The 57,671-nt window shown below is 46.3% G+C and carries 30 protein-coding genes and 19 pseudogenes (1 of these 49 running past the window's edge); 23 read left to right on the top strand and 26 right to left on the bottom strand.

The features are described from left to right. Window positions 1-109 precede the first annotated feature (109 nt). From JCM16496_RS13765 to JCM16496_RS13810, 11 genes and pseudogenes are all read left to right on the top strand, one after another. Window positions 110-856 (top strand): glycosyltransferase family 2 protein, encoded by a 747-nt coding sequence (locus JCM16496_RS13765; RefSeq protein ID WP_244440382.1) that lies wholly within the window; start codon window positions 110-112, stop codon window positions 854-856. After that, a complete protein-coding gene (locus JCM16496_RS23930; protein ID WP_244440383.1) occupies window positions 838-1,062 on the top strand; it encodes a hypothetical protein in 225 nt (74 codons plus the stop codon). The genes JCM16496_RS13765 and JCM16496_RS23930 overlap by 19 nt, the downstream gene beginning before the upstream one ends. A gap of 260 nt (window positions 1,063-1,322) precedes the next feature. Beyond that, complete coding sequence (locus JCM16496_RS13770) at window positions 1,323-2,429, top strand: glycosyltransferase family 4 protein (RefSeq protein ID WP_244440384.1); 1,107 nt, start codon at window positions 1,323-1,325, stop codon at window positions 2,427-2,429. Between the two features lie 213 nt (window positions 2,430-2,642). Next, window positions 2,643-3,686, top strand: coding sequence for a mannose-1-phosphate guanylyltransferase (locus JCM16496_RS13775; protein ID WP_025835003.1), 1,044 nt, complete (start codon window positions 2,643-2,645; stop codon window positions 3,684-3,686). Between the two features lie 45 nt (window positions 3,687-3,731). Beyond that, a pseudogene (locus JCM16496_RS13780) lies at window positions 3,732-4,831 on the top strand (GDP-L-fucose synthase family protein). 157 nt (window positions 4,832-4,988) lie between these two features. After that, window positions 4,989-5,708: a WecB/TagA/CpsF family glycosyltransferase gene (locus JCM16496_RS13785; RefSeq protein ID WP_025835005.1), complete on the top strand. Its 720-nt coding sequence runs from the start codon at window positions 4,989-4,991 to the stop codon at window positions 5,706-5,708. 21 nt (window positions 5,709-5,729) lie between these two features. Then, window positions 5,730-6,838, top strand: a pseudogene (gene gmd / locus JCM16496_RS13790) (GDP-mannose 4,6-dehydratase). A gap of 49 nt (window positions 6,839-6,887) precedes the next feature. Continuing rightward, window positions 6,888-7,541, top strand: a complete 654-nt coding sequence (locus tag JCM16496_RS13795) for a YjbH domain-containing protein (RefSeq protein ID WP_244440387.1) — start codon at window positions 6,888-6,890, stop codon at window positions 7,539-7,541. Between the two features lie 48 nt (window positions 7,542-7,589). Beyond that, on the top strand, window positions 7,590-8,870 hold the full coding sequence (locus JCM16496_RS13800) for a YjbH domain-containing protein (RefSeq protein ID WP_025835008.1): 1,281 nt from the start codon (window positions 7,590-7,592) through the stop codon (window positions 8,868-8,870). A gap of 15 nt (window positions 8,871-8,885) precedes the next feature. After that, a complete protein-coding gene (locus tag JCM16496_RS13805; RefSeq protein ID WP_025835010.1) occupies window positions 8,886-10,199 on the top strand; it encodes a carboxypeptidase-like regulatory domain-containing protein in 1,314 nt (437 codons plus the stop codon). Between the two features lie 33 nt (window positions 10,200-10,232). Continuing rightward, window positions 10,233-10,658: a BT0820 family HAD-type phosphatase gene (locus JCM16496_RS13810; protein WP_025835012.1), complete on the top strand. Its 426-nt coding sequence runs from the start codon at window positions 10,233-10,235 to the stop codon at window positions 10,656-10,658. A 197-nt stretch (window positions 10,659-10,855) separates the two neighbouring features. Here the strand turns inward: JCM16496_RS13810 and JCM16496_RS13815 are convergent, their stop codons facing one another. The 6 genes and pseudogenes from JCM16496_RS13815 to JCM16496_RS13840 form a co-directional block, all read right to left on the bottom strand. Beyond that, window positions 10,856-11,617, bottom strand: coding sequence for a creatininase family protein (locus JCM16496_RS13815; protein WP_025835015.1), 762 nt, complete (start codon window positions 11,615-11,617; stop codon window positions 10,856-10,858). A gap of 62 nt (window positions 11,618-11,679) precedes the next feature. Next, window positions 11,680-12,558, bottom strand: a complete 879-nt coding sequence (locus tag JCM16496_RS13820; RefSeq protein WP_025835017.1) for a helix-turn-helix domain-containing protein — start codon at window positions 12,556-12,558, stop codon at window positions 11,680-11,682. 74 nt (window positions 12,559-12,632) lie between these two features. Continuing rightward, entirely contained in the window at window positions 12,633-14,957 is a 2,325-nt protein-coding gene (locus tag JCM16496_RS13825) for a TonB-dependent receptor (RefSeq protein ID WP_025835019.1), read from the bottom strand. A 141-nt stretch (window positions 14,958-15,098) separates the two neighbouring features. Further along, the gene (locus tag JCM16496_RS13830; protein WP_025835021.1) at window positions 15,099-15,443 is read right to left on the bottom strand and encodes a DUF8478 family putative metalloprotein; all 345 of its coding nucleotides are present in this window, start codon (window positions 15,441-15,443) and stop codon (window positions 15,099-15,101) included. A gap of 46 nt (window positions 15,444-15,489) precedes the next feature. Then, a complete protein-coding gene (locus JCM16496_RS13835) occupies window positions 15,490-17,235 on the bottom strand; it encodes a bifunctional metallophosphatase/5'-nucleotidase (RefSeq protein ID WP_025835023.1) in 1,746 nt (581 codons plus the stop codon). A 26-nt stretch (window positions 17,236-17,261) separates the two neighbouring features. Continuing rightward, window positions 17,262-19,137, bottom strand: a pseudogene (locus JCM16496_RS13840) (sensor histidine kinase). A 152-nt stretch (window positions 19,138-19,289) separates the two neighbouring features. Here JCM16496_RS13840 and JCM16496_RS13845 point away from each other — a divergent pair. Continuing rightward, a complete protein-coding gene (locus JCM16496_RS13845; protein WP_025835025.1) occupies window positions 19,290-21,425 on the top strand; it encodes a Tex family protein in 2,136 nt (711 codons plus the stop codon). Window positions 21,426-21,492: 67 nt separating this feature from the next. Here JCM16496_RS13845 and JCM16496_RS13850 read toward each other — a convergent pair. Beyond that, window positions 21,493-22,388, bottom strand: a pseudogene (locus JCM16496_RS13850) (CPBP family intramembrane glutamic endopeptidase). A 112-nt stretch (window positions 22,389-22,500) separates the two neighbouring features. Here JCM16496_RS13850 and JCM16496_RS13855 point away from each other — a divergent pair. After that, a pseudogene (locus JCM16496_RS13855) lies at window positions 22,501-23,550 on the top strand (leucine-rich repeat domain-containing protein). A 204-nt stretch (window positions 23,551-23,754) separates the two neighbouring features. On the opposite strand, the pseudogene JCM16496_RS13860 reads toward JCM16496_RS13855, so the two are convergent. Further along, window positions 23,755-25,370, bottom strand: a pseudogene (locus JCM16496_RS13860) (ABC-F family ATP-binding cassette domain-containing protein). A 297-nt stretch (window positions 25,371-25,667) separates the two neighbouring features. Here JCM16496_RS13860 and JCM16496_RS13870 point away from each other — a divergent pair. Both JCM16496_RS13870 and dnaJ read left to right on the top strand, forming a co-directional pair. After that, window positions 25,668-26,300, top strand: a complete 633-nt coding sequence (locus tag JCM16496_RS13870; protein WP_025835027.1) for a nucleotide exchange factor GrpE — start codon at window positions 25,668-25,670, stop codon at window positions 26,298-26,300. A gap of 11 nt (window positions 26,301-26,311) precedes the next feature. After that, window positions 26,312-27,484 (top strand): molecular chaperone DnaJ, encoded by a 1,173-nt coding sequence (gene dnaJ / locus JCM16496_RS13875; protein WP_025835029.1) that lies wholly within the window; start codon window positions 26,312-26,314, stop codon window positions 27,482-27,484. A gap of 104 nt (window positions 27,485-27,588) precedes the next feature. On the opposite strand, the gene JCM16496_RS13880 is transcribed toward dnaJ, so the two are convergent. The 14 genes and pseudogenes from JCM16496_RS13880 to JCM16496_RS13945 form a co-directional block, all read right to left on the bottom strand. Then, complete coding sequence (locus JCM16496_RS13880; RefSeq protein WP_128809613.1) at window positions 27,589-28,332, bottom strand: YjbH domain-containing protein; 744 nt, start codon at window positions 28,330-28,332, stop codon at window positions 27,589-27,591. Window positions 28,333-28,438: 106 nt separating this feature from the next. After that, window positions 28,439-29,595 (bottom strand): annotated as a pseudogene (locus JCM16496_RS24795) (OmpA family protein). A gap of 47 nt (window positions 29,596-29,642) precedes the next feature. Further along, window positions 29,643-30,545: a peptidase associated/transthyretin-like domain-containing protein gene (locus JCM16496_RS13890; protein WP_025835032.1), complete on the bottom strand. Its 903-nt coding sequence runs from the start codon at window positions 30,543-30,545 to the stop codon at window positions 29,643-29,645. A 12-nt stretch (window positions 30,546-30,557) separates the two neighbouring features. Continuing rightward, on the bottom strand, window positions 30,558-31,802 hold the full coding sequence (locus tag JCM16496_RS13895) for a hypothetical protein (protein WP_025835035.1): 1,245 nt from the start codon (window positions 31,800-31,802) through the stop codon (window positions 30,558-30,560). A 275-nt stretch (window positions 31,803-32,077) separates the two neighbouring features. Beyond that, window positions 32,078-33,042: pseudogene (locus tag JCM16496_RS13900) on the bottom strand (PCMD domain-containing protein). Between the two features lie 25 nt (window positions 33,043-33,067). Next, window positions 33,068-34,174: a cholesterol-responsive sulfotransferase gene (locus JCM16496_RS13905; protein ID WP_025835045.1), complete on the bottom strand. Its 1,107-nt coding sequence runs from the start codon at window positions 34,172-34,174 to the stop codon at window positions 33,068-33,070. A gap of 55 nt (window positions 34,175-34,229) precedes the next feature. After that, entirely contained in the window at window positions 34,230-35,714 is a 1,485-nt protein-coding gene (cysN, locus tag JCM16496_RS13910) for a sulfate adenylyltransferase subunit CysN (RefSeq protein WP_128809614.1), read from the bottom strand. A 5-nt stretch (window positions 35,715-35,719) separates the two neighbouring features. After that, window positions 35,720-36,079 carry a four helix bundle protein gene (locus JCM16496_RS13915; protein WP_025835048.1) on the bottom strand — a complete coding sequence of 120 codons (360 nt, stop codon included), beginning with the start codon at window positions 36,077-36,079 and terminating at the stop codon, window positions 35,720-35,722. Window positions 36,080-36,110: 31 nt separating this feature from the next. Next, entirely contained in the window at window positions 36,111-37,022 is a 912-nt protein-coding gene (gene cysD / locus JCM16496_RS13920) for a sulfate adenylyltransferase subunit CysD (RefSeq protein WP_025835050.1), read from the bottom strand. A 6-nt stretch (window positions 37,023-37,028) separates the two neighbouring features. Beyond that, window positions 37,029-37,633: pseudogene (cysC, locus tag JCM16496_RS13925) on the bottom strand (adenylyl-sulfate kinase). A 21-nt stretch (window positions 37,634-37,654) separates the two neighbouring features. Beyond that, window positions 37,655-39,207: pseudogene (locus JCM16496_RS13930) on the bottom strand (SLC13 family permease). Window positions 39,208-39,214: 7 nt separating this feature from the next. Further along, on the bottom strand, window positions 39,215-40,039 hold the full coding sequence (cysQ, locus tag JCM16496_RS13935; protein ID WP_025835052.1) for a 3'(2'),5'-bisphosphate nucleotidase CysQ: 825 nt from the start codon (window positions 40,037-40,039) through the stop codon (window positions 39,215-39,217). A gap of 312 nt (window positions 40,040-40,351) precedes the next feature. Beyond that, window positions 40,352-40,851 (bottom strand): annotated as a pseudogene (locus tag JCM16496_RS13940) (SPOR domain-containing protein). Window positions 40,852-40,899: 48 nt separating this feature from the next. After that, a pseudogene (locus tag JCM16496_RS13945) lies at window positions 40,900-41,303 on the bottom strand (lipocalin-like domain-containing protein). A 174-nt stretch (window positions 41,304-41,477) separates the two neighbouring features. On the opposite strand from JCM16496_RS13945, the pseudogene JCM16496_RS13950 reads away from it, so the two are divergent. From JCM16496_RS13950 to JCM16496_RS13965, 4 genes and pseudogenes are all read left to right on the top strand, one after another. Further along, a pseudogene (locus tag JCM16496_RS13950) lies at window positions 41,478-42,754 on the top strand (DEAD/DEAH box helicase). Window positions 42,755-43,225: 471 nt separating this feature from the next. Continuing rightward, complete coding sequence (locus JCM16496_RS13955) at window positions 43,226-43,435, top strand: YtxH domain-containing protein (protein WP_005826568.1); 210 nt, start codon at window positions 43,226-43,228, stop codon at window positions 43,433-43,435. 19 nt (window positions 43,436-43,454) lie between these two features. After that, window positions 43,455-43,808 carry a phage holin family protein gene (locus JCM16496_RS13960; RefSeq protein ID WP_025835055.1) on the top strand — a complete coding sequence of 118 codons (354 nt, stop codon included), beginning with the start codon at window positions 43,455-43,457 and terminating at the stop codon, window positions 43,806-43,808. A 12-nt stretch (window positions 43,809-43,820) separates the two neighbouring features. Beyond that, window positions 43,821-44,081 (top strand): hypothetical protein, encoded by a 261-nt coding sequence (locus JCM16496_RS13965; protein WP_005826570.1) that lies wholly within the window; start codon window positions 43,821-43,823, stop codon window positions 44,079-44,081. Window positions 44,082-44,154: 73 nt separating this feature from the next. On the opposite strand, the pseudogene JCM16496_RS13970 reads toward JCM16496_RS13965, so the two are convergent. Further along, window positions 44,155-45,125: pseudogene (locus JCM16496_RS13970) on the bottom strand (type I phosphomannose isomerase catalytic subunit). 198 nt (window positions 45,126-45,323) lie between these two features. Between JCM16496_RS13970 and JCM16496_RS13975 the strand changes: the two are divergent. The 3 genes and pseudogenes from JCM16496_RS13975 to galK all read left to right on the top strand — a co-directional run bounded on the left by JCM16496_RS13975 (window position 45,324) and on the right by galK (window position 48,975). Further along, window positions 45,324-46,420: pseudogene (locus tag JCM16496_RS13975) on the top strand (aldose epimerase family protein). 42 nt (window positions 46,421-46,462) lie between these two features. Further along, a pseudogene (locus tag JCM16496_RS13980) lies at window positions 46,463-47,771 on the top strand (sugar MFS transporter). Between the two features lie 49 nt (window positions 47,772-47,820). Beyond that, window positions 47,821-48,975 (top strand): galactokinase, encoded by a 1,155-nt coding sequence (gene galK / locus JCM16496_RS13985; protein WP_025835058.1) that lies wholly within the window; start codon window positions 47,821-47,823, stop codon window positions 48,973-48,975. Between the two features lie 85 nt (window positions 48,976-49,060). On the opposite strand, the pseudogene JCM16496_RS13990 reads toward galK, so the two are convergent. The 3 pseudogenes from JCM16496_RS13990 to JCM16496_RS14000 all read right to left on the bottom strand — a co-directional run bounded on the left by JCM16496_RS13990 (window position 49,061) and on the right by JCM16496_RS14000 (window position 53,596). Further along, window positions 49,061-50,003: pseudogene (locus tag JCM16496_RS13990) on the bottom strand (glycoside hydrolase family 43 protein). A gap of 42 nt (window positions 50,004-50,045) precedes the next feature. Further along, a pseudogene (locus JCM16496_RS13995) lies at window positions 50,046-52,030 on the bottom strand (alpha-L-arabinofuranosidase family protein). 79 nt (window positions 52,031-52,109) lie between these two features. Next, window positions 52,110-53,596: pseudogene (locus JCM16496_RS14000) on the bottom strand (arabinan endo-1,5-alpha-L-arabinosidase). 177 nt (window positions 53,597-53,773) lie between these two features. Here JCM16496_RS14000 and JCM16496_RS14005 point away from each other — a divergent pair. After that, on the top strand, window positions 53,774-57,671 hold the 5' portion of the coding sequence (locus JCM16496_RS14005) for a hybrid sensor histidine kinase/response regulator transcription factor (RefSeq protein WP_025835060.1). It continues 386 nt past the right edge of the window; the window shows 3,898 of its 4,284 coding nt (coding positions 1-3,898); the start codon lies at window positions 53,774-53,776; its stop codon lies off the right edge, out of view.

Here is a 57,671-nt window from a genome sequence, read left to right on the forward strand (position 1 = left end):
TACAAATTTCACATCTTTCCAACTAAAAATGTGTAGAACATCACAATTTCCCGACTAAAGATGTGTATTCCAAGCATTATAACTTTGAAAATCAACCTATTTTTCATTTATGGACTTATCAATTATAATACCTGTTTACAACGCTGAGGCATTATTGGAACGTTGCTTGGATTCTATCTTTAATCAGACTACTCAATATTCTTACGAAGTGATATTGGTAGACGATGGAAGCACGGATGATTCCGTGGAAGTAATCAAGACCCGAAAAGAATCTAACATCACATTGTTGCAACAAAAAAATGAAGGGCCTTCTGCTGCCCGCAATAATGGAGTTAAAACAGCACAAGGCCGCTATTGTGCTTATTTGGATGCAGACGATTATTGGGAGCAAGGGTTTATCGAGAAAACGGTATCATTCTTAGACAACCATCCGGATTGCGTGGCAGTCAATGTAGCGCAACGTCACCTCACTGTATCCGGTTCCTTTGAAATTCCCAGTTGCTACCAGGAAAACAAAGAAGCTTTCGTATTAGAAGATTTTTTCACTTTTTGGGCAAAGCACATGCATGTATGCACAGGAAGTGTCTTAATACGTAAAGATGTGATTGATGCAATTGGAGGGCAACGCAATGACCTTAGAATCACCGAAGACCTGGAATTTTGGGCATTGGTATCCACTTATGGTCGCTGGGGATTTGTTCCGGAAATTCTTTTTGTAAGCGATGGTGGAAACGTGACCCGTAGCCAAGGCTGGCTAAACAAAATGATGATACGCTGGAATAATGCGCCCAGTATCACTGACTGGGAAAAGCGCATTATTACCCGCCTACCAATGAATTGCCTTCTGGCTATTTAAAAGCCCGTGGCCGTATTTCACGCAACCTCACTTATTGCCAGCTGCTTTCCGGTCGTTTGGCATTAAGCCGCCAAGAGGCTTTGAAATATGGCAAGTATTTCACAAAAGACCCGATTGGGAAACTCATGAATATGGCGAAACATACTCCAGCCACTTGGTGGATGCTGGCGAAGTTGCTGCAATATAGGGAGTATCATCGGAAGTAGTGAAAAAAGTGCGAAATAAAAATAAATAATAGAATGATATTCGATATTTATCATAAAAAAATATTATCCGAATATGGTATTTCATGAACACAACAAAAAATCAGTCGGTGTTATCCTGCAAGAGTTTAATAGGGCACATCGGAAAGCATTTATAACCTTTTCCACACTCCAGACCATTTGAACGCCTCCGGAGCGGACAAATTCAGCAGTGAAATAGCACATTGGCTGAAGTCTGTACTTTGAACTTAATTGACCAAAACATGAAACCAAGTGTTCTTTTTATCATGCACATGCCCCCACCCGTACATGGTGCATCCATGATGGGGAAGTATATCCATGACAGCAAAGTGATAAACGAAGCTTTCGACTGCCACTATCTTAACCTAACCCTTGCCAAAGACATCAATGACATAGGGAAAGGGGGGATAAGGAAACTTGTCGTTTACTTAAAGAAGCAACTACAAATAGCAAAAGCCGTAAGAAGGATAAAGCCCCAGTTATGCTATCTGACTCCCAATACCAAAGGCGGAGCTTTCTACAAAGATTTTTGCACCCTATTCCTGCTAAAATGCCTGGGGCAAAACATCATAATACATTTTCATAACAAAGGCGTGAAATCAAGAGAAGGACAATGGCCAGACAAATGGCTGTACAAAGCCTTTTTCAAAAATATACAGATAATACTGCTGGCTCCCCCACTCTACAATGACATCCGGAAATTTGCAAAGCCGGAACAGGTGGTATACTGCCCCAATGGCATTCCACAAAACGTAGCCAATGATTTTTCCAAGAAGAAAAACAATCCTTTCAAATTATTGTTCCTCAGCAATATGTTAATGGAAAAGGGGGTGTGGGATTTGATAGATGCACTGAACATCGTAAAAAATAATGGTTATTCATTCCATTGCGACTACATTGGAAAATGGAGTGACATTACGGAAAATGAATTCAACCAAAAGGTAAAAATTAAAAATCTAGACAAGTATATACAGGCACACGGAGCCAAATATGGAGAAGAAAAAGATTCTTTTCTTAAGCAAGCAGACTTATTCATATTTCCCACTTATTACCATAATGAATGCTTCCCATTAGTGCTCCTTGAAGCGATGGAACAGGGACTTCCTTGTATCAGCACGAATGAAGGAGGAATAACCGGCATCATAGAAGAAGGCAAAACCGGATTTATCGTGGAAAAACACAGCCCGCAACAGCTGGCAGAAAAGATAGAATACCTGATAGACCATCCCGATGTGTGCAGGGAAATGGGAAAGGCCGGAAAAGAAAAGTTCTTAAAAGAATTCACTTTGGAGAAATTTGAGGAACGGATGAAGGAGATATTGGAAATTACTTCTGTACAATCTTTATAGTATTAAGAGCCTGTTTAAATGCCAGTCAACAAAAAACATAGGCAAACTATCCATTCTCACCACTACACACAGAGTCAATGAAAAACGGATACTGCTCGAAAGTCTGAGAAGAGACGAAAGAAAATCAGCACCTCACGATGAAGAATTCTTCCTGATAGGTTTTGCTATTCATTAACATAAAAATCATATTACAAAATATTTTTTAAGAGATATATGGAAACCCACATTGTAATTATGGCAGGCGGCATCGGAAGCCGCTTTTGGCCGATGAGTACACCGGAATACCCCAAACAGTTTATTGATGTAATAGGATGCGGCAAGTCGCTGATACAACTTACTGTAGAGCGTTTCAAACCACTATGCCCAATGAAGAATTTTTGGGTAGTAACCAGTGAGAAATATACGAATATCGTAAAAGAACAATTGCCCGATTTGCCCGAATGCAACATTCTGGCAGAACCAACGGCACGCAACACAGCACCCTGCATCGCATACGCTTGCTGGAAAATAAAGAAACAGCATCCGCAGGCAAATATCGTGGTGACACCATCGGATGCACTGGTGATAAACACTACTGAGTTCCAACGGGTAATGCGCAACGCACTCGGCTTTACTGCCGACAGCAATACCATCGTTACAATAGGTATCAAGCCTAACCGCCCGGAAACCGGTTACGGATATATCCAGGCGGCAGAACGCATCAACAACTCCGAAATATATAAGGTAGCCGCCTTCAAGGAAAAACCAGACGTGAAGACTGCCCAAGAATATGTGGTACAAAGCAACTACCTATGGAATGCCGGCATCTTTGTATGGAATGCGAACACCATTACAGAGGCAATGCGCAAGTTTGCCCCCTCTATAGCCGCCATTATGGACAAAATGGCACAGCACTTCTATACTCCACAAGAAACAGATATTGTTAAAAAACTCTTCCCCATTTGTGAAAAGATTTCCATAGACTATGCCATAATGGAAAAGTCAGACAACATCCATACGTTACCTGCCGAGTTTGGCTGGAGCGACTTGGGAAGTTGGGGATCGCTGAGAACACTGTTGCCGCAAGATGAACAAGGCAATGCGGGCATCGGAAATAACATCAAACTGTATAACTGCACAAACTGCATCGTGCATGCTACTGAGGAAAAAAAAGTGGTGGCAGAAGGACTAGACGGATACATCATTGCCGAGAAGAATGGTGCCTTACTGGTATGTAGCTTGAAAGAAGAACAGAGAATCAAGGATTTTGCCCAATAAGACACAAAAAGGTAAACTACTTATTTCCACAAAAACGATATATCTATGTTAGAAAAAAATGCAAAGATTTTTGTAGCGGGGCACCGTGGACTGGTAGGCTCCGCCATTTGGAACAACCTGCAACAAAGAGGTTATACAAACTTAGTAGGACGCTCGCACAAGGAACTGGACTTGCTGGACGGAGCAGCCGTGAAAAAGTTCTTCGACGAAGAGAAGCCGGAGGCCGTGGTGCTTGCCGCCGCACATGTGGGTGGCATCATGGCAAACCTGCAATACCGGGCGGACTTTATCTATCAGAATCTGCAAATACAGCAGAACGTAATCGGTGAAAGTTTCCGCCACGGAGTAAAGAAGCTGCTCTTCTTGGGAAGCACCTGCATCTACCCGCGTGAAGCTCCGCAGCCCATGAAGGAAGAAGTGCTGCTGACCTCTCCGCTGGAATACACCAACGAACCGTATGCCATAGCCAAAATAGCCGGACTGAAAATGTGTGAAAGCTTCAACCTGCAATACGGCACCAACTACATAGCCGTGATGCCTACCAACCTATACGGCCCGAACGACAACTTCCACCTGGAAAACAGCCATGTGCTGCCTGCCATGATACGCAAAGTCTACCTTGCCAAATGCCTCAATGAGGGGGATTGGGAAGCCGTGCGCAAAGACATCGACCTGCGCCCGGTGAGAGGGGTAAACGGCAGACATAGCAACGAGGAGATTCTGGCAGAGCTTGCCAACTTCGGAATAACCCCGGAAGCAGTCACCTTGTGGGGAACCGGCAAACCGCTGCGTGAATTCCTATGGAGCGAAGAAATGGCGGACGCCAGCGTACATGTACTGCTGAATGTGGACTTTAAAGACACATACGCTGCGGGCAGCAAGGAAATACGCAACTGCCACATCAATGTGGGTACCGGAAAGGAACTCAGCATAAAGGAAGTGGCCGAAAAAATCATAGCCGAAATAGGATTCAAGGGTGAGTTACGATGGGATGTCTCGAAACCGGACGGCACACTGCGCAAACTGACGGATGTGACCAAACTGCATAACCTGGATGGCATCATAAAATAGAAATAGACGAAGGAATACACCGCTTGTACGAATGGTATCTGAAAGGTATCTGCATCAATCATCAGACCAACTAAAAATTACATTTTTCACATTCCTCTTGTTTATTACACACTTTATCTTTACATTTGCCGCGTTTTTCGCACAAGCTCATCGCCCTGTTCAGAACTTTTATCCCTGTAACAGGCGAGAGCGTAGCGTACTCTGCGGAAAATAACTACCCCCCTTTTACACATGTTGAAGTTAAAGACGATTTCGCTTCTGGGACACAGAAGTGAGCTTGACGCATTGCCCGAAGGCAAACTGCTGATTAACACCATCAATGCACACTCGTACAACACTACACTGAAAGACACTGACTTTGCAGAAGCTTTAGTGAAAGGAGATGCGTTGATTCCGGACGGAGCCAGCATCGTACTGGCATTCAAATTCCTGAGACACGAGAAGATAGAGCGTACTGCGGGATGGGACTTGTTTCTGTACGAAATGAATAAGCTGAACCGGAAAGGAGGCACCTGCTTCTTCCTGGGAAGCAGTGAAGACACCCTGAGGAAAATAAAGGTAAAAGCTGTCCGGCTATATCCCAATATCCGGGTAGAGACCTATTCCCCACCCTACAAGCCGGAATTCACCCAAGAAGACAACCAGGCCATGATAGCTGCCGTGAACCGGGCACAGCCGGATTTGCTATGGGTGGGCATGACCGCTCCCAAACAAGAAAAATGGGCGTATGCACATCTGAAAGAGTTGGAGGTAAACGGTCCCATCGGTACCATTGGCGCCGTGTTCGACTTCTTTGCCGAAAACGTGCAACGTGCTCCCGTATGGTGGCAAGAACACGGGTTGGAATGGCTGTACCGGCTGGTAAAGGAACCCAAAAGAATGTGGAGAAGGTATATCATCGGGAACTGCTTGTTCTTATGGAATATCACAAAAGAGAAATTTACATCATAACATAATTTTAAAACCCGAATCATGGATAAGAAAACAGCATTGATTTCAGGCATCACCGGTCAGGATGGATCGTTCCTAGCCGAGTTCTTAATAGAAAAAGGATATGAAGTGCACGGCACCTGCGCCGTTCGTCATCGTTCAACACCGGACGCATAGAGCATCTTTATCTGGATGAATGGGTGCGGGATATGAAGAAGAACCGTCTCGTGAACCTGCACTACGGGGACATGACGGACAGCAGCTCGCTTATCCGCATCATACAGCAGGTGCAGCCGGACGAAATCTACAACCTGGCCGCACAAAGCCATGTGAAAGTGTCATTCGACGTGCCGGAGTATACTGCGGAAGCGGATGCCGTAGGAACACTGCGCATGCTGGAAGCAGTACGTATCCTGGGGCTGGAGAAGAAGACGAAAATCTATCAGGCTTCGACTTCCGAACTGTTCGGCCTGGTGCAGGAGGTACCGCAGAAGGAGACAACCCCGTTCTACCCGCGCAGCCCGTATGGTGTGGCCAAGCAATATGGCTTCTGGATTACGAAGAATTACCGGGAAAGCTACGGCATGTTCGCCGTAAACGGCATTCTTTTCAACCACGAAAGCGAACGGCGCGGAGAAACCTTCGTGACGCGCAAAATCACACTGGCTGCCGCACGTATAGCCCAAGGCTATCAGGACAAGCTGTATCTGGGTAACTTGAATTCGCTGCGCGACTGGGGATATGCCAAAGATTACGTGGAGTGCATGTGGCTGATTCTGCAGCACGATACTCCGGAGGACTTTGTCATAGCTACCGGAGAATATCACACCGTGCGCGATTTCACTACGCTTGCCTTCAAGGAGACCGGCGTGGAACTGCGTTGGGAAGGAGAAGGCGTGGATGAGAAGGGCATTGATGCCAAGACCGGCAAAGTACTGGTGGAAGTGGCTCCCAAGTACTTCCGTCCTGCCGAAGTGGAACAACTGCTGGGTGACCCGACCAAAGCCAAGACACTGCTGGGCTGGAATCCGCGCAAGACTTCTTTTGAAGAACTGGTGAAAATCATGGTGACACACGACATGGCATTTGTGAAGAAACTCTACATGAGGACACAAATGGATGGTGAAAACACTCTTTCCCAGACATGTTGAAACCGGGAATGAAAAATGGTGCCTGCTCCTACTGCTGCTTGGTTGCAGCATGGGGGCGCAGGCCCAATATTCCATGGGGAACACCGGACTGCTGAACATTCCGACAGCGGATATGCAGAAGACCGGTACCTTTATGGGAGGCGGCAATTATCTACCGGAGGGCATGACTCCGTTCAGCTTCAACACCGGAAATTATTTCGCCAACATCACATTCTTGTCTTTTCTGGAGTTGAGCTATCGGTGTACACTACAGAAAGCTAAACGATATGATGGGAAAAAAGGGTATTTTCATCAAGATCGTTCTATGACTGCACGTTTACGTCCATTAAAAGAAGGGAAATTCCATCCAAGCTTGTTAATTGGCGTAGATGATCCTTTCAGAAATACGGGAATAAACTATTTTGCTACTATATATGGCGTGCTGACCAAAGGTTTTTCCATCGCAAAAGGAGACCGCCTTGCACTGACTGCCGGATACTACCTGCCACTGAACAAGCACAGCATAAAAGACGGTCCCTTCGGAGGCATCAGCTACTCCCCCGCCTTCTGCCGGGAAATGTCTTTCATGGCGGAATATGACTCGGAAGGTTTCAATGTGGGAGCTGCCGCCAGACTATGGAAGCATCTCTCCATCCATGTGTTTACCCGAGAATTCAACAGCATATCGGGAGGAATACGGTATGAATGCAGGCTGCTGCACTAAGAGAGGGATTAGGGATTAAGGATGAAGGATTAGGGATTGGAGAATAGGATGAAAAACAAGAGACAAAGCGGTTTGAAGTGGATACTGGCAGTATGGTTCTGTGGTATTTCTGCAATGGCAGATGCCCAGGTGACAGAGAGCCTGAAAGCCATCGGAATGGAAAACATACGATGCGTACAGACCCCAGGGGTAACCACTGTAAGTTTTGAGAACAATGTATATAGAAGTACCTACACCGGAGTGGGTAAAGCCATAGAGGCCTGCCTGGGAAGCAAGACGAAGGGCGGGCTGCAATTGGTGGTACTGGAAAACCGGATTCCCAGGCTTTGTATCAATCTACCGGATACACTGACAGAAGCATACAGGAACGGAGAAATCAGCCTGACGCAAGTATACCGGCAGATGGGAATTACGGTGGATACGGACACGGCCATGAAGGCATTGGAAAACGCCGGTCAGGAAGAAGCACCGTCTGCATGGAAAGTGGATTTGGTGATATACCCCGATTTGTTTTTAGAGAACAATACGTTTGACGAACTCTATACGTATGCCATCAACCTGAATCCTGCTGTGGAAATGGCTCTGTGGAAAGGCGGAAAGATGACAGCACAGGTAGTACTGCCCGTAGCAACCAATCTGAAGAGCGGAGAAATGAAAAGGGTAAGACCGGGAGTCATAGCCCTCTCGCAGGATGTACGCTTCAGGCACAACATCTTCGGGAAAGTGACGGTGGGCAACTTCACCAACAACAGATACGGTGCACAACTGGAAATAAAATACCGCACCGACAACGGTCGTTGGGAACTGGGTGGAACGGCAGGCTCCACCGGATTCTCTGCCATCACCCGGGAAGACGGCTGGTACATGGGCAGGAAACAGCGTATCAATGCCTCACTGAACGCTTCGTACTACGAACCACACCTCAACCTGCAGTTCGACCTGAAAGCGGGAAGGTATATTTACGGTGATTATGGCGTGAGAGGAGACTGTACGCGCCACTTCGGAGAGTATGCCATCGGCCTGTACGCCCTTTGTACAGACGGGGAAATAAACGGAGGATTCCATTTTGCCATTCCCCTGCCGGGAAAGAAATGGAGCAGGAAAGGGTTCTTCAGAGCAAAACCGGCCAACTACTTTGCATGGGCATACGGCATGGTGGCAGATGGGGAATACATCGAAAAACGACTGGGAAAAAGCTACAGCACACGCCCTGACGAGAACCGGAGCAGCAACTTCTACCAGCCGGACTATATACGCCACTTCCTCATAAAGAGCACGGAAAAAGAGAATAGAAAGAAAATAAATACAAATAACAATAAGTTTAACTAAAACAAAAATGAAAAAATGAGAAAAGAAAAATTGATTTTCAATGGACTGCTGTTCATAGCAACCATGTTTGGCATAACCGCTTGTGGCGATGATGACAAAGAAAATGAGATTGTGCCCGACCCGATGGAGACACAAAAGGCATACTACATCGTAGGTACGGTGAACGACGCCAATGGAGCCATATCCGGTGCCAATGTGGAAGTAAGCAACGACATCAAGACCACAACCGGTTCAAACGGTGAATACTCACTGACCGTAGCAGAGGCCAAGACTTATACCGTAAAATTCAGTGCCAATGGTCTGGATAGCTATGAAGCCGAAGCCGTGATTGCATCGAATGCGGCAAACCGCAGTCAGGTGGCTTTGAGTGTGATGCTGGCAAAAGCCATCGACTTCTCTGAAGCAAACACCGGAAACGCCTCTCAGGAAGAAGATGTGACAATCAAAGAACCTGTTGCCGAAGGTGAGGAAGAGATAGCTGCCACAGTAATCATTCCTGCCTCGGCTGCTCCCGAAAACACCAGCATCAGCGTGGTGAAGTATGAAGAGCCTGTCGTTGCCGACAACAGCGCCCAGGCACAGAACAAGGAAATCGAGGCTTCCATAAAGAACATAGCCATCACGACTACTCCTGCTGATGCCGTGGCCGAAAAAGACTTCATCATCAGTGTGCCTAACTTCACTGCCAGCGAAAGCGAAGGTTATTTCGACCCTGCCGCCATGGTAGCAACCAAGGAAGCCGTCAGCACCCGTGCCGCACAAGAAATCGGTGACGTGAAGATTGAAGGCAACCACTACGTGATTACTATCCCCAAGGGTTCATCGCTCGCCGGCAAATATGCCGCAAAAATCAAAGCCAACGTAAAGGCTAGCGACGCTGTTGCCGGAGAATACAACAAAGTGAATGGCAAGGCCGAAGTGCTGCGTATGGAAAACCGCGACTATGCCGCCATGGAAAACGTGAAACTGACCGTAGAGGTAACCAACGGATGGGAATTTACGACCACACCCGAAGCTGCCTTGGAAGCTGCCAATGTATCGACCGAACTGGCCAAGGAAATCAGAAAAGTCATCACGGCCAATGAAGGTAATGAAAAAGTATTCACTTCCACGCTGGAGCTGACCACCAGCATCAGCGGCAACCATGTAGTGTTCTACGGCAACAAGGCCAAAATCCAGAACAAGACTTACACCTTCAAGATTGTGAACAAGGGTGGAAAGAATGCTGAAGCCACTGTGACGCTGAAAAAGTATGTAGGCTACACCGAAGAATACACCAACGCCCCCATCAGCCAACACTCGGGCGGAACTACTACCGCAGGCAACTGATAACTCCCTTTCCTTTACGGATAAAAAAGCATCATGACCATAGCTGTTGATTTTGACGGAACCATCGTAGAACACCGTTACCCACGGATAGGAGAAGAGATTCCCTTCGCCATTGCCACACTGAAGATGCTGATAAAGGACCGGCACCGACTGATTCTGTGGTCGGTAAGGGAAGGAGAGCTCTTGGAGGAAGCTGTAGAATGGTGCAGAGAACGAGGGGTGGAATTCTATGCCGTCAACCGGGATTATCCGGAAGAAGCCCCCTCGCACAACGGTTTCTCACGCAAAGTAAAAGTCGACCTCTTCATTGACGACCGTAACCTGGGTGGACTGCCCGACTGGGGAAGCATCTACCGCATGATACGCGACGGACTGACCTATGAAGAGCTGTTGCGTGAGAACCGGGAAACGGTGCGACAGAAAAAGAAAAGCTTTTGGGCACGGTTTGGAAAGAAATAGTTTTCAGAGTGCATAAAGAGGGGGGGCAAAACCCTCTTAACACTTTCTTTTAGGCGCGGATGACGCGGATTTCACGGATTTATGCAACTGAATCCGCGCTATTCCGTGTCATCCGCGCCTTCTATTATAGCATGATGGAAGCGTTCATATACTTTCGGCACATCCTCTTTTTTTCAGGAATGCCCGAGAGAGACGTATCAGTACAGGCTCCCCTGCCCCACTTCCACCAGGAGCTTCGCCAGTTTCTCCACAACGAGCTTCACATAACGCTCTCCTTTCTCGGCAGAAGCTTTTCGGGGGTTCCCTACCCCGCTGTCGACTGTAGCCTTATCCCAATGGCGGGGAGCCCAGCCCACCTTTTCGTTCAGGGAAGGAATGGCAAACGGTTTGGATTCCCCGTCACCGGCCTCAGTCAGATTCACCAGCTCGGGATGGTAATGCATCATGACGGAAGTCTCAGACTCGCCGGCATGGTCGTCGACAACAGCCTCAAAATAGTCTTTAGGAGGGACGATGCTGAACCAGTCGGCGGCGATAATCAGAAAATCGGAATACACGAACGCCAGGTCACGAATCATTCCCTTGAAGTTGTTGCCGCCATGACCGCTGAGAATAATCAGCTTGCGCATGCCTTGTGCATAGAGGGAGGCAACTATGTCTTCCAGAATGGCCTGCTGGGTGGAATAGCGGGTATGGATGCAGAACGGAAGTTCGCGCTGCCCCGGATTGTGTGCACCGAAAGGTACGGGAGGCATCACCATGCAGCGTACACCGGAATTCTGCAAAGCCAGTGCAGCCGCGTCTACGGCAATGTCATGCGGCAGAATACAATCAGTGAGATAAGGCAGATGCAGATTATGGGGCTCCGTAGCTCCCCAAGGCAGGATGACAACGTCATACTTCACTCCTTTCACCTTCCCATAGCAGGAAACAGTAAGGTCAATTTCTCTTTTTTCCATGATAGTTTATTTTGGGGGTAAATCTTTACCGCAAAAATAAACATTATTCCGTCACGTTGAACCTATTGCCGGCGATATTCTTTAGGTGACATGCCGGTGTGATGTTTGAAGTACTTGCCAAAGAACGACTGGTTGGCAAAGTGCAGCTCGTCTGCAATTTCCTGGATGCTCAGCTCGGAAGACTTCAACAAGGCTTTGGCTTCCAAAACGACGAGACTGTCAATCCATTCGCCTGCCGTCTTTCCGCTGATTTCCTTCACTACGGTGGAAAGGTGCTTGGCAGTGAGGAACATCTTATCAGCATAGTAGGACACGCTGCGCTCTTCCTTGTAGGACTCGGAAATAGCACGGATAAAGCGCTCGAACAAGTCTTCCTTCCTGCTTTTGGGAATGCGTTCCAGGATGACATGTCCTTGATAGATGTTATATATCTCATAAAAAAGGGCCAACAGCAACCCCTGGGTGATTTCCTTACGGAAAGGATTGTCTTTCAGCTTCACCTTGCTCCAAAGAAAAGAGTGATACTCCTGGAATGATTGGGATTCCTCCGGAGTGATGTGAACGAAAGGCCGTTCCTTAATCATGAAAAACATAGGGAAAAGCTGCTGCATGGTAGGTATCACCATATCCATAAAGCCCTTTGAAACGGCAATGAAAAGTCCGGAAAAATCTTCGGAACGCTCGCGTTGCAGAACAATCTGGTCGGGAAGAATAATACCCAACATACCTTCCCGCATTTCACATTGCTGCAGGTTGAGTTCCAGTTTGCACCACCCTTTCAGGCAGACTGTCAGACAAGCAGCATTCAAACGAGTGGGATAAGAGCTCAAAGGCATGTCCTTGATGTCATCAAAAATAGCAAAATCATTGCCGATGAAATCAATCATCGGCAAATGATGTATCTGGGAAATGTCTACATTCCGTATTCTCTTAGTATCCATGTTTTTTGTGCTTTGGCGACAAATGTAGGACTATTTTGCGGAATTTAGCTCTAAAAATCCTTAAATGGAAACTTTTAGTTCATTATCTTGAAACCGATAAAGAAGGTTCTCGGCTGCGTCGGTCCGTAGAAATAACCCGCATCGCGGAATTCCCCTTTATCCAGGTCTTTCTGGAAACTGTTGAAGATATTCTGCACACCCGTATTCAGCTGGAGCTTGATATGGTCGTGAAGCACAAACGTATAGTTCAACTTCACATTCAGGTCCAGGAATTGGGGAGTATGCTCCATGCGGTCTGAGGTGATATTACAGAAGGCGCCCTCGGGAACGTCTTCCGGTGCGTAGTGCGGAACAATCATCTTTCCCGTATAGGTACCGGAAAGAGAGAAATCAAAGTTCTTGACCGGTGCGGAAGAGAAAGTGAAGTACCCGTAATAATCCGGTGTACGGGGCATGCGCTTGGTGGTAAGGTCTTCTCCGTCCACCTGTGTCCAGGCTTCCTCATAGGTATAGCGGCTGCGCTGTGCCGTAAATCCGAGCTGGAACTGCGCCTCCTTGCCATGGGCAATCTTTGCATCCAGGTTGGCACCGTATACGCGTGCGCCGTTTCCGTTGCGGCGTTCCTTGATGACATCCCCTACTTCGTTCTTGCCGATATCTTCGAGCACAAAGACGTGGCGCAGGTCTGTATAGAAACCTTCCACCAGGATGTTTGCCTGCCAGTGCCCCAGATGGGCAGTCCAGTCTACCGAACCGCTATAACTGTTGGAACGTTCTTCGCGCAGATTGTCGGACAGTTTGATTTGGACACCCTCGCCGCCTACCGCCGTTACGTGCAAGTCCTCATCGTATGCCTGCGGAGCACGGAAACCGGTAGAATAAGTCAAGCGTGCCTGAAAATCATCTGTCGGCTTGTAGAGCAGGTTGACACGAGGACTGAAAATAAGCTTGTCAATCAGGTTGTGCTTGTCCAGGCGGGCGCCGACCAACATGGTCAGCAGATTCATTTTCCACTCATTCTGCACGAAAGCGCTGGCAATGCGGACATCCTGCTCCATGTCACGATGATAGCCGGTCATGACGTCGTGCAGGGAGTTGTTCTGATATTCCAGTCCGCCGGTGAAGGTGGCGGGAGCAAAGAAGCAGTTGTCCATATTGCCCACATACATGCCACCGGCAACCCAAGTCAGGTCTTTCGTCTTGCCGTAGGCATTCATGTCCTTTTGGGCACCATAGTAACTGTTGCGGTCGGTGTGCTGGATGGAGGTGTAAGCTGAAATCTTATGTTTGTACTCTTTCCAGAACAAATCGTAGCTCACGCCTCCGCTATTGATGATATGCTTGGTCTGCTCGGTGATGTCCGTCTCATGCGGCTGCAAATCAAATTTATTACCTCCGCGACGAAGTTCGTTAGTGGTATGGTATTCCAGATTGATGCGGCTGAAATGCGTAGGACGGTAATAGGCGCGGAAGCCGAAGGTATTCATGTTCAGCTTGCCCAGCTCGGAAAAGCCATCGTCGTCGCGGTCGTAGGGGTTGCGGTTGCGGTAACTCTCATAAAGGGCAATGCCGTAAGAATTGTCTTTGGCAACCAGCGACACATTGCCACCCATATATTGCTCCCAGGACTTGCCGTCCATATTGGAGAACATGCTCGATACCTGGAAGGAATTGTTGATGGGGTCTTTGGTTATAATATTGATAGTTCCTCCCACGGCATTGGCGCCAAACAGGGCAGAGCCTCCGCCACGCACCACTTCTACCCGTTCAATCATGTTCACGGGGATTTGCTCCAATCCGTACACACCGCTCAATGCACTGATGATGGGACGGCTGTTTATCAATATCTGCGAATACGGACCTTCCAAGCCATTGATGCGCACCTGGGGGAAACCACAGTTCTGGCAGTTGTTCTCCACACGCAAGCCCGACTGGTAGTTCAGTGTCTTGGCAAGGTCGGTGGAGTTGACCATCTCGAACAATTTGGAACTCATCACATTCACGACTACCGGAGCTGCCTTGCGGCTTACCTCGTTGCGGTTGGCAGATACCACCACTTCATCGGTCATGAAACTCTCCTCTTCCATCGGGAAATGTATGACGGCAGTGAAGTCCTTGCTCACCGTCACTTCCTTCTCTTGGGTCTTGTAGCCCACGGCCGACACACGGAGCTTGTATTTTCCCGCCGGAAGCTTGCGGAACTCAAATTGTCCTTCTTCATTGGAAACCGTTCCCTGTCCGCTACCGATAATCAAAACCGTGGCATACGGTATATTTTCCTCCGTACCTTTCACTATCACATGGCCGGAAATCATATTGCCTTCCTTTATAGGATTTACGGCAAAAGCTACGCTGGCACTTACCACAGCAAGTACCAACGCCAAAATGTATTGTTTCATCAAATTAGCGCTCTAAATTAAAAAAATAATTCAAGTCTGAAAAAAGATAATAATCCGAGATGCCGCACTTCGTTCACTGAAATGCCGGACATTCGAGACTAAAATGCCTGGTATCTACATACAAAAAATCCAGGCGTAAACCTAATGACTATGAAAAAGAGCGGGAGGAGCGCGAAGGGAAAGAGTACGTATCACTTCCCCCTTTACAGTAGGTGTTGCCGGTTTGACGCTGAGCACGGCCAGCAAAGGACGCATCGGATGCTGGACCTCATACACATCCACCCCGGAAGAGTAGAATGCCGACAGATGCCCGATAACCAGCAGGGAAGTCTGGGAGTGAGAGTGTGTGCCATGAAAAGGGTGCGAGTGCGTTATCATCACCCCATTCACATAATGGACGTGAGTGAACGCGATGATGCTTGCCTGGTACATGATAAACAGTACCAGCAAGCTCAATGCGCCTATAATTTTTTTCTTCTGCTTCACGTCCAAAAACTTACATTATAGATTTTTGAGCCGCAAAGATAGTGAATTATTCTTTAACTTTGCCAAACAAGAACTCATAATCACGCTTGGAAGCCGGAGCCGCCCATTCTTCGGGAATGAACTTCCACTGATTCAGCGCACGCGGTTCAATCACCTTCTTCCGCTCGATGTACTGCATCAAGTAGTAGCGCAGGTCCTTGTCCGTAGAGTGGATGATACGTTCCTTCAATTCATCCTGCGAGATGCCGGAACCCTTTGTCAGCAATTCGCCGCCACCGTTTCCGCGATAAGAATTCACCGCTACCTTATACATTTTATCCATATCGAATGGGGTACCGTCCCCCATACTGAGAATGGTTACCTTCTCGCCATCCGGCTTGGTCACATCCACCGTGTAGATAATACCCGCCGCAGAATCGAAGTTGAAGCTGAAATTCTTGAATGAGGCCCTATCCGTAGCACCTTCGCGGCGCTTCTCACGGAAGAGCAGGATATGGTCGTCCGGAGACTTCATCCGATTGGTCCACAAATCATACGACATCTCCAAGGCATCGCGTATCTCCTTTCCCGTCAGACGCATGGTGTAAAGCATATTTTCGTACTTATACAGATTGAACATATCGTTCACAAAGATGTCTCCTTTACGAATTTCCGTATCATAGGACAAAGGAGCCGCAAAAGAAATATCCGCTCCGCTGATTGCCAACTGCAACTCATGGATAAGGTCTATAAAAGCGGAAGAGCCGAAATAGGCAGGACGTGTGGAGATAGTCTCGGTAAAAGAACCTATTTTCTTGGAAACAAAATTCTGCACAGCTGCATATTCGGGGGCAAAGCGCTGCATGAACCCTTCGCTGACGCCGTAGTCTTGCGTATCGGACAGTATGCCGTCTATCTTCTTGCCAACAACCTTGCCGTCACGCAATTTCAAGGTTATATCCACATTACTCACAACGCCACCGTTGCTGGCAGGGTCCATCACCAGTACCGAGTCACCGGCTATGTTGCACACCCTCTTGCATTCGCGCGCATGGTCGTGCCCCATCAGGACAATATCGAATCCCGGCACGTTGCACGCCACTTCCACCGAAGCGTTTTCGCGATACTTGCCTCCCATCAGCTGGGCATCCTGACCGGCATGGAACACACCGATAACCAAATCAGGCTTTTCCTGCTCACGGATAATCTTCATCCATTTGCGGGCAGTTTCCTCCATATCGTCGAAACGCAATCCTTTCCACAGATTCTCTGAAAGCCATACGGGGATGGCAGGAGTTATCATACCGAGAACCACAATTTTCACTCCGTCACGTTCCAGCACCTCATAGGGTTTGAAATGGGGTTCTCCGGTAGCAATATCCACAATATTGGCACCCAATATCGGAAAACGGCAATCACCTGCCCAACGGTCGAAAACGGTACGACCGGTCTCTACGTCATGGTTACCCATATTGCCGGCATTATACCCCATGAAATTCATCATCTCCGCTGCCAGATGAGGGGCAACGGTATCTATGTAATTATAATAATAGGCGGTAGGCTGTCCTTGCAGGATGTCGCCATTGTCCAAGAGAATCAGGTTTTCACCATAAGCCTCACGTTCCTTTTGCACCAAAGCATGCACACGTGCCAGACTGCCGGTTGCCTCCCGGCGGCGTATAAAGTCGTAGGGATAATAGTTTCCATGCACATCACTGGTCTGCACAATTTTCAGTTTCACCTCTCTTTCCTGCGCAGGAAGTATGCTTGTCAGGACAAAAATCCAGATAAAAAAACAACTAAATCTTTTCATTATATTTCCTTATTTCTTGTCAGTCCTTATAAGTTCATGGGATGGGTAAACATAAACCGCGCTCCATCCGTATAGGCAGGATCTATCCAAATCTCGCCGCCCCACTTCTCGACGGTCAGCTTACAGATGGACAAGCCCAAGCCGGTTCCCTGCACATATTCGTTCAGCTTCTCGAAACGTTCGAACACCCGTTTCTGCTTGTCCAACGGAATGCCGCAACCGGTGTCAGTCACCGAAAATACAGCAACATTCCCCGCCGTATCCAGCTCCAGCTTCAAGGTTATCGTACCTTCCTTTGTAAACTTGTCCGCATTGGAAAGCAGATTTATCACAACCTGCTGTAAACGCTGCACATCCGTCCGCATCTCCACTACCTCACGTTCACACTCAAATAAAAATTGGTTGGTCGACCTTCGTGCCTGGGCTACGGAAGCTACTACCTGCTGGCATATCTGCACTACATTGCAGCTCTCCAAAGAAAGGATGACGCGGTCGGTCTCCAAACGGGACACATCCAATATGTCATTAATCAACCGAAGCAGCAAATCAGAGTTGGTCCTGATAATCTCGAAATAGCCACGCTGTTCTTCTTCCGAGGCTCCTCCGGCAGACAGCACGTCCGAGAAGCCCACAATCGCATTCAATGGAGTACGGATTTCGTGGCTCATATTGGCAAGGAAAGCACTCTTCAGGCGGCTGGATTCTTCGGCACGGTCCTTTGCTTCGCGCAAAGCACCTTCGGATACCTCCAGTTCATCCTTCAACTTCTTTGTATGATAATAAAAATAAAGGGAAACGAACAAACCGACAAACAGCACCAATAGAACAGCACCGACAAACCAGATATGATACTTGTACTGTTCGTAGAAAGAAGGGGGTACGTTCAGCATCTTTACCGGCTGCGAAAGGCCGGCGATATTCAGTTTCTTTTCTTTCACAAGTTTGCCGTCCAGTATGGTCTCATTAGGAATGATTTCCATATGGGTCTCACCATCCTGCGGGGTGGTCAGCAGGCGGTAGGCCTGTCTTGCCATCTCCTTGCCCAAAGCACGGTAGGCAGGAACAACACCTGCCACAGCCCAATATCCCAAGCCTACGGAACTGAGCGAGAAAGTGGGCAAAGTGGGAGTTGCTTCCATCATGCGTAGGTTGCATTCCGCATGAAGTAACCATCATTCATATCCACACGCCATGTCCCCATCAATATAGCTGTATTTTCCGGTAACTCATGCAATCTGTCACAAATGGTATATATGGTATTGACGCGTCCGTCCAGCAGAATCAGGTTTAGTTCGGGAAACTTCTGCATCTCCTTCACTACATAAGCCTGCATGGCAACGCCGCCATAACTGTTGTCTGAGACAAAAGCAATATTCTTGGTTCCGGGATACATCTGCTTTATCATGTTGATGTTGGCCTCCACATCATACTCATAAACGAAGCCGGCCTTGATAGGCGAACAGGGGAAATCCGTGAAGAAGTCGACGGATTCGGGCATCCAGGTCGTCAGGTCAACGGTATCACCCGGCAGCAATATGGCGTTACGGCTGGACAATGCACTTACGACCGGAGTATTGCCACGTATGGAGTCGGGCAGAGAAAGATAGGCTGCCCAGCTTCCTGCCCTATAAGTACAATCAGCGCCGGACTTTTATTACCTTGATATTTAGCCAGCAGCTCAGCCATTCTCCTCTCCCAAAGAGGGGATTCGGAAAAACTCTTGCAGTTCATGTTTTCCAATGCGATGGTGTTTGTCCCGCCCAGGCGTTGGAACTCCTCCATAAAGTCGGAGATGTTGCCGGAAGTACGGCCGGCATCCGGGTTATAGGAACTGATAATCAGTACCGGATGCTCTCCCGTAATAGAAAAAGCGGGCAAAAGGCAACAGAAAAGTGCTACCATGCACGGCAATATTGTACGATATATATACTTCAATTGATTGATTCTTTTAATTGCTCCATAGCTGTGACAAATATAGATAAAAGTTGGAACCTAAAGAAAAAACAACAATTGTTTTTTGTACTTTTGGCGCCTATTATAAAATGAGATACAAAATGACACAAGATTTCCACTGCATGATATCTGCCGCCCTCGGCATATCAGAGAAACAAATAGCACAGACCCTCGGACTGCTGAACGATGGCGCCACCATTCCTTTCATCAGCCGCTACCGAAAGGAAGTGACGGGAGGACTGGACGAAGTGCAGATTGAGGCTATCCAGACGCAATATGAGAAACTGAGCGAAACCGCCAAGCGCAAAGAAACCATTCTCAGCACCATTCAAGAACAAGGCAAACTGACTGCCGAACTTCAGAAACGCATCGAGGAGACTTGGGACAATACCATACTGGAGGATATCTACCTCCCCTACAAGCCCAAACGGAAAACACGTGCCGAGGCAGCCCGTCAAAAAGGACTGGAACCCCTTGCCACCCTGCTGATGCTGCAACGTGAGCCTCACCCGGAGGTACGTGCCGCAGGCTATGTGAAAGGCGAGGTGAAGAACGTGGAAGATGCACTGAAAGGTGCCCGTGACATCATAGCCGAGCACGTGAGCGAGGACGAACGTGCCCGAAACAGCGTACGGAACGCATTTGCCCGCCAAGGCATACTGACCGCCAAGGTGGTGAAAGGCAAGGAGGAAGAAGCTGCCAAATACCGCGACTATTTCGACTGCTCCGAACCGTTGAAGCGATGCAGCTCCCACCGCTTGCTCGCCATCCGGCGCGCCGAAGCGGAAGGTCTGCTGAAAGTCAGCATCAGCCCGGACGATGAGGAGTGCGTGGAACGGCTGGAACGCCAATTCGTGCGGAGCAGCAACGCCTGCGGACAGCAAGTGACGGAAGCCGTGCAGGATTCCTACAAACGCCTATTGAAGCCATCCATAGAGACGGAATTTGCCACGCAAAGCAAAGAGCGTGCCGATGAGGAAGCCATCAAGGTATTTGCAGAAAACCTCCGTCAGTTGTTGCTGGCTTCACCACTGGGGCAAAAGCGTGTGATGGGTATAGACCCCGGATTTCGTACGGGTTGTAAAGTTGTGTGTCTCGATGCACAAGGAAATCTGCTCCACAATGAGAACATCTACCCCCACCCTCCGGTCAGCAAGCAGAAAGAGGCATTTGCCAAGCTGCAAATGATGATAGAGTCTTATAAGATAGATGCCGTAGCCATAGGTAACGGAACAGCCAGCCGCGAGACGGAGGAGTTCCTGAAACATCAGCGCTTCAGCCGCGACATACAGATATTCATTGTCAGCGAGCAGGGAGCTTCCATCTATTCGGCCTCTAAAATTGCACGGGACGAGTTTCCCGACTACGACGTCACCGTACGCGGTGCCGTGTCCATAGGCAGACGACTGATGGACCCGCTGGCAGAGTTGGTAAAGATTGACCCGAAATCTATTGGTGTGGGGCAGTACCAGCATGATGTGGACCAAACCAAGCTGAAAAAATCACTGGACCAGACCGTAGAAAACTGTGTAAACCTGGTAGGTGTCAACCTGAACACCGCAAGCAGCCATCTGCTGACCTACATCTCGGGATTGGGTCCGCAACTGGCACAGAACATTGTGAACTATCGTGCCGAAAACGGTGCCTTCACCTCGCGCAAGGAACTGATGAAAGTGCCGCGCATGGGTGCCAAGGCGTTTGAGCAATGTGCCGGCTTCCTACGTATTCCGCAGGCAAAGAACCCGCTGGACAACACTGCCGTGCACCCGGAAAGCTATTGCATCGTAGAACAGATGGCAAAGGACTTGGGTTGCAGCGTAGCCGAGCTGATAGCCAGCCGGGAGCTGCGTCTGAAGATTAGTCCGGAACGCTACCTCTCCCCCACCGTGGGCATGCCGACACTGAAAGACATCCTGCAAGAGCTGGACAAGCCCGGACGTGACCCGCGCGGACCGATAAAGATATTTGAATTCGACAAGAACGTGCGCACCATCAACGACCTGCGCGAAGGCATGGAACTGCCCGGCATTGTAGGAAACATCACCAACTTCGGCGCATTTGTCGATATAGGCATCAAGGAAAACGGACTGGTACACCTCTCCCAACTTGCCGACCGGTTCATATCAGACCCCAATGAAGTGGTGTCCATTCACCAACATATACGCGTAAAGGTACTCAGCATAGATATGGACCGGAAACGCATACAGCTGACAATGAAAGGAGTGGAACAGAATTAAGGATTAAGGATTAAGGATTAAGGATTAAGGATTAAGGATTAAGGATTAGGGATTAATGGTTTCCGTATTAATCCTTAATCCCTAATCCCTTATAATAGTGTCTTAAGATAATTACTGTACCAAGCACTAAAAGTAGTGAACACAGAATGGAGCCTTCGAACCCGAAAGTTCCTCCATTTATCAGATTTTCTTCCGGAAAGTGAAGAATCAGCAGATTCTCATTGCTGAATTCGTTTCCACTGACTTTATATCCCAAAACAGAACCTTGAATCCAGTTCCAGAACCAATGCAAGGCAATGGGGAAACAGAGGTTGCGCGTGTATATATAGGAAGCTCCCAAGAAACAACCCGCCAGCATGATATTCAAAAACGGGACAAAGGCAAAGCTGGGATTGAAAAGATGCATCAACGAAAACAACACCGCAGAGATAAGCAATGCCACAAACCTATTGATGCCTCTATCCAGCATACGCCCTAAAATGAAACCGCGTCCAATAACTTCTTCCGTAACTGCCACTAAAAAATAAAGCAAAAGACTTGCCAACAACGAAATGGGAGAAAACAAGACCCCTGCCACTTCCACAGCCCCCAACAATAAAGACAAGCCAAAACCAACTGCATACAAGAACACGACAAACAAAGCCCCGTTCAGCAGGCTTCTGCCCATCCCTTCAAAGACAAGCCCAAGCCCGAAAAAGGAAGCTTCCTGAAGCCCAGCACCATACAAGCGGCAACAAGTCCACTGGCCAACATCAAGACTTCATTCAGTATCAAAAAATAGATATTTGTTTCACTCACCTCCGTTTTTAATTCCGGAAAAGCAATCGCAAAAGGTATGGCAAACAAAAACAGAAAAATCATAAAAAGTACAGTAAACAGTACTATATCAACGAATGCCAGCCAAATACGTTTTGCTTTACTCACAGCAACACACTCTTCCTTCACAGTTTCTTCCGTCTCCATTTGTATCTCATTTTGATTAATATCCGACAAAAATAATAATAAAAAGAAAAAACTTCATGTATTCCTGCCGGTTTCTTCTTATATTTGAAAAATCAATCTGGAATCGACAAACATGAAACTAAGAAAAATACTTTTAGCCGTTGCCGGACTGGCGTTAATGCTGAATGCCTCGGCACAAAAATCAAAAAATACTACGTAGCCAAACCCGGTACCCTGGTGGAACTGATGACAGAAGCGGAAGCCAATGAAATCACTCAACTGACCCTGCAGGGCAGGCTGAATGCCGTAGATTTCAGGCATCTACGGGATGAATTCAAAAACCTGCAACTGCTGGACATCTCAAATGCCTCCATCAGCATGTATGCAGGCAAGAACGGGACGTATCCAAACCGTTTTTATGTATATCCTGCCAATTGCATTCCGGCATATGCCTTCTGCAAGCAAATGGACGACAGCACATTTGTAGGTAAGGAAACGCTGACCAGGATTATCCTTTCCGACAAGACCAAGAACATCGAAGATGCTGCCTTTAAAGGATGCAAAAATCTCAAGATATGCCAGATACGGAAGAAAACGGCTCCCAACCTGTTGTCCGAAGCATTGGCCGATAGCGTTACAGCCATATTCGTTCCATTGGGATGCAGTGACTCCTATCGTATCAAAAAGAAATGGGAGACCTTTGCGTTCATCGAAGGAGAGCCACTGACAGTAAATGTGCAGATTGGCAAAATGAGCAGCCTTGCCAGCGAACTGTTAAGAGCCGGATTTCAGCCCAAAGACGTCAACTTCCTGACCGTTGAAGGCAAAATGGACGAAGCCGACTTCACCCTGATACGCGACTATATGCCCAATCTGGTTTCCATCGACATGACCAACAGTGATGCCACTGCCATCCCCGACTACACCTTCACCCAAAAGAAGTATCTGCTGAACGTACGACTCCCGCAAGCTTAAAAGCATCGGACAGCGTGCATTCAGCGGCTGCGGTCGTTTGTGCGGCACGCTGGTGCTTCCTGCCAGTGTAACCGCCATTGAGTACGGAGCTTTTATAGGATGCGACAACCTGCGCCATGTGCTTGCCACGGGCAACAAGATTACCACGCTGGGAGACAACCTTTTCGGAGACAGCAAAGGCATCATCGTCTATAAGGACAAGCAGTAGGATTGTACACTTTTTTCAACGTATCAAGAAAAAACAGAAATCCCCCTCCAGAAGTAGTTCTGAGAGGGGGATTACTGTTTTAGTAAATCTTGTCCGACGATTTACTAAATCTCCGGGAACGATTTAGTAAATCGTCAGAAAAGTTTTAGTAAAACGTCCGGAAGCCTCGGGAAGGGATTATTATTTGTCAAGAACATCTACCTTTTAAGCTCCGTACATCCGTGCTTTCAGCTCCTTGATGTGGTCTGAAGTGATGTACTCATCATATTCCATCATCTTGTCGATGATGCCGTTCGGAGTCAACTCGATGATACGGTTGGCAACCGTCTGAATGAACTCGTGGTCGTGGGATGAGAAAAGGATATTGCCCTTATAGGTCTTCAAGTTATTGTTGAATGCCTGGATAGACTCCAAGTCGAGGTGATTGGTAGGTGTATCCAGAATCAAGCAATTGGCATTGCGCAGCTGCATACGTGCAATCATGCAACGCATCTTCTCACCTCCCGACAATACGCTTGCTTTCTTCAGCACCTCCTCGCCGGAGAAAAGCATACGTCCCAGGAAGCTCTTCATGTATACTTCATTGCCTTCACCGAACTGGCTCAACCAGTCCACCAGATTCAGGTCTGTATTAAAGAATGAAGTATTGTCCAGCGGCAGGTAAGCGGTGGTGATAGTCACACCCCAGTTGAAAGTACCCGCATCCGGTTTCATATTCTCGTTGATTATCTCGAACAGAGCGGTCATGGCACGCGGGTCGTGCGAAAGGAATACAATCTTGTCTCCCTTCTCTACGTTGAAGTTGACGTCGCGAAACAACACCGTGCCATCTTCCAGCGTCTTCGTCAAACCGGAAACTTCCAGAATCTGATTACCCGGTTCGCGTTCGGGCGTAAAGATGATACCCGGATACTTACGGGATGACGGCTTGATTTCTTCTACATTCAGCTTCTCCAACATCTTCTTGCGGCTGGTAGTCTGCTTGCTCTTTGCCACATTGGCACTGAACCGGCGGATGAACTCTTCCAGCTCTTTCTTCTTCTCCTCGGCCTTTGCCTTCTGGTTCTGCTGCTGACGGAGCGCCAGCTGGCTGGACTCGTACCAGAAGCTATAGTTACCGGCAAAGAGGTTAATCTTTCCGTAGTCGATGTCCACCGTATGCGTACAAACGGAGTCGAGGAAGTGACGGTCGTGGCTCACCACCAGCACTGTATGCTCAAAGTTTGACAAGTAATCTTCCAGCCAAGTCACGGTCTCCATATCCAAGTCATTGTCGGCTCGTCCAGCAGCAAGTTATCTGGATTTCCATAGAGAGCTTGCGCCAACATGACACGCACCTTTTCCTTGTTGTTCAACTCACCCATCAACAGATAATGCTTGTCTTCCTTGATACCCAAGCCACTCAGCAAGGCGGCAGCATCGCTTTCGGCATTCCAGCCGTCCAGCTCGGCAAATTTCTCTTCCAATTCGGAAACCTTCAGTCCATCCTCGTCTGTAAAATCCTCTTTGGCATACAGCACTTCACGCTGCTTCATGATGTCCCACAACACCGTGTGTCCCATCATCACCGTGTCCATCACCGTAAAAGCATCCCACTTGAAGTGGTCCTGGCTCAAAACGGAAAGACGCTCTCCCGGAGCCAGCATGATGGAGCCCGTCGTAGGTTCCAGTTCCCCGGAAATCGTTTTCAGGAAAGTAGATTTTCCGGCGCCGTTGGCACCGATGATACCATAACAGTTACCACTTGTAAACTTCAGGTTTACGTCATTGAACAACACTCTTTTACCAAACTGTACTGAGACATTAGAGACTGTAATCATCTTTATATTTACAATTTATTTATTTACAATTTACTATTTAATACCTATTAGTCTGCGAATTGCGAGTGCAAAGATAGTGCAAATTGAACGTAAAACTTTCATGCTTGCATGAAAAAGTTTTGCTGAGATGCCGCCTATCTTATTCAAAGATAGTTATTTTTCCATGAATAGACACAAAGAAGCGCTGTCAATCTGGCATAAAAGTATTACCTTTGCTGCGTTTTCGGCAAAAACATCCGTTTTGGCAAAGTTTTTGCTGGGGCACTGATATCGTATTAACTTAAACCCTTAACAGCAATGAAAGCAAAATCATTTTACAAGAATAATAAGCATAACAATATGAATCCGAAAGAAAAAGAAAACAACCAGGAAGAAGAGCTGAAAACTCAGGCTGCTCCTAACGAATGTGACGAAGAAACCGTAGGACAAGAAGCTTCACAAGAAAACGAAGCTCCCCTGACAGAAGAAGAAAAGCTTGCCCAGGAACTGGAAAAGGCAAATGAACAGATTGAAGAGCAGAAAGACAAATATCTGCGCTTGTCTGCCGAGTTTGACAATTACCGCAAACGTACCATGAAGGAGAAGGCAGAACTCATCCTGAACGGTGGTGAAAAGAGTATCAGCAGTATCCTACCCATTGTGGATGACTTTGAACGCGCCCTCAAAAACATGGAGACAGCTACCGATGTAGCTGCCGTAAAAGAAGGTGTGGAACTTATCTACAACAAGTTCATGTCTGTACTGGGACAAAACGGCGTTAAGGTAATAGAGACAAAGGAACAACCGCTCGATACAGACTATCACGAAGCCATCGCCGTGATTCCGGCACCCAATGAAGCACTGAAAGGCAAAATTCTGGACTGCGTACAAACCGGTTACATCCTAAACGACAAAGTGATCCGTCATGCCAAAGTGGTAGTCGGAGAATAACATAAAACTGTATGGAAAAAAGAGATTACTACGAAGTATTGGAAGTCGAAAAGACAGCAACGGTAGAAGAAATAAAGAAAGCCTATCGCAAGAAAGCCATCCAATATCATCCGGACAAGAATCCGGGCGACAAAACAGCCGAAGAGAAATTCAAGGAAGCGGCAGAAGCATACGACGTACTAAGCAATCCGGACAAGCGTGCCCGCTACGATCAGTTCGGTCATGCCGGACTGGGTGGCGCTGCCGGTAATGGCGGTCCGTTCGGCGGTTTCAGCGGAGGTATGTCCATGGACGACATCTTCTCCATGTTCGGTGATATCTTTGGCGGACACAGTGGAGGTTTCGGCGGTTTTGGAGGTTTCGGCGGAGGCGGTGGAGCACAACAACAACGCCGTTACCGTGGTTCGGACCTGCGTGTCAAGGTGAAACTGAACCTCAAGGAAATCTCTACCGGTGTGGAAAAGAAATTCAAACTGAAGAAATACGTACCTTGTACCCACTGTCATGGCACTGGAGCCGAAGGCGACGGTGGTTCAGAGACTTGTCCGACTTGTAACGGCAGCGGTACAGTAATCCGTAACCAGCAGACCATACTCGGCACCATGCAAACAAGAGCCACCTGCCCGACGTGTGGCGGTGAGGGCAAAATCATCAAGAACAAGTGTAAGGAGTGTGCCGGTGAAGGTATTGTATACGGTGAAGAAGTAGTAACCGTAAAAATCCCGAAAGGCGTTGCAGAAGGTATGCAACTCTCTATGGGAGGAAAAGGAAACGCTGGCAAGCACAACGGCGTGCCGGGAGACCTGCTGATTCTTGTAGAGGAAGAGCAAGACCCGAACTTGATACGCGATGAAAACGACTTGATTTACAACCTGCTCCTCAGCTTCCCGACAGCAGCCTTGGGTGGTGCGGTAGAAATTCCCACGATTGACGGAAAGGTGAAAGTAAAAATTGACTCAGGTACGCAACCGGGAAAAGTACTCCGCCTGCGTGGCAAAGGTTTGCCGAACGTAAACGGATACGGCACGGGAGACTTGCTGGTAAATGTCAGCGTATACGTGCCCGAAACACTGAGCAAGGATGAGAAGAAGGCGCTGGAGGAAATGGAAACATCGGACAACTTCAAGCCGAACACTTCGATTAAGGAGAAGATATTCAAGAAATTCAAAAGTCTGTTTGACTGATAATATGGTACATAAAGAAGCCTCCCGGTATACAATAAAAATATCGGGAGGCTTTCTTGTTATCTGATTGGAGATACTCTGAAAATGTTATAAAAAAGCCGACATCATTTCAAATGAATTTTGTATGTCAACCCTCCACTGAAATATTTCATCCTCTGCATTTCCACCTGCACATGCAAATGCTTAAAAAGCAGATAAGTGGCTCCCAGAGCAAAGTCTTTGGAATCATACTCCGCTATCATCCTCAATTGGGGATGAAAAGATGGGTTATAAGTAATACCGGCAGCCACTCCATTCAACTTATAGTCTCTACGCTTATTATAAAGATAAGAAAGGTGTACTCCGATTTCTTCTTTTCCAAGAGGAATATGTTTGGTAGCAGCAATATAGAAACGGCTGTAATAACCATTCCCTTCCGTCGGAGCCAGTTCACTGTTTGTTGAAGTAAAAGGGTCGGAAGTCCCAATCACTACAGCTGGCATGTATTTCCAAAACTGCCCTTCTTTCAAAGCCCTTAACCGAAGCGAGAAGTACCTGTCCTGATTTGTAAAGCCGCTATATCCGTATGGCTTCAAGCCTAGTGCTTCCGCTTTGAAAAGCGTACATGTATAGGCAACCTCCATCCACGGGAATATCGTCACGTTCAGAAAATAATTGTATGTATGATAATACCAAGTAGGAGGAGTCAGTTCCTTGTTCAGGAAGTTTCCGCCAATCATAAGGGTTTTGTCACGCTGCATTTCAGCAGATGGCGCATGCAACAGCCCCGTCGTACCATACGTAAGCTGGGCAGCAATTGGAAACGACACACAGCAAAACAGAACAAACAGATATAGCTTATATTTCATTATTACAGACAACTTCAATCAAGGGATTCCTACTATAGAATCATCAAAAAGAAGGCGTCTGATATTCAGACGCCTTCTCTAGAGTCTCTATTTAAGACAAAAAGGATTATTCAAGAATAACTACGCGGTTCAAGAAGTTCTTTCCGAACATGTTCTCTGTACCACCGAAGCCAACGAGCTCGAGCTGGTCTTTGCTTACGCCTTCAGCAACCAAAGCATCGTAAACAACCTGGGCACGTTTTTCAGAAAGTTTCTGGTTCCAGGAAGCGCTACCTGTAGCCTTGTCACAGTAACCTGCTACCTTGTACTTCTTATCCGGGTTAGCCTTCAGAATCTTGGCAGCCAACTGGATGTTAACCTTACCGTAGTCATCCAAACGAGCGCTACCAATCTTGAAGAAGATTGCACGCGGACCAGCAACTTGGATTTCCTTGGTAACTTCTTTCACTTCCGGCTTCATGTTAGCCAAAGAGTTCTTGCAGTTAGCCAGGTCAGCCTGAGCCTGAGCCAATTCGCTTCTGTATCTGTTGATTTCTGCATTCACAGCATCTTCGTCGATATTGGAAGCTTTCACAAACTTCTTGCCACCGAATGTGTAAGTCAAACCTACATTCACACGGGCAGTAGCTTCAGCCTTACGGCAGTCACTTGCATCACCGAAGATAGAAGGAGTAACGCCCAAACGGCCTTCTACGTTCAAAGCCAACTTCTGGTTCAAATTGAAGCCCAAACCCAAACCGGCAGTAGCACCGAAACGAGCCTTCAGGTCATCATTATCCTGCAGTACCTGATAGTTATCGCCAGTAGTAGCGCCTGTGAATTCAGTTCCTTTTGAAGACAAATTCATTGTAGGACCGCCAAATAAATAGAAGTCAACTACACGATTAGGATTATAACCTCCAAACAAAGTTGTCAGATTCAGCATTGCGTCCAGATTGATTTCACCGAACTTCTTGCAATATTTGTGATATTCATTTGTAGAAGTCACGAAATATGAATTATCTTGGTTGTCAAGCTCTGCCACAAACCGCTAACTTCACCACGTACTCCCCAAGTCGGAGTAATATACTTACCTACCTGGAGGTTGAAGTTCATAGTCGGAGTGTTCAGTCCGCCATTCAATACAGACATTCCACCAACACCAACACCTACAAAGATGTTATCAGAAGCTTTCTTCGTATAATAGTTCTTCTTTTCTTGCGCATTAGCAAATACACAAGAACCAGCCAATAAGATGGACAAGGTTAAGAATTTAGCTTTCATTTCTTTATATTTTTATAATTCGTTCTTTAATACACTTACTTACTCCATTAATCGGCAATTATGATACCACCACCTGCATTTTCTGCACCATGTCCGTGACCGTGCTGATAAGCGTGTGAGTGACTAGGGTGAGCCATCTCTTCATACTGAGCACCACCACCATTCAGACCTTCAGCCTTGATGACACCCAAAACTTCTCCACTGTTTTTATAAGAAATAGTGTAAGTAGTATTTGTCTGGTAAGCCTCAGACCAAGCACGATAGATACTCCATGCAGAAATTTTGATTTCCAGTTCAGCCGGTGTAGTATTGTTATACTTCAGACCTTCAACAAAACCAGTAACATCAACATCCTTCACTTCACCTTCAGGAGCAGCAGTCTGTTCGTTATATGATTTATAATGTATCTTGGTAACCAACATATAATCATTCGCATTCTCCAACCAATTATACCCAGCATGAGTATGGGTAAAATTCTCCATCTCTTTAATAACCACACTATTTTTTACTTCAGAAGTAATCACCACTTGATCAGGGTCTTCCGGAGTTGCAGTTTTCACTGCCACCAAAGTAGCATTATATGTAGCCACACCACCAGCTTTCAATGCGTTAACATGAACTGTAACAGACTGGATAGCTTCATAACCTGCTGGAGCGGTTGCACTGATAACTACATCCTGAGCAGCGATACTGTTGTCAGCACCCGCTTTAAGCGTAACTGTCATTCCGCTTACTTCACCTTTATCAGCAGCAATAGCAACACCAGACAAGGCTGTTCCGCTGGGGAATTCCACAACATTCACATTAATAGTTGCTTTTGCCGGTTCCGTTGTAAACGTCGCATTTAAGTCTTCCTTTTCACAAGATGTGAAAAGAAGAGAGCCTACTAAAGCGACTACGGCAAAAGCACACATACCACCAATGCCGTTAAAGAATTTAATCTTTTTCATCTCAATAATAAATTAAAAATTTAACAATTCTGACTTTATAAAATATGGGTTAAAACTATTCTTCTCCATTATATTGTCACTGGCTTCTGCCTTATACTCCTTGTAATAATACCGTTCATTACCGGCATTATAGACAAGCCCCATATTGGCAGAAGTATTTATGCGCGGCCATTTCTTATACCGTTTGTATTTATAAGGCGGCAACGCCACTTGAAAACGAAATCCTCCATTGGCCTTAGCATATTTTGCTTTCATGGCATAAAAGCCGATAGAGCAATAACGGAAATGACGAATCATTTCAAATTTCACTCCCCGGTCCTCCTTCAAATACTGTTCGGCTTTCAAGCTGAACAGTGTATTATAGCGAGGCCAGTAAAAGCCGCCTCCCAATGTCCAAGTCAGCGTCATATCCGTGTCATAGTGCAATGTGAAACCATCCCAATAGCCTATTCCTGTGCACCCCACACGAGCCATCACCGAAAACCTTTCATCAGGAAACGGATGGAAAAATTCTGCATCCACTCCATAACGGTCGGCATTGAAATAGCCCACTGTCACCTTGCCAAACACATTGTATGGCAAACGGAAACGCTGAGAAACCGTCAGATGCCCCGGATGAATTTTATCTTCATAGCTTCCATATCCATCATTGTAGACCGGAATCTTCATCTGCGCAGTCAGTTTCATACCTTTCCAAAGCGACACTTCCACCGCCGGGCTCAAATCAAACAGCACTTGATAGATTTGCGTAAGTATCAAATTACGCAATGCCAACTGCGGATATACCAGCACATCAACCTTAAACAAAGAACGATTTTTCAACTTTATCTTCCGCGCTTTTCCCCAAGCATCATCCAATTCATAACTAACATTCCAATCGCCACGTTCGGCCCGGGAAAGGGAATCACCTTTTACAAGGTGATAATAAAGCGAAATCTGAGGTACATTATTATCCAGGACTATTATCCGACAAGATTTTTCGTCCGGTAAACCCATCTTTTGGATAATATCTACCGCTTTACTTATACCGACACCCTGCAAGCGATATGCAGAGTTCTGCAATACATAAACACGTTCCTTGTCATCTTCCGTCCATCCAACATTTTCAAATCCCATCTTGACCAAAGCATCTACAGTTTTTTCTCCCGCCTGGCTAAATCCTTTTAAAGGAAGCAAACAGAACAAAAAGAACGCTGCACATTGTGCTATTGTTTTAGTATTTAGGTACTTTCTTATGTTAGAGTTTTTACACCTCATCATTTTTAACCTTTTTTTGTATCCACACGACACAAAAACTTGATGCAAAAATAGACACATTTTTAATAATACCAAAGATTTTTTGAGTAAAAAATGAAATAATGCAGCTTTTACTCTTAACTCCCTTAACAAATGCTCAAAATATTAGCATGAAGTCATTTTATAGCCTGAAGAATACAATCTATTTTTTATGCGCTTACTATAATTATATTGTTTTTATATCCAAAAATAAATCTTCATTCACACTCAAAATCATACTACATCTTGGAGTAATCTCAATAGACCAGTTTTACATTGTCAATCCATAGTGAATTGCCAGGAGAACCTATATAAGCGCCACCATGGCTGGAGGTGAATTGCAACAGCAAATGAGTGGGCACATCGTCCTCCGTACCCCAGGCAACCTCCTTCACGGGTACACTTTCTCCTTTGCTATTAACTGCATAGCGTTCTTCAACCTGAAGACGCATCATGTGGGCCTTGTATGCAGGATCACCGGTAATATCACCGTACATGATGGAATAAGTGGCATTATTATGCCAATCGGCAGTAGTATAATATCTTACGACCATCGTCCTACGCGCTTGGCATAGATGTTCCCCTTCTCATCCTCCCAACGCTTTTGCAGAAACAGATTCACTTCCGGGAAGTCCTTTCCTTCCACATCGGTGATACGGCTGAAGCCCGTTGCACGGATACGCTTCTCGCGGTCGGACATCTTTACTTTATAATCAAACTGTATGGCGATAGGTTTCTTGGTGAACGGTATGCCGGAATTCAGCATTTTCTGCGGATTCTTGGTCCCCTTGATAGGTTCGTGCACCTCACCCAGGAAGATGGAACCGGCAGCCAAAACGGTTATATCCACTATTCCAAAAACTTTCACACTCTCCATGCGGGTGTCCATGCGGGCGCAGAAACCATCCCCTCTCTTTTCCGGGAAAACAGAAGTATTGGTTTTCGTGATACCGGCCACGCGTGCCATCACATTGGATGTCGCCCACGGCGAACCTCCCATATTCTTGTATGCTTTGGTTTCGGTGATAGTAGCAGTAGGCCCGATGGCATACACATTCTTCGTGGCACCGCCAATAATACCTGATTCCTTGATTTGGCGGTCAATCCATTGATCCATATTTCCGAAAGGAATCATCTCTACCTCGTGCTGCTGCGCAGAAACAGCTCCACAACAGAGCATGGCAGACAGCACTCCCAACATACGAACTTTCTTTTGAATCATTTCTTTCATTAATAATTGGCTATCATTATAAATTGTACTTCCACTGTTCCAGCGCAAAATTCCAGTTATCCTGGACCAACTGCACTGTACGCTCATCATACTTGTATTTATTCTTCTTATATCCCTTTTTTCCACCTACATACTTCTCAATATCGGCACGCGCCTCCACAAAACCCGGAATGGACAAAGCCTTGTAGATATGTTCAGTCATTCCCATTGCATCCGCTTCGAAGTCTTCAAACTTCACCTCTATCAAGTTTCCTTCAGGAATGCATGCCTTGTCCGCTTCGTACTTATGATACAGTTTGGCATAAATGGACAAAATATTCTTCTCAAGCTCCTCATTACTGATATCCTGCAGCTTCAACGGCTGAATGGTGTTGGTAAAGAAACTACGTGTGCTTTCAAACACAGTATAAGGATTACGCATCAGATAGATAAACTTAGCATTGGGGAACATCTTGACAAGCTCTCTCACACGTCCCGTATGGGGCGGATTCTTACTAAGAAACTGGGTTCCGTTCGTATTCCAAAGAGAAATCTTTATCAGTTTGACAAAAGTCTCCTCAAACACTTTCAGTTCTTCTTCTGTGATGTCATCAAACAGCAGGTATTTATCGGCATACTCTTGCTGATATTCGGGTAGGAACCAGAAATTATAATAGGTGTAGGGCATCATATTTGCCAAAGCAAACTCCTCTTCTTGCGGAAGGTCAACGGCAAGCTCCATATTGTCCGTGGGGCGTTTGTCCGGCATCAACCAACTCATGTTCTTCTTAAAGAAAGGCTGCCCCCACATCATAAGATGCGGAAATACTGTCTGGTATGTCGTGTTGTAGCCGAAATGCTTGTCGCAGGAGAAAACATTATGTACAAACGTAGTCCCGCTACGCCAGTGTCCCAAAATGAATACCGGATCATGCTCCAGGGGCTTATCTGCCAGAAGCTTTTCATAGCGTCTGTCCTGCAGAGGAGCCAAAGTGGACAGCAGGCGGCAGACGGCTTTTGTCAGCCGATACTTGCCTTTGTAGGCAGCACCGATGTCACGACCGCCCGTTATATCCTTGAATGTTTTCCAATCTGCACCTACCAATGTGTTTATAGGAAGCTTGTTGAATTCTAATAATCCCATTATAGTCTATATATTAATATATTACAGTTTCTCTCCCACTCTATCAAAAAGCTGTTCATTCTTTTTCCACAACCACTGCAATGCCTTGGCGCTCCAACTCCTTCACAGCCTTTTCTATAGCTTCGTAATGTTCGGGAGCTATACCCAGCTTAGGCAAATTCAGTATAGGCAAGTCCTCAGCCAAGTGCATATCCTTATCCTCCACCCTATCGATAATCATACCTACAGCACTGGTATTGTTGGTTATCGGGTCTATCAGGATAAACGAACCGGTAGCCTTATTCTTCTGATAAGGGTCAAAGAAAAGCTCTTTGGCAGTAGTCAGCACCACACGCGCAATCTGGTTGAGCTGCATCGGCAATGTTTCCTTGCTCAACTTTCCGTTGTCAATGGAAAGATGCTCCATCGTATTGACATCCACTTTATACTTAATGCTGTCGATGCGGGTGCGGCTTATATTGGTGGTCTGTTTGATGAAGAATGATTTGTTGATATCCATCGGCTCTTCATCCATCCAAACCAACATCGTTTCAAAATTGCGGTCCATGACGGGCAGGTTATCCGGATGTACCAGCATTTCCCCTCTCGACACATCTATTTCGTCCTCCAGAGTCAGGGTGACGGACTGGGGCGGAAAGGCGTAATCCAATTCGCCGTCGTATGTAACTATACTCTTGATATGCGACTTCTTACCGGAAGGCAATGCCATCACTTCATCTCCCTTACGAATAATCCCCGAAGCCACCTTACCGCAAAAACCACGGAAATCGAGATTGGGGCGCAAGACGTATTGAACCGGGAAACGAAAATCCTTCAAATTATGGTCGTTGTCAATATGTACCGTCTCCAGAAAGTCAAGAAGTGAAATACCCTCATACCAAGGAGTACGTTCCGATTTCTCCACCACATTGTCGCCATCCAAAGCTGACAGCGGAATGCAGTTTACGTCAGGAATACCCAATGGAGCTATAAACTTCCGATATTCATCGACTATCTCATTAAAACGTTCTTCGGAGAAATCCACGAGGTCCATCTTATTGACAGCAAGCACCACATGCTTGATACCAAGCAACGACACCAGGAAAGTATGCCGGCGCGTCTGCGTAATGACACCCATACGTGCATCCACCAGAATAATCGCCAAGTTAGCCGTAGAGCCCCCGGTAATCATGTTGCGTGTGTATTGCTCGTGTCCCGGAGTGTCGGCAATGATAAACTTACGGTTGTTGGTCGAGAAGTAGCGGTATGCCACGTCAATGGTGATGCCTTGTTCGCGCTCTGCCTTCAAGCCGTCCAGCAGAAGGGCATAGTCAATGTGGTCGCCGGCATTTCCCATGCGCTTGCTGTCGCGTTCCAGTGCGTCCAGCTGGTCCTCATACAGTTTCTTGCTGTCGAACAACAGACGGCCTATCAATGTGGATTTTCCGTCATCCACAGAACCGGCAGTCAGTAAGCGCAACAAGTCTTTCTGCTCATCCTTTCGGAGGAACTCCGAAATTGACAATTGACAATTGATAATTGACAATTCGTCCTTACACATATCTTTCATACTTTATTTTCTTTCATTTTTTTTATAATCGAAATAAGAAGCCTCAACAGTTCCCTACAATCTTCTATCATGGAATTATATTCATCCGCTGAGAGATAATCAGATTCTTTCAATAGCATCAGCCAATATTCTGTTTCATTTGCTTCTTTTAGAGCAATACTCAATTTATTGATAAAATCAGCTTTTGACTGAGCATGTTCACTTTCCTTAATCAAAGCACCTATAGCTGTCCCGCTTCTCAATATTTGCTTAGAAAGGACAAACTCCTTTCTATGCTCACACAACAACTTGTAAAGTTTAACAATCCGTATTGCAAAAGCAAACGATCTATCCATTATGAGATTATCTTTCCCCATAATTATCAATTGTCAATTATCAATTGTCAATTTAAAAGTATCCCTCGCGCTTCTTCTGCTCCATGCTTGCGTCTTGGTCGAAGTCAATGACACGGGTCGTCCGTTCACTCTTGGTGGTGGTCATCATTTCCTCGACAATCTTCTCGATGGTATCGGCATCGCTTTCCACAGCACCGGTCAACGGCCAGCAACCCAGCGTACGGAAACGCACCATACGCATCTTTATCCGGTCGCGGTACTGTTCCGGCAAGCGGTCGTCATCCGCCATTATCAGATTTCCGTCAATCTCCACACAAGGACGTTCCTTGGCAAAATACAACGGCACAATAGGAATGTTTTCCAAACGTATATATTGCCAGATGTCCAGCTCCGTCCAATTACTTAACGGAAATACGCGGATACTCTCTCCCTTATGTACGCGGGCATTATAAATATCCCACAATTCGGGGCGCTGATTTTTAGGGTCCCATTGATGGAACTTGTCACGGAAGGAGAAAATACGCTCTTTGGCGCGTGACTTCTCCTCGTCGCGGCGAGCGCCACCGAATGCCGCATCAAACTTATACTTATCCAATGCGTGGAGCAAAGCCTGCGTCTTCATCAAGTCCGTATGCACCTTGCTGCCATGCGTAAAAGGTCCGACACCCGCATTGAAAGCTTCCATATTGCTTTCCACTATCAGGTTCCAACCATACTTCCTGGCATACTCGTCACGGAACTGTATCATCTCCTTAAACTTCCACTTGGAATCGATGTGCATCAACGGGAACGGCACTTTGCCGGGAGCAAACGCCTTTTCGGCCAAGCGCACCATAACCGAAGAATCCTTGCCGATACTATACAGCATCACCGGATTTTCAAACTCCGCTGCCACTTCACGGATAATATGAATGGACTCTGCTTCGAGTTCCTTCAAATGGCTCAATTTATATTCTTCTTTCATTATATCTTATTTCTTCTGAATTCTTGGTAAAATGATTTCCAACAGTTTATTTACCGATTCTTCCAGGCTGAGAACAGAAGTGTCCAACGTCAGAGCCGGATGAGCCGGTTCCTCAAAAGGCGCGGAAATACCTGTGAAATTCTTGATTTCGCCCTTACGTGCTTGGCATAAAGTCCCTTCACGTCACGGCGCTCACACTCTTCAAGCGGGGTACTGACATAAACTTCCAGAAAATCGTCTTGTCCGATAATATCAGCCGCCATTTCACGAATATCGTTATTAGGACTGATAAAAGCCGCGATTGTTATAACACCCGTATCAAGAAAGAGTTTGGAAACTTCGGCTATACGCCGGATATTCTCCACACGGTCGGCCTCCGTAAAACCGAGGTTATTGTTGATGCCACTGCTGATGTTGTCACCATCCAGGATACGGCAAAGCAATCCTCTTTTATGAAGTTCGCGCTCCAAGGCAATGGCTATCGTACTTTTGCCGGAGCCGCTCAAGCCGGTAAACCAAATCATCACGCTGTGCTGCTTCAACAAGTCTTCTTTGTCTCTCCGCATCAGCATTCTGTCAAATATCGGATATATGTGGTTGTTTTCTTCCATATGTTATTATTTCTTCTTTTTTTAAAATGGCCAAATTAAAGGAATCAAGAAAATGGATATCAGGAAAGTAATGATATTCAAAGGTAACCCGATGCGTACAAAATCCGTGAACTTATAGTTACCGATACCTTGTACAATCAAATTTGTCTGATACCCTATAGGAGTGGAGAAGCTGGCGGAAGCCGCCATACAAATTACAACGAAGAAAGGCATCGGGCTGACTCCCATCTGTGAAGAGATGGAAAGTGCCAACGGGAAAGCGAGTGCCGCGGCCGCATTGTTCGTGATCAGTTCCGTAAACAAGTTCGTTATGATAAACATAACAGCCAGTAGCACGTGGGGACCATAATGATGGCTCATGCCTATAATGAAACGCGCCACAACATCTGCCACTCCGGAATTCACCATCGCCTTGCTGATAGCAAAAGCACAAGCAATCGTTATCAGAATATCCCAAGATATATATTTGGTATACTTGCGGGCCGGGAATATCTTTGTCCAGGCCATAATGATAGTAGTAATGGAAACGAAGAAAAACATATCCAGCTTGATTTCCGGAAAAGCTTCCTTGACAACCGGAAGTTCACCAACCGTTGCACCTACTATCATTAATATCAGCAAAGCCAAGGCAAACCAGCGCTTTCCCTTTCCGGGCACCGGTTCCGTATCTTTGCCATTGGCCAGCAACACGAACACCGAAGATTCCCCCAGGTCTTTACAAAAGAGTCATCAGCCATCACCACCAGCGTATCCCCTTCGCGGAGATATTCATTTTCCAAATTTTCGGCAATGCTCTGACCGCTACGCTTAATCTCCTTCACTTCGGCCCCATAATGCCGCTTGAAGTTAAAATCACCAAGTTTCTTGTTGATACCGGGAAAACGGGCACCGAGTACAGCTTCCACCCGATGTAAATCTCCATGCTCCTCCGGCTCCTCATCCAGCTTTACCGCATCCGTACGAACATCCGGCAAAAGTTTTGAAGAAAAAGCAAACAGATAAAAGATACCCACAATCGCAATGAAAATTCCCACTTTGCCCAACTCGAACATAGTAAAGCCTTCATATCCGGCTTCCAATATCATACCATGCACCACCAGATTGGTCGACGTCCCTATCAAGGTGCAGATTCCGCCAAGTATCGTCACATAAGAAAGGGGTATAAGGAATTTGGTAGCAGGCAATTTTACCGATTCGGCCCAACGCTTGATAATGGGAGCAAAGATAACAACCACCGGAGTATTGTTTAGAAAAGCTGAAATAAAGGCAATGGTGGGCAACATACGGAATTGTGCTTTAAAAACCGTAGTCTTACCTTGGGGAAGCAACTTCTTGATTATTTGCCCCAAGGCACCCGACTGCCTGATGCCTTCACTGACCAAAAACAGCATGGCAACAGTAATCATCCCCTTATTACTGAACCCTTCCAGCATCTCCTTAGGAGTGAGGATACCTGCACACAAGAACAATACTACGACAGAAAAGAGCACCATGCCCGGACGCATTTTATCCAGAACCAAGGCAATCACCATGCCCAACAATGCCAGCAGCACAAACAATATCTCAAATGTCATAAAGTCGTTATTTTATTTCGGTATGCTTGGACTCTACGATAAACCACGGATTCAGCAAATCCTCCTTATTATATTGCAAAGGTTCTTCCTTCCCCGCCTGATAAATTTCCATTCCGGCAGCCCGTGCAATAGCATGCCCAGCCGCCGTATCCCATTCCATCGTAGGGGCAAAACGAGGATATACATCAGCCTTGCCTTCAGCTACCAAACAAATCTTGATGGAACTTCCACTTGATATAAGCTCAACTTCCGCATGGCTGCATTTCATTTTCTCGATATAATCTTCTGTCTCGGGCGTCAGATGCGAACGGGAAGCCACAATTACAAACCGTTCGTGCACGCTTGTTTCCGGCAGCTGGACAGCTTTCGCAAGCAGTTCATCCCACGACATTCCATCACGCACAGTAATACCGGATAGCTTATAAGCACCCGAATCATGCACTCCAAAATAGAGTTCCTTTTTTACCGGCACATAAATGACTCCCATTACCGGTACCGAGTGATGCACCAAAGCTATATTCACTGTGAACTCACCGTTCCTCTTGATGAACTCCTTCGTACCGTCCAAAGGGTCTACAATCCATAAAGTTTCCCAACTCCGTCGTTCCGAAAAAGGCAAATGTTTGCCTTCCTCGCTTAGCAGAGGGAAAGGTGTATCGGCCAAAAAACGGCAGATAGTTTCATGAGCCTTACGGTCGGCAATAGTAAGAGGAGAATTATCCGCTTTTTTTTCTACCTGAAAATCCGATGCCGGATCATCGTAAATGGAAAGAATTTTCTCGCCAGCCTGCAAAGCGGCATCAATCGCATTCAGTATATATCGTCGTTCCATACTATATTCTTCTCAAAGATAAGGCACAAAATTAAAAAACTTTTTCAGGTCTAAAAGTTTCCACCTCTTGTTTTATAACTTCTTTTAAACGAAAGAGAGAATATTATAAGCACTTTTCACAATCAGGAAAATCAATCCGGAGCAGAGAAATAGAGTGAAATATTCACGAAGGAAGAGGAAATAAAGAGACTGTGACAACATGAGTTTATCAGGGGCTTTTCATGAAAAAGGCAGTAACTTCGCAGTTACTGCCTCATCTTGAAAGGAAACATATGTATTCCTCTCTGTTATGAATTACCAAAAAGAATTCTATTAATTGATGCTATACAGCAACCATGCCTTCTGAAAGTCATCATTCGAAGGATGTTTAGCTTTGAAAGAGTCGCGCAGATTCTCGGCGGATGCTCTGTCATCGAATGTACCGATAACTACACGATACAGGTTTCTTTCTGCGTTGTAAACCACCATGCAGTATAACCTTCATTCACCAATGTCTGCTTCACACCTTCCGCATTAGCTTTCACGCTATAAGCTCCGCAAACTACACTAAAGGTTTTCAAGCTGGTGCCACCTGATACCACAGTCACCTTCTCCTGGCGCATGCCGGCAGGTGCACTTTCCACCACTTTTACTTCTACCGGAGCGGTAACCACTGGAGCCACCTCTTCAGCAGGAGCAGTTGTTTGCGGCTCGGCCAATTCCTGCTGTTTTGCCTTTTCATATGCTTTCTTATAAGCACTTTCACTTGATTTACAAGAAGAGAATGCCAGAGCTATGCATACTCCCATTCCCAATGCAGCTAATTTTTTCATCTTTTCTATTGTTTTTATTAGTAAAATCGTCTATTCTTATTCTTTATCTCAAAATTTCCGAAAAACAGATTTCATACCCTCATATTCCAAACGCAATGAAGAGTAGGACAAATCTTCTACTTTAAAGGTACGCTTTCCTTCCGGCCACCCGAAATAAGTATCATAGTTTTTATAGCCAACACTTTCAGGCAACAAAATAATGGAAATTTCAGCACCTTTCAAAGAATAATTTCCAAAAAACGTAGTCAACCCTCCATCTTTCAACAAACATATGGCAGAAAAACTTCCTTTTTGAAAATTATAAAATACACTGTCCACCTTCTCTGATGTACCGTCGGCATATTGATACTGACGCAACTGCACTTACCGGCCAAGTCACCCCCACCATTCATGCAAGCAGTCAAAGTACAAGCCACCAATACAATCCAAAGATATTTTAAATGCGATTTCATCATTTTTCCATGCCACTATCTAAATATGGAACAAAAGTACACCATAACATGCGATTATACCTCAGCATTCTTAGTTAAATATAATTAAACCCCTCCATAAAAAGAGATTTCCCGGAAGACTTGACGTATATTTGTCAAATATAAACAGAGCATGAGGCTCACTTAATTGATTACATGACATTTGAAAATTTGAATTTGATAGAACCTATATTGAAGGCTCTTCAAGAAGAGGGGTATTCCACCCCTACCCCAATCCAGGAAAAATCGATCCCTATATTACTTCAAGGAAAAGACTTATTAGGATGTGCTCAAACCGGAACAGGCAAAACCGCCGCATTTTCCATCCCTATCTTGCAAAAGTTATATAAAACGGATAACCGCAAAAGTATCAAAGCACTCATTCTGACGCCGACCCGCGAGCTGGCCATACAGATAGGAGAATGCTTCAGTGCATACGGTAAGTATACCGGGCTGAGACATGCGTCATCTTCGGCGGTGTAGGACAAAAGCCACAGACAGATGAACTGAAACGTGGAGTACAAATACTGGTTGCAACTCCCGGACGACTGCAAGACCTGGTCAACCAAGGTTTCATTAGCCTGAAAGCACTCGAATTCTTCGTATTGGACGAAGCGGACCGGATGCTGGACATGGGATTCATACATGATATCCGACGCATATTAAAGTTATTGCCCGCAAAACGGCAGACACTCTTCTTTTCGGCCACAATGCCTCCGGAAATAGAGACCTTGGCAAACTCCATGCTGACGCACCCCGAAAAAGTGGAAGTCACCCCTGCATCGTCTACGGTTGACACTATCTCCCAATCAGTCTATTTCGTTGAGAAAAAAGAGAAAAAAGACTTACTGATTCATCTGCTGAAGAATCCGGCTATAGAGTCCGTACTTATCTTCACCAGAACTAAATATGGAGCAGACAAACTTGCACGTATCCTTAGTAAGTCCGGAATAAGAGCCGAAGCCATACATGGAAACAAGTCGCAGAATGCCCGACAGCGAGCACTGACCGGCTTTAAGAACCATGAACTGCGCGTACTGATAGCAACCGACATTGCAGCACGAGGCATCGACGTGGACCAACTATCACACGTCATCAACTACGAGTTGCCCAACGTTCCGGAAACATACGTGCACCGTATCGGACGAACCGGACGTGCCGGCCACGACGGTATTGCCCTCTCCTTTTGCGAATCGGAAGAACTGCCTTACCTGAAAGATATCCAAAAATTGATAGGGAAAAACATCCCGGTAATAAAAGAACACCCTTTTGTCACCGCCGATGGCTTAAAAGCCCAGGAAATCAAGACTGAAGAAATTAAGGCCAAAACCAAGGAAAACAAAATCTATCGCGGGAGCCGCACGAATGGAGACTTTTGGAGAAGAAAAAAGCAGGTTAACCGGAACAGTTCTGACCGGCATCATTCACGGTAATTGCCAAGAAGGGTTGCCCCGCTCTCTTCTTTGATTTTTTTCAGACACGCAATTTAATAGTAAAACAGAAATGATTTGCGAAAAGAAAAACGAATAGAGAGAGCAACCTCCCCAGAGGAGGAGAAGTAAATTACTCCGTGTTTTTTCGCAAACCAATTCTGTTCGACTATAGCATAAGAAGGTAAGTATTTTCTGTTTTATTTACATACACGCAAATCAGCTGTTGAAAACAGAATTACCGGCACACAAAACAGCCTCTCCCCGCCTACTCCCTACCTGCTCCGTATTTTCTCCGTGTCCATACGTTGGGAGCAGACAGGGAGCAGACAGGGAGCAGGTAGGGAGCAGACAGGGAGAAGGCAGGATAATGAAAATGCAAAGATAATTTCAAAAAAAGCAGCTGCTACGAACAAACTTACCAAAATTATTGTTAGTTTTGTCATTATAAACCTCTAAAGAAAGGAATATCGTATGAAAGGATTAAATGTTTTAGCAGCTTTCTTGGGTGGTGCCGCAGTAGGTGCAGCCCTCGGTATCTTATTTGCTCCTGAAAAAGGAGAAGACACCCGTAACAAAATCGCAGAAATTCTCCGTAAGAAAGGGATTCGTCTGAACCGAAGCGAAATGGAAGACTTGGTAGATGAAATTGCTGCGGAAATCAAAGGTGAGGTAACGGAATAAGGCAAAAAACAGAACCACTATGTTTGCAGACGACAAAAGTATAGAAAATATGCAGCAGCTCTTCATGGAATTCAAGAAATACCTGGAGCTACAGAAAGAATACACCAAACTGGAAGTCACCGAAAAACTGTCCAAACTGCTTTCTACGCTTCTATTGGTGCTATTGGTCGTCATACTCGGCGTAGTGGTTCTGTTTCACCTGTCGTTTACGCTGGTCTATATCTTAGCTCCGCTGGTAGGCGGGCTAATGATGAGTTTTGCACTTATCACGTGCTTCCATATCCTACTCATCGTTCTGCTTGTCCTATTCCGCAAAAAGCTCATTATTGATCCGACAGTAAAACTTATCGCAGAATTATTCTTAAACAATTAATCCGAAATATTCATGGATAATACGACCAATACCACTCCCGTCACTTTAGAAAGCATCGCCCAGAAAAAAGCCATGCTGCTACAAGAAATACGACTCCAGAAAGAAATCATGACCGGGCTTACACAAGAGATTTTTGCTCCGCTGGAACCAGCCACCAACAAGGCAAATGCCATGATGAGAGCATTCAACACGGGTATGGCTGTTTTTGACGGTATAGTATTGGGAGTAAAGGTAATGAAGAAATTCAGAAAAATATTTGGAAGAAAGAGATAGAATATCGGATAAAAAGAGGGGATGACCACAATAGTCATCCCCTCTTTTTTTATCCGATATAGTCTAAGCACTTTTATACGTACGTCTCAAGCAACTTCACTGCTCCTTCAGGCACAATTGTCACTTCTTGGGTTGCAGCCGGCAACAGGACTGTTTCGCCCGCCTGTACGAAAACTTCATTCTTCTCATTATCAATAATACGGCAAGAGCCTCCACACAAATAAAGATAACAAAAGAATCCAGTTCAGAATAGTCACAAGTGATTTCTTCCGTCATGTCATAGATGGAAGTCGTGAAATACGGGCTTGCCACCATTTCTACCGGTTCATTCTGCACCTGCTCGTACTCCGTACGAAAATCGTCCTGCACATCTGCAAAATTAATGGCATCAATAGCCTGGCTTGTATGCAGTTCTCTTGATTTACCATCCTTATCCTTACGATTGTAATCAAAAATACGGTAAGTGATATCCGACGTTTGCTGTATTTCCGCTACAAAAGCTCCCGCACCGATTCCATGTACCCGACCTGCAGGCACATAAAACACATCGCCCGGTTTAATGGCGCAAGTCTGCAGAACATTCGCAAACGTACCATTATACACTCGTTCCTTATATTCTTTCGGAGTAATCTGCTCTGCAAAACCGGAAATCAGCTTGGCACCCTGGTCAGCAGCAATAACATACCACATTTCATTTTTACCAAAACTGTTATGACGTTTCTTAGCCAACTCGTCACCCGGGTGTACCTGAATCGACAAGTCCAACTTGGCATCAATAAACTTTATCAACAAAGGAAACTTATTTCCGAAACGTGCATAATTAGCTTCTCCTACCAGGTCTTCCTTATATTTTCTGACCATATCCGGCAGCGTTAATCCTTTGTCAGCACCATTGGCCACTATAGACTCACTACCTTCTACTGCCGACACTTCCCAACTCTCGCCTACATTGGCAAGGGTATCATTCAAATGTTTGAATGGAATAATCTTGTCGCCTCCCCAAAGCGTCTGCTTCAGAATAGGCTCAAATTTTAGAGGATACATTCGTTGTTTTTATTAGAACTTTCTGTTAATGATGTGATTTTTTTAGATTCCGGGGGCAAACATACAAAAAATATCAATTTGTATTCCATTTGTTAAACGCTAAACTTTCCTAAAATGTTCTCCACATTTCCTTCCAATTACTTGGGGGAACAAAAGAATTTCTTTTTATTTGCAAGAAATTTAATTAATACCATGGATATGATAAACACTACTCCAACAGAAAGTAATTTGTCCGGTTTGAACCAAAAAGACTTTCAAAAGGATATAAATAACAAAAAGACAGATTTGTTTATCCTGAAGAATGCGCAGGGAATGGAAGTTGCAGTTACTAATTACGGCTGTGCAATACTTTCCATCATGGTACCCGACAAAAATGGCAAATATGCCAATGTTGTATTAGGACACGACAGTATTGAACATGTAATCAACAGTCCGGAACCTTTTCTAAACACTACCATCGGACGCTACGGCAACCGGATAGCCAAAGGAAAGTTTACTTTATACGGCGAAGAGCACCAATTGGCAATCAACAATGGTCCCAACTCACTGCATGGCGGTCCGACTGGTTTTCATACCCGTGTATGGGACGCTGTCCAGCCAGAGCCATCAACAGTCATCTTCAACTACACATCCGCTGACGGTGAAGAGGCTTCCCCGGAAATCTCGAAGTAGAAATGACTTATCGCCTGGAGGATGAAACCAATGCTCTGGTCATCGAATACCGGGCTACTACCGATAAAGCCACCATCGTCAATCTGACCAATCACGGTTTCTTCAATCTTGCCGGTATAGCCAATCCCTCTCCTACAGTCTTAAACAATATCGTTACCATCAACGCAGATTTTTATGTACCCATCGATGAAGTATCCATTCCTACCGGAGAGATATTGAAGGTAGAAGGTACTCCTATGGATTTCCGTACTCCCCATACTCTTGGCGAACGAATTGATGAGGAGCATACACAAATTGTAAATGGTGCAGGATATGACCATTGCTATGTACTGAACAAGACTGAAAGTGGAGAGTTGAGCCTTGCAGCCACCTGCATAGAGCCCAACAGCGGACGAACTATGGAAGTATATACCACTGAAAATGGCGTCCAGCTCTACACTGGAAACTGGCTCGGAGGCTTTGAAGGTGCCCATGGAGCCACTTTCCCTGCAAGAAGTGCAGTCTGCTTTGAGGCCCAGTGTTTTCCCGATACGCCCAACAAGTCCCATTTTCCGTCGGCAGTATTGCTACCGGGTGATGAGTACCAGCAAGTGACAATCTACAAGTTTGGTGTACAAGAATGAAATAACTAATCCAATTTATAAACTTATTAATTTTACAAAACCATGACACAACAAAAACAGAATGGTAAACTCATCGCAATTATCACGATGATCTTCCTTTTTGGTATGATTTCATTTGTTACCAACCTTGCTGCTCCTATGGGAATCGTACTGAAAAATCAGTTTTCAGTATCCAACGCTTTAGGGATGTTGGGCAACTTCGGTAACTTTATTGCATATGCAGTGATGGGAATACCAAGCGGCATCTTATTACAACGGGTAGGGTATAAAAAAACGGCATTGATAGCAGTAGCTGTAGCTTTATCGGTGTAGGTATCCAATATTTATCCGTCATTCAAGCCCTGATATGGCTTTTGCCGTATATTTGATTGGCGCTTTCATCGCCGGTTTCTCCATGTGTTTGCTTAATACGGTAGTCAACCCGATGCTGAACAAGCTCGGCGGCGAAGGTAACAAAGGAAACCAGCTTATCCAAGTGGGCGGCTCTTTCAACTCCGTAATGGCCACCATTACTCCGATGTTCGTAGGTATCCTGATTGCCGGTTCCATTGAAAAAGCTACTATCTCTCAGATATTCCCTGTAATGTACACAGCAATGGCTGTATTTGCCATCGCGTTCTTCGTTCTTTTGATTGTGCCCATACCGGAACCCAATGCTGCAACTTCAACAGAACCTATCGGTAAGTTGATGTCAGGCGCTTTAAAATTCCGCCACTTCATTTTGGGAGCTATAGCAATCTTTGTATATGTAGGTGTCGAAGTTGGTGTACCGGGTACTCTGAACTTGTTCTTGACCGACCCGATTGAAAAGGGAGGAGCAGGTATTTCTTCCACCATTTCCGGTTTTGTTGTAGGTACATATTGGTTCCTCATGCTGATTGGACGTCTGGCCGGCGCTTCATTGGGTGCAAAAATCTCCAGTAAGGCAATGCTTACCTTTACTTCCGCATTAGGCTTACTTTTGGTATTCCTTGCCATCTTCTCATCTACCGGTTCACTTGTCAATCTGCCGGTACTCCAACAAAGCGCTACGGGAGGTCTCTCTTTCGGATTTGCAGAAGTACCCATCAATGCAATGTATCTGGTACTGGTAGGTCTGTGTACTTCCATCATGTGGGGTGGTATCTTTAATCTGGCCGTAGAAGGATTGGGTAAATATTTGGCAGCCGCTTCCGGTCTGTTCATGGTATTGGTATGCGGCGGCGGCATCTTGCCCGTTATCCAAGGTTTGGTGGCCGACATTGCAGGTTTCATGCCGAGTTACTGGGTTATCATCGCAGCCCTTGGCTATCTGTTGTTCTACGGTTTGGTAGGCTGCAAAAATGTCAATAAGGACATCAAGGTCGATTAACAAGAAAATATAGGTAATTTATTTATTCACCTTATAAAATATAAATATCATGGATATAGAATACGTAAGAAGCCGTTTCATCAAGCACTTTGACGGAACAACGGGAGCTGTTTATGCTTCTCCGGGTCGCATCAACCTTATCGGTGAGCATACAGACTATAACGGTGGTTTTGTATTCCCCGGAGCAATCGATAAAGGAATGATTGCAGAAATAAAGCCCAACGGCACAAACACAGTAAAAGCTTATTCCATCGACCTGAAAGATTATGTGGAATTTGGCTTGAATGAAGAAGATGCACCCCGCGCAAGCTGGGCAAGATATATCTTTGGCGTGTGCCGGGAAATGATGAAACGCGGTGTAGATGTAAAAGGTTTCAATACCGCTTTTGCAGGCGATGTGCCTCTGGGCGCAGGAATGTCCTCTTCAGCAGCTTTGGAAAGTACCTATGCCTATGCTTTGAACGACTTGTTCGGTGACAACAAGATAGACAAATTTGAATTGGCAAAAGTGGGACAATCTACAGAACATAACTATTGTGGCGTAAACTGTGGTATCATGGACCAATTTGCTTCTGTATTCGGAAAGAAAGGAAGCCTCATCCGTCTGGATTGCCGTTCACTGGAATATCAGTATTTCCCATTCGACCCGCAAGGCTATCGTCTGGTTCTTGTAGATTCTGTAGTGAAACACGAACTTGCATCTTCAGCATACAACAAACGTCGTCAAAGCTGCGAAGCTGCTGTTGCCGCTGTTCAGAAGAAGCATCCACACGTAGAATTCCTGCGTGACGTTACCATGGGCATGCTGGAAGAAGCCAAAGCCGACATCGGCGCAGAAGACTATATGCGTGCAGAATATGTCATCGAAGAGATTCAACGTGTACTCGACGTTTGCGACGCCCTGGAAAAAGGCGATTATGAAACTGTAGGCCAAAAGATGTATGAAACACATCATGGCATGAGTAAGTTGTATGAAGTAAGCTGCGAAGAACTCGATTTTCTGAATGACCTTGCATTCGATTGTGGAGTTACCGGTTCACGTGTCATGGGCGGTGGATTCGGTGGATGTACAATCAATCTGGTAAAGGATGAATTGTACAGCACATTCATCGAAAAAGCAAAAGATGAATTCAAGAAGAAGTTCGGCAGAAGCCCGAAAGTATATGATGTAGTCATCAGCGACGGTGCCCGCAGATTAGAATAAGTCAGAAAGATTGAAATAGATAAAAAGAGAGGTTGTGTCAGAATTGACACAACCTCTCTTTTTATTCAACAATGATGTAAGCGTTCTACCACACTCCTTCTGTTGTCATCTGTAACCGCTTCATGGTACCATCCTCATTGTAATAGATTCGATCTATACAAATTGAACGACGGAAACTTCCACCTGCCGTATTGATGGCACCGTTATGATAGATACAATACCAGTTTCCCTTAAACTCAATGATAGCCTGATGATTGGTATTGCAATTACCAGCCAGTTCGTTCAGCAATCCTTTGCACTCCCAAGGTCCCGTGATGTCGCGGCTCATGGCATAGCAAAGCTTCTCGGGAAATTCGCTGGCATAGGATAGATAATACCACTCACCACGCTTATGAATCCAAGCCGCCTCCGTGAAACGGGGCAAATCCACCGGAATGATGGGACCGTCCAGTTCTATCATGTTCTTCTTCAATTTGGCAAAGTAACATTGACTGTTCCCCCAGTACAGATAAGCCTGACCGTCATCATCAATAAAGACAGTCGGATCGATATCATCCCAATAACTGTTGCTGCGCTCAGTAGTCATGTCATTGGTGATAAGGCAGAGCCACGAGCATCCACAAAAGGCCCGGTAGGAGAATCGGAAACAGCGACACCGATGGACTTACCGGGAATAGTACTATGCTCCACAGTCACATACCAATAAAACTTGCCATCACGTTCTATGACCTGGCTTGCCCATGCCTCACCTTTTGCCCAAGAAAAATCTTTTGCTTTCAAAGGAGACGGGTGTTCCGTCCATGTCTTCAGGTCTGAAGAAGAGAAAACGCACCATTCATTAAGAAGATAATGCTCTGCCGGTGGAGGACATTCGTCGTGCCCGCCATAGATATACACCTTTCCATCATGCACCATGCAGCCGGGTCACTGATAAACTTATACTTCACAATAGGATTTCCATCGGCAACAAAAGTAGTGTCTTCTTGCGCTGACAGTCCTTGAGGAACTGCCAGCAAAAAAGAAAACATCCCTATAACAAACTTATAAACCTTATTCATGTCGTTTCCTCATTATAGCCCACACTTCAATATATACACCGTAAATGTATTTGCCCCAATCTCTGTATTCAGAGTCCTCCCCTGCACCATCAGTACCGATTCTTGGGGAACAATGGTGGCAGGATGCTCTATCGTGTTGTCCTTATTTGGGTCTGTGGAACTTAACTTGATGCAACGCCCACCGGTGATTTCACTTTTCTTCTTCAGCCCGTCGAATGTGATGTTCAAGGATTGGGACTCATCCGATGTATTGGCAACTTTGACGATAATTTCACTCGTATTCTTGTCGTACACCGCACTGGCAAACAACCCGTTCTGCCCTTCGGCACCCGTCAACGGTTTCTTGTCCATAGTCAGAGGAAGAATATTGGTTCCTTTGTACCGGGCATACAACTGTTGCACATAGTAACTCACCGTTCGCACGGAATTCAGATTGTCAAACCAAATCATATCTGGTCTCCATTGCCATCCCTCTACATGGGCAAAGAGCGGGGCGTATGTAGCCATGTGTACCACGTCGGCATTACGTTCCAATCCCGTCATGAAGGCTGCCTCGAGAAGCGCGGCATGGAAGTGGTTCCACTTCTTACCCTTTCCATGGCAAGCATACTCTCCGGCAAACACTTTCGGTCCTTTACGGTCATAGTTGTCGTAACGGGCGCCCTGACTTAAGAACCATGTTTCCGGACGATAGAAATGTTCATCCACCAAGTCCGCCTTCAGCCGTTTCATCTCCGGCCATAGATAGTCGAACTGCTTTCCTTCGGAATCCGGTCCCGAACTGCCTACAATCCGGATATCGGGATATGCCTTACGGATGGCATTCACAAAAGGCTCCAAATGTTCAGGATACTCTTTCCCCCACTGTTCGTTGCCGATGCCGATAAATTTTAAGTTGAATGGGGCAGGATGTCCCATATCTGCACGGAGTTTTCCCCATTCAGTGGTGACATCACCATTGGCGAATTCTATCAAGTCGAGCGCATCCTGGATATAGCTCTGCAATTCGCATACCGGCACATGGGCTTCTTTGTCCGGATTCTGGAACTGACAAGCCAGTCCGCAGCTCAACACCGGAAGCGGTTCCGCGCCAATCTCCTCCGAAAGTTGGAAAAACTCATAGAATCCCAGCCGTAGCTTTGATAATAGTCGGGATAAAAGCGGTGGGGGAAGGTGTACTGCCAGCGATTCTCGTTCAGCGGACGGTTCTCTACCGGCCCCACTGATTTCTTCCAGTCATAGCGTGTATCCAAATCGGTACCCTCAACGATGCAACCGCCCGGAAAGCGGAATACTCCCGGCTTCAAATCTGCCAATGCCTGGACTAAGTCTTTACGAAGACCGTTTTCACGCCCCTTCCAAGTATCTGCGGGAAATAGGGAAACGTGTTCCAAATCCACCGTAGCCTGTCCGGCAAGGAAGATGCGGAGCACAGCCCTCGGATTGGTGGCAGTGGGGTTCAGCGTCACTTGATACTTCTTCCACTCCTTTGAGTCGATGGTCAGGTTTTCGGTAGCGAAAGCATGCTGTTCTCCCATGGATTTGGAATCGACCAGTTCAATACGGATACGCCCGGCCTCACCACCATCGGGGATGCGTGCCCATACCGAAAAACGATACTCCTCTCCCTGCTTCACACCGATACCGAAAAAGCCTTCGTTGTCCAGTCCGGTCTGCTTATGCGGATGACCGGCGTATGCCAAACGCACGTAATGCGGATTCCTCTCAAAAGGGCCGTCATCCCTCAAAGAAACTTTTCCGAAGCTTTTCCAGCCCATCAACCTTTGCGGAAACTCAAATGAACGGTTTTTCACCAGTTCCGCATACAATCCGCCATCAGCGGCATAATTAATGTCTTCGAAAAACAGCCCGTACATGGTAGGCTGAATCTCCGCACCTAACTTCTTAGCCTGCACTATCAGCTCATTAGTCTGTGCCTGAAGCGCCACAGCCATGGCCAAAGCAGCTGCAGTTGCCAAAACTTTACTTTTCATCATGGTTCTGTTATTAGATAAATTCTTTTTTATAAGTAGATGTATTGATAAGGCAATGTTATCGGTGACAATCCACAGACAATCATCTGGTTCTCTTCCCCCACACAGACCGTCCTTGACCGTCTATTCCGGTGAAGAGCACCGTTTCTGTCTCATTCTCCCAATCGTGCCCGGCAAAGACTATCAAGTTTTTCACAACTTCCGTACCAAAGTCCAGTGTCAGCTGCTGCTCTGCCTCTTGGAGTTCCCAAGTTCCTTTCCCTTCATCCAGCTTTCCATCCTTTGCAAGCTTCAAGTGGCGGGAGACGTTCCATTCCTCGTCTTTCAGTTCGCCTTCCCCCCAAAGTATCTGTCCGGCCTCCAAACTACGCTCGTACAAAGATTCCTGTACCCGGATGATTTCCCACTCACCCACCAAATCAATAGTCCGGAACTTCCGTGGCTCACTGCCCGCATAGCGTTCGGGCGAAACGACCGGCCAGCCATCTTTCGTAAAGAATACCTGACGCAGATGCAAATCCATCAATAAGTTTTGCGGCGAAAGGCGTCCTTGATGCACCATAAAGTACCGCCCGTCATCCGTAGCGAACACACCGCAATGTGCCGTACCCGCCCATCCCGGATGGTTAGTGAAACGATAAGGCGCGGTCAAGATTGGAAAATTATTGGTTGTATCGGCCAAAGCCTTTCCAAAAAAATCGGTAAACGGACCTTCAGGCTTGTCCGAACGTCCCACACGTACGTTATAGGTAGTCATCAGCGGGTCGTAAGACGTAAAAAGATAGTACTGCCTCAACATTGGATGATAAAATATCTCGGGAGCCTCCAAATTGTCTTTCTTATAATTGGCACGGCGGGCTATCAGATGCCCCTTGTCACCTTCGGCAACAGTTAGTCCCGTCTCAGGATTCAACTCCACACAATAGAGCCCCCCAAAGTAAGAACCATAGTGCATCCACCACTTCCCGCTGACGGAATCAACCACAATACTGGGGTCGATGGCATTCATGGGAGTTGTATCGTCCGTCTTCACCACACAACCCACCTGGTTCCAAGGGCCTTCGGGAGATTCGGACTCTGCCAAACCGATGTAGGATGTGCTGCGTCCAAAAGCCGACACACAATAATAAAGCCTATAAAAATTGCCATAAGAGATGATGTAAGGAGCCAGATGTTCGTAGCACCTTCACCTCCGGTGCAACCATGCACCCACTCCACCGCCTCCTGCGGTATCTCGGGAAATGCCCATCCCCGGAAGTCCCAATGCACCAAATCTTGGGAGCGGCGCACTTGTATATATCCCAAGGGCACACCTTTTTCCTGAGCTTCCTCACGGTTCTCCCTAAAAATGGCATCCGTGGAATACATATAGTAATAATCGTCAAGTTTCCGACAAGAAGGGTCGTGAACGTTATAAGTACCCCATAAACGGTAATTTTCCATCGATGACACAGCCGAATAGTCATCTGCCCAAGGATTGGGCGAAGCCACTGGAGAAAATACAGCAGGTTTGCATCCCGCCAACAGTGTAGCAACTACGCAGAAAGCTACATACAGTAATTTTTTCATAATATCATTTTTCATCTAAAATAAACATTACTGCAAATGTACGCCGAATCCAGCCCCATAGAAGTGGATAAACGGACTTTTAAGGTGGACAATCAGCCACCTCTGCCAAAACGGTCGTAACTTTCTTTTGTCATAACATTAGATCCGTTATCTTTGCTGTCACTAATACCAAACAAAATGAAAAAACAATTCATACTACACCTTATTATATTATATGTCTTGCTGTCTGTATGCAACCGTTCTCCACTCCGGGCGCAAGAGACATTTGCCGACCACTACAACATCAATTACATCACCCTCAACGATGGCTTGCCCCACAACTTTGTGGACGATATCTACAAAGACAGCCGTGGTTTCCTATGGATAGCCATGGGAGGCGGAGGGCTGTCGCGCTACGACGGCTACGAATTCGTCAACTTCAGTCCCACCACACCCCATTGCAAAATCAAAAGCAACTTCATCCGCAATGTCCATGAAGACCGTTTCCAGCGGCTATGGGTAGTTTCTGAAGGAGGTACCGACCTCATTGACCTCTCCACCCTGCAACCAGCATCCCTGTTTGACAAACAACAACAACTTGCTGACTTGTTTCGACAGCCCGCCTCCCTCGTCGTATGCGATTCCATAGGATGTATCTGGCTCCATAGCGGTGACCGCCTCTATCGTATCGCATTCAATGAAAGCGGGGACATCGAAGACATCCGCTCCCTCGAAGCTCCCGGCCTTTACCGTAGCGATGTATTTTTCTGCGACATCGACCAGGACGGAAAAGTATGGATAGGAATCAACGGAACACTCTATAAAGTAAGTCCCGATAACAAAGAAGGACTCAAGGCTACCCCCGTTGCCGAATGCCTGACCTTCGCACCCGACACTTATTTCACCGACTTCATCGCCAAGGAAAATGAAGTCTGGATTTCAACCAACCGTGGACTGTACCGCTACAACCGCAACCAGAACATCGTGAAACACTACGAACATACCTCCGACGATCCACATTCACTTTCACACAACTACCTGACCGATCTGGCTGTGACCCCCAACCGCCAACTGCTGATAGCCAGTTTGTGTGGCATAAACATTTACAATCCCCTCAAAGACAACTTCAAGCACCTCAGTGAAAGGTCCACCCATACAGGAGGCTTGCAACTGAATAGCAACTTCATCAACTGCATCACCATTGATGGTAAACACATCTGGATAGGAACGGAAAGTGGAGGTATAAACAAACTTACAACCAAACGTCTCTTCATGCAGAATTACCAGAACGACCGCGACAATCCGAAAACCCTTTCACACAACCCCGTCAATGCCATCTACGAGGACGCAGACGGCATACTTTGGGTAGGAACCGTGGAAGGCGGACTGAACCGCAAAGAAACTGACTGTAACCACTTCTCACACTACACCCGAGAGAACGGGACACTAACCCATAACTCCGTCAGCGCCATCACTGCCGATGGAGAAGGACGGCTGTGGGTGGGTACTTGGGGCGGAGGCCTCAACCGGCTCTACCGCGACAATCCCCAGCGCCTCCCCGAAGTAATATCCACTGCAAACGGCTGTGAGTTCCCCATAGACTTTGTCGGAGCCTTGGTTTACGACCCCATCAACAAGGGCATGTGGATTGGTGCCAATCAAGGAATCTATCTTTACGACCTCAACACCAAGAAAGTAATCTCTCCACTGCCTGCCCATACCGCCAAGAACATACACGGATGCATCGGTTCCATCATCGACAAAGACGGGAAGCTGTGGATGGGATGCATGGACGGGGTGTATATCATTGACCTGCACTCACGTACATACGACTCACCGGACAGTCTTTTCGCCTATCGCTACTTAAAATACAAGCTGGATGCTCCTACTTCCGGTCTGATAGAGAAAATCACCTGTATCTACGAGACCAATGACGGCACCTTATGGTTAGGGAGCAACGGCTACGGCATCTACAAACGAACCGTTGACACCAAAGGAAAGGAAAAATTCACTGCCTACACCACTGCCCAAGGGCTGGCAAACAACTGTGTGGTCGGCATCCTTGAAGACAGCAAAGGTTGCCTGTGGATGGCCACCAACAACGGTCTGTCCCGATTTATAAAATCCGAAGAACGATTCATCAACTATACCCGGCAAGACGGACTTGTAAATACCCAATTCTACTGGAACGCCGCTTGCCACTCTACCCACGACAGACTATACTTCGGCACTGTGGCAGGTCTGGTGAGCATAGAGTGTGACATACCCGACACTCCGTCACAGCCTGCGCAAGTACGATTCACCAAATTAATTGTAGGCAATGAGGAAGTGCAACCTGGTAGTGAACTGTTGTCGCAAGACATCTCCGTAACAAAAGAAATACGCTTGCACGAGCGGCAGAAATCATTCTCATTAGAATTCTCCGCCCTCAACTTCGACCCCTACAACACGGCAACATATAGTTATCGGCTCATCGGCTTCGACAAGGAATGGGTACATGTACATAACAACCGCCGCTTTGCCAACTACACCAACCTCTCGCCCGGTACCTACACGCTACAAGTGAAGTACACTTCGGGCAACGGCATTCCGGAAAAAGCCGTCGCAGAACTTAGTATCATCATCACTCCCTATTTCTATAAGACGGGCTGGTTCACCCTGCTGACTTTCCTGCTTCTCTCGCTCGCCGTCTGGCTGTTCTACCAATGGCGCATACGTAGCCTCAAAAAACAGCGGGAATTGCTCCACCGCAAAGTGGAGCAACGCACCCACGAGCTAAACGAACAGAAACAACTGCTGGAACGTCAAACCGAAGAACTCTCCCGCCAGAACAACATGCTGAAACAACAGAACGAGAAAATCACCCGCCAAAAGTCCCAACTAGTGCAAATGGCTCGCAAAGTGCAGGAACTCACCATCGACAAGATAGCCTTCTTCACCAACATCACGCATGAATTCCGTACTCCGATAACCTTGATTATCGGTCCCATAGAGCGCGCCTTGAAACTGAGTTACAACCCACAAGTAATAGAACAGTTGCACTTTGTTGAACGCAATTCGAAATACCTGCTTTCACTCGTCAACCAATTGATGGACTTCCGCAAAGTAGAGTCGGGCAAACTGAAAATCGTAAAGACACACGGCAACTTCCTGAAGTTTACCGATGATTTGATCGTGCCCTTTGAAGTTTTTGCCAAAGAACGGAACATCACACTGAAACGCTATTACCGAATGCCTTCGCCCGAAACCACCTATGATGAAGAAGCCATGCACAAGGTAATGACCAACCTACTCAGCAACGCTATCAAATTCACTCCCAATGGTGGAAGTGTATCCTTATTTGTGGCCCAACTGCCCACTGCCGAAGAGGGAAGAACCACGCTCTACCTCTGTGTCAGTGATACCGGCAGTGGCATACCCAACGAAGACACAAACAAGGTATTCAACCGTTTCTACCAGTCACAAAATCAGACCAAATACCCTATGTACGGCCAGGCCGGAAGCGGCATCGGACTCTACCTATGCAAACGCATCATACAGATGCACGGCGGTGAAATCTATGCACGAAACAATCGCAGTGCAGGCTGCTCGTTACGCATTCTCATACCATTGAACGACAAAGAGGAGGCTGCAAGACAAGTCGCCCAAACGGACAAACAAGAAACCGTAAGCGTACCACAAGCCACCAGCCATACAGGAAAAAGCCTGACGATTCTTGTTGTGGAAGACAATGCGGATATGCGCGGATACGTCCGCTCCATCCTCCGCGACCGCTACAATGTACTAGAAGCAACCAACGGTGCAGAGGCCTTGGACGTATTGAGTTCATATGCAGTGGACTTCATCGTCAGCGACCTGATGATGCCTGTAATGGATGGTATCGAACTGTCCCGCCGAGTAAAGGAAAACTTCGCCATCTCCCACATCCCCTTCCTGATGCTGACTGCCAAGACCTCGCAAGAATCCCGTTTGGAGAGCTACCGCACCGGAGTGGACGAATATCTGCTGAAACCTTTCGACGAGGCTCTGTTGCTGACCCGCATAGAGAATATCTTGGAAAACCGCAAACGCTATCAAAAGAAGTTTGCCATGGCAA

The organism is Bacteroides rodentium JCM 16496, assembly GCF_000614125.1.
GTDB lineage: Bacteria > Bacteroidota > Bacteroidia > Bacteroidales > Bacteroidaceae > Bacteroides > Bacteroides rodentium.

Bases quoted from the DNA above. Each gene is read 5' to 3' on its own strand.
- JCM16496_RS13765 (WP_244440382.1), top strand. From the start codon at position 110: ATGGACTTATCAATTATAATACCTGTTTACAACGCTGAGGCATTATTG.
- JCM16496_RS13770 (WP_244440384.1), top strand. From the start codon at position 1,323: ATGAAACCAAGTGTTCTTTTTATCATGCACATGCCCCCACCCGTACAT.
- JCM16496_RS13775 (WP_025835003.1), top strand. From the start codon at position 2,643: ATGGAAACCCACATTGTAATTATGGCAGGCGGCATCGGAAGCCGCTTT.
- JCM16496_RS13785 (WP_025835005.1), top strand. From the start codon at position 4,989: ATGTTGAAGTTAAAGACGATTTCGCTTCTGGGACACAGAAGTGAGCTT.
- JCM16496_RS13795 (WP_244440387.1), top strand. From the start codon at position 6,888: ATGGGGGCGCAGGCCCAATATTCCATGGGGAACACCGGACTGCTGAAC.
- JCM16496_RS13800 (WP_025835008.1), top strand. From the start codon at position 7,590: ATGAAAAACAAGAGACAAAGCGGTTTGAAGTGGATACTGGCAGTATGG.
- JCM16496_RS13805 (WP_025835010.1), top strand. From the start codon at position 8,886: ATGAGAAAAGAAAAATTGATTTTCAATGGACTGCTGTTCATAGCAACC.
- JCM16496_RS13810 (WP_025835012.1), top strand. From the start codon at position 10,233: ATGACCATAGCTGTTGATTTTGACGGAACCATCGTAGAACACCGTTAC.
- JCM16496_RS13815 (WP_025835015.1), bottom strand. From the start codon at position 11,617: ATGGAAAAAAGAGAAATTGACCTTACTGTTTCCTGCTATGGGAAGGTG.
- JCM16496_RS13820 (WP_025835017.1), bottom strand. From the start codon at position 12,558: ATGGATACTAAGAGAATACGGAATGTAGACATTTCCCAGATACATCAT.
- JCM16496_RS13825 (WP_025835019.1), bottom strand. From the start codon at position 14,957: ATGAAACAATACATTTTGGCGTTGGTACTTGCTGTGGTAAGTGCCAGC.
- JCM16496_RS13835 (WP_025835023.1), bottom strand. From the start codon at position 17,235: ATGAAAAGATTTAGTTGTTTTTTTATCTGGATTTTTGTCCTGACAAGC.
- JCM16496_RS13845 (WP_025835025.1), top strand. From the start codon at position 19,290: ATGACACAAGATTTCCACTGCATGATATCTGCCGCCCTCGGCATATCA.
- JCM16496_RS13870 (WP_025835027.1), top strand. From the start codon at position 25,668: ATGAAAGCAAAATCATTTTACAAGAATAATAAGCATAACAATATGAAT.
- dnaJ (WP_025835029.1), top strand. From the start codon at position 26,312: ATGGAAAAAAGAGATTACTACGAAGTATTGGAAGTCGAAAAGACAGCA.
- JCM16496_RS13880 (WP_128809613.1), bottom strand. From the start codon at position 28,332: ATGAAATATAAGCTATATCTGTTTGTTCTGTTTTGCTGTGTGTCGTTT.
- JCM16496_RS13890 (WP_025835032.1), bottom strand. From the start codon at position 30,545: ATGAAAAAGATTAAATTCTTTAACGGCATTGGTGGTATGTGTGCTTTT.
- JCM16496_RS13895 (WP_025835035.1), bottom strand. From the start codon at position 31,802: ATGAGGTGTAAAAACTCTAACATAAGAAAGTACCTAAATACTAAAACA.
- JCM16496_RS13905 (WP_025835045.1), bottom strand. From the start codon at position 34,174: ATGGGATTATTAGAATTCAACAAGCTTCCTATAAACACATTGGTAGGT.
- cysN (WP_128809614.1), bottom strand. From the start codon at position 35,714: ATGTGTAAGGACGAATTGTCAATTATCAATTGTCAATTGTCAATTTCG.
- JCM16496_RS13915 (WP_025835048.1), bottom strand. From the start codon at position 36,079: ATGGGGAAAGATAATCTCATAATGGATAGATCGTTTGCTTTTGCAATA.
- cysD (WP_025835050.1), bottom strand. From the start codon at position 37,022: ATGAAAGAAGAATATAAATTGAGCCATTTGAAGGAACTCGAAGCAGAG.
- cysQ (WP_025835052.1), bottom strand. From the start codon at position 40,039: ATGGAACGACGATATATACTGAATGCGATTGATGCCGCTTTGCAGGCT.
- JCM16496_RS13955 (WP_005826568.1), top strand. From the start codon at position 43,226: ATGAAAGGATTAAATGTTTTAGCAGCTTTCTTGGGTGGTGCCGCAGTA.
- JCM16496_RS13960 (WP_025835055.1), top strand. From the start codon at position 43,455: ATGTTTGCAGACGACAAAAGTATAGAAAATATGCAGCAGCTCTTCATG.
- JCM16496_RS13965 (WP_005826570.1), top strand. From the start codon at position 43,821: ATGGATAATACGACCAATACCACTCCCGTCACTTTAGAAAGCATCGCC.
- galK (WP_025835058.1), top strand. From the start codon at position 47,821: ATGGATATAGAATACGTAAGAAGCCGTTTCATCAAGCACTTTGACGGA.